Consider the following 56,958-nt stretch of genomic DNA (forward strand, 5'->3'; position numbering starts at 1 on the left):
AGGGATTCTGACGTCGGCGCCCTCCCTCAGGGCCGAAGCGGAGCGGTTTCGCCGGGCCGTACCGTGGAAGGCTCACCGGGGTGGATGACGTGTGGGATCTGGTGATCGTCGGTGGCGGCCCCGCGGGCTCGGCGGCGGCCCTCCGCGCCAAGCAGCTCCGGCCGGCCGCGCGGGTGCTCCTGCTCGACAGGGCCGACTTCCCCCGTGACAAGGCCTGTGGCGACGGCGTCGCAGCCCACGGCCGCGACGAGCTCGCCCTGCTCGGCGTCCCCGACCTCATCGCCGACTACCGGCCGACGCGGCGCCTGGAGGTGGTCTCCCCGGGCGGCGCGCGCGTCCGCGCCACCGTCGCCCGGCCCAACCATGTCGTCCCCCGCACGGTCTTCGACGCCCGCCTCGTCGACGCCGCCCGGGCGCGCGGCGTCGAGGTCCGCCGCCATCGCGTCCGCGCCCTCACCGCCCACGGCGGTCACGTCGTCGTCGTCGACGGCGACGTCGCCGCCCGCGCGGTCGTCGCCGCCGACGGGGCCAACTCGACCGTGCGGCGCCTCATCGGCATCCCGGCCTCTCCGGCCGGGCACACCGCGATCGCCGTCCGCGGCTACGCCGACGTGCCCGCCGACGACGACGTCCAGTTCATCGCCATGCAGAAGGACGGCTGGCCCGCGTACGCGTGGTCGTTCCCGATCGGTGACGGCACCGCCAACGTCGGCTTCGGGATGCTCCTGCCCCGGCTGCACGCCACCGGCCTGCCCGGCCGCGAGGTGCTCCACGGACGGCTCGCCGAACTGCTTCCGCACCTCCCGGCCCGCGACCTGCGCGCCCACCACCTGCCCCTGTCACCCGGACGGCCGAGGCCCGGCGCCGGGCGGGTGATGCTCGCCGGTGACGCCGCCGGTCTGGTCAACCCGCTCACGGGCGAGGGCATCTACTACGCGCTGGTCTCCGGCAGGCTCGCCGGCGAGGCCGCCGTCCAGGCGGCCGGAGACCCGCTGCCCGCCTACCGGCACGCCCTGCGGAAAGCCCTCGGACGCCACCTGCGCACCACTGACGTGCTCGCCCGCGCCGCCCAGTCGCCCGGTTTCATCGACGCCGCGATCGGCACCGCGGGCCGGCGTCAGGAGGTGTTCGACCTGCTGGTCGACGTGGGTCTCGGCGCGGGCACCGTACCCCTGAGGCTCGGATGGGCCGTGCTGGGCCGCTGGATCCTGAACGGTGTCCGGCGGGGATGAGAAGGATCTTCTCCTTCGGTTGAGCCGCCGGGCCGAGCCGGTCGCGACCGGATCCGGCATGCGGCAGAGTGGTCGCATGATACGTCGCGCTCTCCCGATACTCCTCGGTCTGGCCGTCCTGTCCGGCTGTGGGACGGAGGGCACGCTCAGCCAGGCGGCGCTGGATCAGGCGCGTGCCCAGGGCGTGGCTCCGGATCTGATCTACGTGGTCGACCTGCCGGGCTACGAGCTGGCCGAGCAGTCGATCGGCGGGGTCGGAGACGAGGGCTTCGGAGCCTTCTACGTCTCGCCGGAGGGCGGGCAGGTGGAGCTCCGGATCGACCGCGGCACGTTCAGCGACGCCCTGTGCGCCGACACGCCCGTCAAGGACGCCGAGCCGACGGCGGCGGTGCGGTGCGAGCGTGACGAGGTCGGCTGGTACCGCGTGGCGGGAGGCCGCCACGAGTACACGGCGGTCAGCGGCGACCACTACATCCGGCTGAACGGCCGCGTCGGAGGGGCGGACCGGGCCGCGTTGAAGGCGGCCGTGGCCGGAGCGCGGCCCGTGACCGGGGAAGGCTCCGGGACACCCATGCCGCCGCGCACCCCGGTGCAGCGCGGCGACCTGCCCACCAACGGCGACGGCGCGCCGAACAACGACGTGGGCGCCGGTGGCTGAGCCGGGCCCGGCGGCCGGGCTGCGGAGGACGGGGCCGGAAACCGGCTCCGAGGGATCACGCTCATCGCCGTGGCGTGCACCGGGAAGCGCCGGAGTGGACCGGTGGTCCGGCGGGCGCCGGAACCGAGCTCCCGGTTCCACGGTCAACGGTCGTGAAAACAGGAAATCCCAGGCCGACGGCCTGGGATTTCGCTGGTGGACGATACAGGGATTGAACCTGTGACCTCTTCCGTGTCAGGGAAGCGCTCTCCCGCTGAGCTAATCGTCCTCGTCGAAGCCAGAGGTGGAGACGGGATTTGAACCCGTGTACACGGCTTTGCAGGCCGTTGCCTCGCCTCTCGGCCACTCCACCGGAGTGAGGGTCCGAAGACCCTTCGAGCGGAAGACGGGATTCGAACCCGCGACCCTCACCTTGGCAAGGTGATGCTCTACCACTGAGCCACTTCCGCATGTTTCCGCCGGGTTTTTCTCCCTGCGGCGACGAGAGAACTCTAGCGGGTTTTCCGGGTGGTTGCGTAACCGCGCGTCAACCGGGCGGCAATCTCGGAGGGCGCGGGCACAACCGCCGCCTCGCGGGTCACCTCCACCACTCCAGGGACGCCCGTGCGGGAATGATTCGTCCCACCGGGCCCGGTGCGGTAGAAACAACCGGGTGGAGTCGTTGAAACTCGGATCGCTTGAGGTCTGGCCGCCCATCGTCCTCGCGCCCATGGCCGGGATCACCAACGCGCCCTTCCGGACCCTCTGCCGCGAGCAGGGCGGCGGGCTGTTCGTCTGCGAGATGATCACGACCCGGGCGCTGGTGGAGCGCAACGCCAAGACGTTCAAGATGATCCGGTTCGACCCGGCGGAGCAGCCCCGCAGCATCCAGCTCTACGGGGTCGACCCGGTGACCGTCGGCAAGGCCGTCCGGATGATCGCCGACGAGGATCTGGCCGACCACGTCGACCTCAACTTCGGCTGCCCGGTGCCCAAGGTGACCCGGCGCGGCGGCGGCTCCGCCCTGCCGTACAAGCGGAACCTGCTGCGGGCCATCCTCCGTGAGGCCGTGCGCAACGCCGGGGCGCTGCCGGTGACCATGAAGATGCGCAAGGGCATCGACGACGACCACCTGACCTACCTGGACGCGGGACGGATCGCGGTGGAGGAGGGCGTCTCCGCGATCGCCCTGCACGGCCGTACCGCCGTCCAGCACTACGGCGGGAGCGCCGACTGGGAGGCCGTCGCGCGGCTGAAGGAGGCGGTGACGGAGATCCCGGTGCTCGGCAACGGCGACGTCTGGAGCGCCGCCGACGCGATGCGGATGATGGACGAGACCGGATGCGACGGCGTCGTCGTGGGCCGGGGCTGCCTCGGCCGCCCGTGGCTGTTCAGGGACCTGGCGGCCGCGTGCGAGGGCGGCCGGGAGCGCGTCCGGCCGGCGCTGGGGGAGGTCGCCGCGACCATGGACCGGCACGCCACGCTGCTGGCCGAGTGCTTCGGCAGCGAGCCGCACGCCGTGGCCGACTTCCGCAAGCACGTCGGCTGGTATCTCAAGGGCTTCACCGTCGGATCCGACCTCCGCCGCCGCCTGGCCACCTCCGTCACCCTCGCCGACCTGAGGCAGGGCCTGGCCGAGCTCGATCCGGCCCAGCCCTGGCCCGAGGGCGCCGACGGGCCGCGCGGCAAGAGCAACCCGCGTGACCGGGTCCACCTGCCCGCCGGCTGGCTGGACGACCCCTACGACCTGGCCGTCCCCGGCGCGGACGCCGAGCTCGACACCTCGGGCGGCTGAGGCGCCGCGACCGTGAGGACGACCGGCCCGCCTCTCTCGGCGACCGGCCCCACCCTTCTCCGGGACCGTGAGAACGACTCCCCGGGACCATGAGAACGATCGGCCTCGCCCCTCTCCGCGACCGTGACCGGCCCCTCTTCCGGACAGGACGGACCGGGGAGCGTCACGGCCGGCCCAGGTCGCGGCGGAGATACTCGGCGGTGAAGGAGCCGGTCACGTCGAGGAGCTGCCGGGGCGTGCCCTCGAACACGACCGTGCCGCCCCGGTCCCCGCCGTCGGGTCCGAGGTCGATGATCCAGTCGGCGTTCTTGACGACGTCGAGGTTGTGCTCGATGACGATGACGGAGTTGCCGGCGTCCACCAGGCTGTCCATGATGGCGAGCAGGTGCTTGACGTCGGACATGTGCAGTCCCGTGGTCGGCTCGTCCATCACGTAGACGCTGCCGGTCTTGTGGAGCTCGCCGGCGAGCTTGATCCGCTGGCACTCGCCGCCGGACAGGCTGTTGAGCGGCTGGCCGAGCTTGAGGTAGCCCAGCCCCACCTCGTTGACCGCGCGCAGGACGCGCAGCGGCTTCGGCTCGGTGAAGAACTCCGCCGCCTCGCCCGCCGTCATCTCCAGCACGTCGAGGATGGACCTGCCGCGCAGGGTGTGCCGGAGCACCTCCTCCCGGAACCGCCGCCCCTGGCAGACCTCGCACGTCGACGTGATGCCGTCCATGAACGCCAGGTCGGTGTAGATGATCCCCAGCCCCTGGCACTGCGGGCAGGCTCCCTTGGAGTTGAAGCTGAACAGGGCCGGGCTGACGCCTCCCGCTCTGGCGAACAGCTTGCGGACCTCGTCCATCAGCCCGGTGTAGGTGGCCGGGTTCGACCGGATCGACCGGCTGACCGCCGACTGGTCGATGACCACCGCGTCGGGGTGCCGCGCCAGGAACACCTTGTTGACGAGCGTGCTCTTGCCCGACCCGGCCACCCCCGTGACCACGGTGAGCACGCCGGTGGGGAAGGCGACCGTGACGTCCTTCAGGTTGTGCGCGGTGGCGCCGGCGACGGTCAGCGCACCGGTCGGCTCGCGGAACTCCGCCTTGAGCGGCTGGTTGTGGCGCATGTGCCGGCCGGTGAGGGTGGCCGCCTGGTGCAGGCCGGCGACGCCGCCCTCGTAGACGATCTCACCGCCGTGCGCGCCCGCGTGCGGCCCGACGTCCACCACGTGGTCGGCGATCTCGATGACGTCGCGGTCGTGCTCGACCACGAGCACGGTGTTGCCCTTGTCGCGCAGCTCGCGCAGCAGGTCGTTCATCCGGGTCACGTCGCGCGGGTGCAGGCCGACGGTGGGCTCGTCGAAGATGTAGGTCATGTCGGTGAGGCTGCTGCCCAGGTGCCGGACCATCTTGATCCGCTGCGACTCCCCGCCGGAGAGCGTGCTCGTCGCCCGGTCCAGGCTGAGGTAGCCGAGGCCGATGGAGACCAGGTGCCGCAGCCGCTCCAGGATCGCCGCGACCATCGTCGCCGCGACCGGGACGGTGATCCCGGCGACCACGTCCACCAGATGGCGGGCCTCCATCGAGGCCAGCTCGGCGATGTTGCGTCCGTTGACGCGGCAGGCCAGCGCCGCCTGGTTGAGCCTGGCGCCCCCGCACAGCGGGCAGCGGCGCGCGGAGACGAACTCCATCGCCGAGTCGCGGCCGGGCTTGCCCTCGGTGTCCCGGTTGATCTGGAGCCGGTAGAACTTGTCGACCACCCCTTCGTACTTCTGCGGGACCGTCCCGCCCTGCGTCTCGAACATGACATCCGGCCCGGATCCGCCCAGCAGCGTCTGCCACTCGGCCTCGGTGTAGTCCTCCAGCGGCTTGTCGTTGTCGAACAGCCCGGAGTGGGTGTAGGTCTTCCAGTACCACGTGCCGACCCGGAAGCCGGGCAGCAGGATCGCGCCCCCGTTCAGCGACTTCGACCGGTCGAAGGCCAGGTCGACGTCCAGGAGCACCTTCCGGCCCACGCCCTGGCACTCCGGGCACATCCCGGCGGGGTCGTTGAAGGAGAACGCGTTGGAGTAGCCCGCGGGCGGCGTGCCGATCCGGGAGTAGAGCAGCCGCATCAGGGAGAGGATGTCGGTGATCGTGCCGACGGTGGAGCGGGAGTTGCCGCCGATGCGCTGCTGGCCGATGACGACCGCGGTGGAGAGGTTCTCGATGCCGTCGGCGTCCGGCTGGCCGTACTTGGGCAGGCGGTTGCGGATGAACGTGCTGAAGGTCTCGTTGAGCTGCCGCTGCGACTCCGCGGCGATCGTGTCGAAGACGATGGACGACTTGCCGGACCCCGAGACGCCGGTGAACACCGTGATCTGCTTCTTCGGGATCTTCAGTGAGATGTTCTTGAGGTTGTTCTCACGGGCGCCCGTTATCTCGATATGGCTCATGAGGCCGACGCTAGCCACGGTTTAGGCCAGTTCCCGGCCGCAATCGGTGGCATCGTGGCACCCATGGCAGATACCACCGCACGGGTGCTCCGGCTGCTGTCGCTGCTCCAGGCACACCGCGAGTGGCCGGGGCCCGAGCTGGCCGAGCGGCTGGAGGTCAGCCCGCGCACGCTGCGCCGCGACATCGACCGGCTGCGCGAGCTGGGCTACCCGGTCCACGCGACGACCGGCCCGGCCGGGGGCTACCGGCTGGAGGCGGGGACCGCGATGCCGCCGCTGCTGCTCGACGACGAGGAGGCCGTGGCCATCGCGGTGGGCCTGCGCACGGCGGCGAGCGGCGGGGTGACCGGGATCGAGGAGACCTCCCTGCGGGCTCTGGCCAAGCTGGAGCAGGTTCTGCCCTCCCGGCTGCGCCGCAGGGTCAACACCCTGCAGACCCAGACCGTGGCGGTGCGCGGCTGGTGGCCGACCGTGGACCCCGACACCCTGGCGCTCCTGGCCCAGGCGAGCCGGGACCACGAGCGGCTGCGCTTCGGCTACCGCCGGCGCGACGGCACGGAGAGCGCCCGCCTGGTCGAGCCCTACCGGCTGGCCTCCACCGGGCGACGCTGGTATCTCGTCGGCTGGGACACCGACCGGCGGGACTGGCGGACCTTCCGGGTGGACCGGCTCACCTCGCCGCTGGCCACCGGTGCCCGATTCAGCCCGCGCCAGCCGCCGCCCGGCTACGTGGAGGAGTCGGTGGTCGCCCCCATCAGCCGCTATCGGGCCGTGGTGACCCTGCACGCGCCCCTGGAGGTGGTGGCCGACCGTTTCCCCGGTCCGGGGGCGACGATCGAGGCTCTGGACGAGCGCAGTTGCCTGCTGCGCACCGGCGGGGACTCGCTGGAGTGGCTCGCGCTCACCATCGGCATGCTGGGCCTGGACTTCACCGTCCACGACCCGCCCGAGCTGGCCGGCTACCTCGGGCTGCTCGCCGCCCGGCTTCAGGCGTCGACCGCGCCTCCGCTGCGCCAGTAGACGTTGTCCTCCCGGCTCAGCAGCCCGTCCTCGACCAGGTAGCGGCGTAGCGCCGCGTAGTCGTCGTGGAAGGCGCGCAGCGCGGTGTTGACCTCCTTCTCCGGGTAGCGGACCCCTGGCTCGAAGACCTGGGCGATGTAGTTCAGCACGATGAGCTGCTTGTCGCGTTTGGTGGGGATCGCCCGGAGCCGTCCCTCGACCAGGAAGGACTGCAGCACCTTCTCCTCGGGGGAGAGTTGGACGGCGGGCTTGGCCGTGGCGTGCAGCAGCTCGCGGAACCGCTCCCGGCGCGCCTGCCAGCGGCCGTCGCCGTCCCGTACGGCCAGCCCGCCGCGTTCCAGCCGGTCCAGCGCCTGCCGTGTCGGATCCCTGTCCAGCCCGGCCTCCTCGGGCGTGCCGTCCAGCGCCAGCGCCGCCAGCACCCGCAACGTGTCGTTCTGATAGAGCAGGCCCAGTACCTGCCTGATCGCGTCGTCAGTCATGCCCCCCATTCTGTCGGCCCCGTCAGCCACCTCCGCGCCATGGACGGCGGACCCGACTCTCCTGGCGTCATGTAGCGCATATTGCGAAAGATCATTTTCACCGCGGCCCTCCTCCGGGCCGGTCCCGCGGGGTCAGAGGCGGTTCAGGCCGATGACGTGGACCACGGCGCGGCCCTCCTCGTCGGAGGCGCCCAGGTCCACCTGGGCGTCGATGCCCCAGTCGCCGTCGCCCGCCGGGTCGGCGATGACCTGGCGGACCCGCCAGAACTCCTTCTCCTCCTGGATGCGGAGCAGGCCCGGCCCGCGGGCGTCCGGGCCGGTGCCGATCTCCTCGTGGTCGTCGTAGTAGGCGTCGAGGGCGGCGCCCCAGTCCACGTCCGGCGCCAGCTCGGCCAGCTCCTGCTCCCTCTCCAGGGAGGCCAGCTCGACCAGGCGGAACATCGCGTTGCGGACCAGCACGCGGAACGCGCGGGTGTTGGCGGTGACCGGCCGGGTCTTCTCCTCCAGGGAGGGCGCCTCCAGCTCGCCGGTCGGGTTCTGCAACTGCTCCCACTCGTCCAGGAGGCTGGAGTCGACCTGGCGGACCAGCTCGCCGAGCCACTCGATGAGGTCGATGAGGTCCTCGGTCTTGAGGTGCTCGGGGATGGTCCGCGACAGGGTGCGGTAGGCGTCGGCGAGGTAGCGCAGGACGGTGCCCTCGGACCGGGCCAGCTCGTAGAACTGGATGTAGTCGGCGAAGGTCATCGCCCGTTCGTACATGTCCCGCACGACGGTCTTGGGGCTGACGGTGTAGTCGCCGACCCAGGGGTGGCCCCGCCGGTAGGTCTCGTAGGCGCCCAGCAGCAGGTCGGCCAGCGGCATCGGGTAGGTGACGTCGTTGAGGAGCTCCATCCGCTCCTCGTATTCGATGCCGTCGGCCTTCATCTGCGCCACGGCCTCGCCCCGGGCCTTGTTGAGCTGCGCGGACAGGATCTGGCGGGGGTCGTCGAGGATGGACTCGATGATGGAGACCATGTCCAGGGCGTAGTTGGGCGACTCCATGTCCAGCAGTTCGAGGGTGGCCAGCGCGAAGGTGGACAGCGCCTGGTTGAGCGCGAAGTCCTCCTGGAGGTCGACGGTCAGGCGGGCCATCCGGCCCTGGTCGTCGGGCTCGGCGAGCTTCTCCACCACGCCGCCGGCCAGCAGCGAACGGTAGATCGCGATGGCCTGGCTGATGTGCCGCCGCTGCCACTTGCGGTCCTCGTGGTTGTCGGTGAGCAGGTGCTTCATCGCGGAGTAGCAGTCGCCGGGACGGTTGATCACCGCGAGCAGCATCGCGTTGCTGACCTTGAACCGGGAGTTGAGCGGCTCGGGTTCGGCGCTCTGCAGCTTCTCGAAGGTCTCCTCGCTCCAGCCGACGAAGCCCTCCGGGGGCTTCTTGCGGGCGTAGCCGCGCCGTCGCTTGGGGTCGTCGCCGATCTTGGCCAGCGCCTTCTCGTTCTCGACGACGTGGTCGGGGGCCTGGCAGACGACGTAGCCGATGGTGTCGAAGCCCGCCCGCCCGGCCCGGCCGGCGATCTGGTGGAACTCGCGGGCGCGCAGCCGCCGCACCTTGGTGCCGTCGTACTTCGACAGCGCGGTGAACAGCACGGTCCTGATCGGCACGTTGACGCCGACGCCGAGGGTGTCGGTGCCGCAGATGACCTTCAGCAGGCCGGCCTGGGCGAGCCGCTCCACCAGGCGGCGGTATTTGGGGAGCATCCCCGCGTGGTGCACGCCGATGCCGTGCCGTACGAGACGCGACAGCGCCCGGCCGAACCTGGTGGTGAACCGGAAGTTGCCGATGAGGGCGGCGATGGCCTCCTTCTCGGTCTTGGTGGACATGTTGATGCTCATCAGCGCCTGCGCCCGCTCCATGGCCGCGGCCTGGGTGAAGTGGACGACGTAGACGGGCGCCTGGTTGGTGGTGAGCATCTCCTCCAGGGTCTCGTGGAGGGGGGTCATCCGGTAGGAGTAGACCAGCGGGACCGGGCGCTCGGCGTTCTTGACCACGGCGGTGGGCCTGCCGGTGCGCCGGGTCAGATCCTCCTCGAACCGGCTCACGTCGCCGAGCGTGGCCGACATCAGGATGAACTGCACATCCGGCAGCTCCAGCAGCGGCACCTGCCAGGCCCATCCCCGGTCGGGCTCGGCGTAGAAGTGGAACTCGTCCATCACGACCTGGCCGATGTCGGCCTTGGCGCCGTCGCGCAGCGCGACGTTGGCGAGGATCTCGGCCGTGCAGCAGATGATCGGCGCGCCGGGGTTCACGCTCGCGTCGCCGGTCATCATGCCGACGTTCTCGGTGCCGAACAGCGCGCACAGGTCGAAGAACTTCTCCGACACCAGCGCCTTGATCGGCGCGGTGTAGAAGGTGCGCACGTCCCGGGTCAGCGCGGTGAAGTGCGCTCCGGCCGCGACCAGGCTCTTGCCCGACCCGGTCGGGGTGGCCAGGATCAGGTTGTTGCCGGAGACGACCTCGATCAGCGCCTCCTCCTGGGCGGGATAGAGGGTGAGCCCGCGCTCGGAATTCCATTCGACGAACGCGTCGAAGATGGCATCGGGGTCGGCGTCGATCTCTTCTGGCAGGCGATCTACAAGGCTCACAGTTCAATACTGCCGAAGAACTGACGGTGGTCGGACCGGCTCGGGCAATAGAAGTGATCATATCTTGCGCAGGATGGATGACACCGGGCGGCTATACCCGCCCAAATCTCATCAAATTATGATTAAGGGGACTCGGTGGACGGTCAGGCCGCCGGCTGGAGCCGGGGAGCCGACCAGGTGAGCGCCAGGCCCGCCACGAGCATCCCCGCGCCGAGCACCGGAGCCGTCCCCGGGACGAAACCGATCGCGGTGAGAACGAGCAGGCCCGCCCCGGCCAGCGCCAGAGCCACCACGATCCGGGCCGTGCCCCCGGCGTACGGCGACGCCTGCGGCGGCGTCTCGAACCGGGCGAAGCAGCGCAGCAGCGGGGACATGGCCAGGGCGAGCATGAGCAGCCAGTGCGGCCAGCCCGACAGCCAGGCCGAGGTCCCCGGCTCCGGGGTGGAGACGCCCAGGCCCACCACGACCACCCCGGTGACGACCGCCAGCGCGCTCATGTGCCACAGGTAGACGGTCATCATCCGGGGCGCCGCCCAGGCGATCACCCGCGCCACCCCCGGCCACGCCGCGAGCGCGACGATCCACCGGCGCAGCGCCAGCGCCAGCCCGATCTGGCCGAACGCCACCGCGAGCAGCGCGATCGTGGGCGGCGCCATGTTGGAGACGGCCGCGCCCGGCATCCCGATCATGCTGCCCGGGTAGGGGCCGAACGCCACCAGCGCCGCGGCCAGGCCGTACCCGGTGAGGGCCATGACCCAGGGGCGGCCCAGGCGGCCGTCGGCGTAGAGGAAGCCGAGCTGGTGCACCGCCAGCCAGACCAGGGCGATGTTGAGGAAGCCGACGACCTCGAGGCCGGTGGTGAAACGGGCCACGTCCACCGCGACGGCCCCCGCCGTCAGCGCCACGGGCACCCGCCAGCCGTACACCATGTTGAGCCGGAGCATCGACGGGGTCACCGCCACCGCGACCAGGTAGACGGCCAGGAACCACAGGAGCTGCCCGGCCAGGCGCGAGGCCGTGACCACCGGCTGCTCCGGTACGCCGAGGGCCTGCAGCAGGTGGGGCAGGGGCAGCCACACCGCCGCCAGCGGCAGCACCGGCCAGACCAGGCGGCGCAGCCGCACCGCCAGCCAGGCGGGGACCGTGCCGCCACGCCGTACCGAGCCCCGCCAGCTGATCGCGTTGGCGGCGCCCCCCGCGAAGAAGACCAGCGGCATCACCTGGCTGATCCAGGTCACCACCCACGCGCCGCCCGCCGACAGCGCGTTGCCGGTGGAGATCCGCCCATCGGCGAAGGACAGCACCGGCATGCTCCAGTGCTGCAGCACCACCAGGGCCATGCCGAACAGGCGCAGCACGTCGATGAACACGTCACGACCCGGCGGCGCGGGCGCCGCGCGGACTGCTGAACGGGAGATGACGGCGGTCATGGGGGTCTCGATTCATCGGGGAGCGGTGGTCCAACCCTCCCGTGCGGCCCCCGGCCCGCGCAGTCACGCCCGCAGGAGTTTCCGCCTCAAGGCCGCACCCATGACGGGGGTAGGGCTGGCCCTACCCCCGGACGGCGGTGCGCAGGGTCGAAGCCTCACTCCCGGACTCGTAGCGTTGACGCCATGAGAACCCTCCTGCGCCGTATCGGCACGGACAGCCGGTATCTGATCGCCGGCTTCCCCCTCTCCATCGTCTTCTTCGTCCTGATGGTGGCGGGCTTCGCCGCCGGGATCGGCACAGTGGTCGTGTGGGTGGGGCTGCCGGTCCTGGCGACGACGCTGCTGGTGGCACGGGGCATGGCCGATGTGGAACGGCGGATGCTGCCCGAGGTGCTCGGCCGCGCGGTGCCCCGGCCCCGCTACCGGCCGGCGCCGGAGACGGCCGGATGGTTCCGCCGCATGGTGAACCCCCTGACCAGCGGCCAGTCGTGGCTCGACCTGCTCTACGGGATCGTGGCCTTCCCGATCTCCATCGTGACGTTCGTCTTCACGGTGACCTGGTGGGCCGGGACGATCCTGGGCCTGGCCACCCCCCTCTACGGATGGATCACCGCCGCCATCCCGGGCAACGAGGGGCTGGCCTACCTGCTCGGGTTCGGGGACAGCGTCTGGATCGACGTGGCTATCAACACCTCCATCGGCGTGCTGTTCGCGCTCACCCTGCCGCTGGTCGTGCGCGGCGCCGCGCTCATCCGGGCCGGGCTCGGCCGCGCCCTGCTGACCGGCGTCGCCGAGCTGCACGAGCGCATCGACGACCTCGCCGAGGGCCGGGCCGCGGCGGTGTCGGCCGAGGCCAACGCGCTGCGGCGGCTGGAGCGCGACATCCACGACGGGCCGCAGCAGCGCCTGGTCTCCCTGGCCATGGACCTGTCCCGGGCCCAGCGCCAGCTCAAGCGCGACCCGCAGGCGGTCGAGGAGATGCTCAGCCAGGCCATCACCTCCACCCGGGACACCCTGGACGAGCTGCGCGCGCTCTCCCGCGGCATCGCGCCGCCGATCCTGACCGACCGCGGCCTGGCCCCGGCGCTCGCGGCGCTGGCCAGCCGCTGCACCATCCCCGTCGAGCTGGACGTGCAGGTCACCGGCCGCTTCGCGGCGGCGGTGGAGAACACCGTCTACTTCGTGGTCGCCGAGAGCCTGACCAACGTCGCCAAGCACAGCCACGCCACCGTCTGCACGGTGTCGCTGACCAAGACCGGGGGCGTCCTGATGCTGACGATCGGGGATGATGGGGTCGGCGGCGCACACGTCGCCAAGGGACACGGCCTGTCCGGGCTCGGCGACCGCCTCAAGGCGGTCGACGGGGAGCTCGCGGTGGACTCACCGGTGGGCGGGCCGACAGTGATCGTGGCGGAGGTGCCGTGCGGGTAGTCGTGGCCGACGACGCAGTGCTGATCAGAGAGGGCCTGATCAGGCTGCTCGAGGAGTTCGGCTGCGAGGTGGTCGCGGCGGTGGGGGACGGCGACGGCCTGGTGGAGGCCGTCGCCGCGCACCGGCCGGACGTCTCGGTGGTCGACGTCAGAATGCCGCCCGGCTTCACCGACGAGGGGCTGCGGGCGGCGGTCGAGGCGCGCCGGCGGGTGCCGGGCGCGCCGATGCTGATCCTGTCCCAGTACGTGGAGGTGTCCTATGCCGACGACCTGCTGGCCGACGCCAGGGGCGCGGTGGGATACCTGCTCAAGGACCGGGTCGTGGACGTGGACGACTTCATGGGAGGCCTGCGCACCGTCGCGGCCGGCGGGACGATCTTCGACCCGCAGGTGGTGGCCCAGCTGATGGTACGGCGACGCCGCGACGACCCGCTCGCGCTGCTCACCCCGCGGGAGCGGGAGGTGCTCGGCCTGATGGCGGAGGGCAGGTCCAACCCCGCCATCGGCCGCCAGCTCGTGATCAGCGACGGCGCGGTGGAGAAGCACATCCGGAGCATCTTCGCCAAGCTCGGCCTGTACGCCGAGGACGGCGACCAGCACCGCCGCGTCCTGGCCGTCCTCGCCTACCTGCGCTCCTGAGAAGGATGCGTTCAGCCGCGGATGGGGAAGTTGGCGCGGAAGGTGATGCGCGGGTTGTGGCGGCGTTCGAGGTCGCGGAGGCGATGGAGCGCGGCGGGAGGGAAGGCGTCGGCGGGTGTCTCGCCGGGGCTGAGAAAGGTGAAGGGTTTGCGTCCGCTCACCGGGAGAGCGTCGGCGAGCGCGCGTTGTCTGGCGATGACGGCCTCGGCCGTCGCCGGGTCGGCCGGCACGCCGAACAGGTAGAGCGCGTAGGGCTCGGTCAGTGGGCCGTGGGGGCTGTCGGACGGGCGGGTGAACGCGCCGCCCAGGTGGCGTACCTGCACACTCATCAGCGGGGCGATCGGGTCGGCCAGCAGGGTCTTGGCCGCTGTGTCGTCCAGTTCGGTGAGCAGTTCGGCGCGTGAGGAGCCCGCGCCGGGGTCGGTGGGTTCGGCGGTGATGGTGCCGAGCTCGGCGACCGTCATGGTCCGCCTGCTGTCGGCGAGGGGATGGGGCAGGCGGTCCAGGGGGCTGAGCAGGCCGCGGGCCGTAGCGGCCTGACCGAGGTAGGCGGCATCAACGGCGATCATGGGGTCGGAGCCGGGGAAGTGCAGCAGGTCCAGCCAGAGGGTCAGGTCGTCGGGGGCGGTGGCGGTGATCTGGCGGTAGGCGTCCATCACGTCCGGGGCGTGCTTGGCGGGCCACAGTATCCGGCCGCCGTACAGGTGCGGCGCGCGGTGGAGGGAGAGTTCCAGGGCGGTGACGATCGCGAAGGAGCCGCCGCCACCGCGCATGGCCCAGAAAAGGTCGGGGTCGGTGTCGGCGGTGAGGCGCCGCTGCCGCCCTTCGGCGTCCACGATGTCGAAGGCGGTGACGCTGTCGGCGACCCAGCCGTACTTGCGGCCGAACCAGCTGAGCCCGCCGCCGAGGGCGACACCGGTGACGCTGACGACCGGGGAGCTGCCGGGCAGGCCGGTCAGGCCGTGCGGTGCTGCGGCGGCCTGGAGGCTGCCCGAGGACACGCCCGCGCCGACACTGGCGCGCCGGGCGGCCGGATCGATCCGGAGGGAATCCAGACGGCGGGTCCGCAGCAGAATGGCGCCGTCCAGGTCCGTGGTGGCGCCATGGCCGTTGGGCTGGGCCGAGACGGCCATTTCGCGGACGCGGGCGAAGCGGACCACGGCCGCGACGTCGGCGGCGTCGGCCGCTTCGACCACGGCGGGAACAGTCTGTTCGACGGCGAGGTTCCAGGGGCGCCGGGCCTGGTCGAAACCGTCGTCTCCGGGGAGCAGGACCCGTCCGCGGACGAAGGTGCGCAGGTCCTTGACCTTGTTGATCATCTTTCTTCCAATCTTGAGTGGCGGGAGGAGGATCGTCGGCTGCCGAAGATCGTGGTGGGGTCCCGTAGGTCCCGGACGACCGCGTCCGCGTCGGTGGCCGGAGCGGACAGGGCGTGCTCCGCGGTGACGTGCATTGCTTGCTCCCGCGCAGGTCGCAGTGATGATCGGTGAGTACCACCTTCGTCTGGGACGAAGAGCCGATCAATGCGGCCCTGTGTAAGAATCGTGAAGCTGGAGTTAACGATCTGGGGGTTTCATGCTGGAACGCCATGAGCTGGAGGCGTTCCTGGCCCTGGCTGAGGAGTTGCATTTCGGCCGCACCGCCGAGCGCCTGCGCGTGTCCACCGCCCGGATCAGCCAAACGATCGCCAAGCTGGAGCGCCGGACCGGCGTGCCGTTGTTCACCCGTACCAGCCGCCGGGTGGAGTTGACCGCAGCGGGCCGGCAGCTGTACGAGGAGGTACGACCCGCCTGGGACCAGATCGCCGCGGCGTTCGCGCGGGCTGTCGACACCGGCCGCGGCCTGACCGGCACCCTGCGGGTGGCCTTCGTCGGCGCTGCGGGCGGGCAACTGCTCGCCGGGGCCGCCGAGGTGTTCCGCCGGCGCCTGCCGGACTGCGATGTCCGGCTCCGCGAAGCGCAGATGGTCGATCTGATGCCCTGGCTGCGCGACGGCCAGGTCGATCTCGCGCTGGGCACGTTCCCCATCGACGAGCCGGATATCGCCACCGGTCCGGTGCTGGTGTCCGAAACGCGCATGCTCGCGGTGCCGTCCCAGCATCCGTTCGCCCGCCGTACGTCGGTCTCGCTCGACGATCTGGCCGGGGTGAGGCTCCTCCAGCTACCCGACACCCTGCCCGTCTCGCTGCGCGAGGACCGCACTCCGCGCGCCACTCCTGCGGGCCGGCCGATCGAGCCCGGCCCCTCCGCCTCGACGTTCAACGAGATGCTCACACTCATCGGCGCCGGCCACGGAGCCTTTCCCGTCGGCGCCCAGGCCAGGCGCTACTACGCGCGCCCCGACGTCGCCTACATCCCCATCGGCGACGCCCCACCACTGCGATGGGGCCTGCTGTGGCGGACCGACGGCGCCACCGCTCGGGTCCGCGCCTTCGCCCAGGCCGCTCACGACCTGGTCGGCTCCTCCTGAACAGTGGTACCCGCCGTTCGGTGAATTTTCGGCCCAGCACCATTCGACCAGGTCCACAACGTGATCGGCCGGCCATGAGCGCGGCGTGACCCCGGCGGGAACAGCGGGCCGCGAGCCCGGCCGACCCGCGCACGACGGCCGGGAGGGCTGGAGAGCCCCGGTGAAGGTGAAGGGGACCGCGGGATCCGGCGGCCCCCTTTCCGGCGGAGACGCTCAGTTCGACGATTTCAGATATCCGTTGTCGAGCAGCCAGGCCACGGACACCTCCCCGGTCGCCTGGGGCGCTTCGGGAATGTATTTGCTCACCAAGTGGTACTGCCGCCCGGCGCCTTCCTGCTGGAATGCCGGGGCGGCCGGACCGCCATCCACTTTGAATTCCTTTGTCACTTTGTAAGTGTGATAGTTGCAGAGGTATTTCGGGGCCGCCTGAAAGGTGTTGAGATTGTTCGGCGGCAGCGCGCGCCCGGCGTAGGACGCGCCGAGCGGAGAGACGAAGGAGCCCTGCTCGCCGCCGAAACGGTCGAGGTCCGTGCCGACCGGCAGCGTCACCGTCCGCACCAGCAGCTTGCCGTTGGCGTAGCCGCCGGAGTGGGCGAAGCCGTAGTCCTGCGGGTAGCGCCACCAGTTGGCGCCCTGGTCCCAGTAGCGGTCGATGAACTCCTGCGGGGAGACCCCGTTCAGCGGCTTGTAGTCACGCAGGATCTTGCCGAGCGGCCCGTCCTCCGGAAGGTACTTCGGCCCGAGGATCGGGTCGTCGTCCAGGTACGGCGGCCCGCAGACCTGCTTGGCGGGTTTGCCGTCCGCCGTGGGGGCCGTCTGGCCGGAGGTCTCCGGATGGGCGGCGGGCACGGCGTCCGCGGCCGGCGTGGGGCGTGGCCGCGCGATCGGGGCCGCACACGGGAGGCCCGCCGCGACCGGCACCCCGGCGGCCGAGGCGGACGGGCAGTAGGCGCCGGGCGGACCGGAGGTCGGATAGGTGCCGGTGGCGGCCTGGGCCGCGACACCGGTGAAAGCAGCGGTGACGAGGCCGATGGCGGCGGCCAGCGGTGCGCGTCGTCGAAAATGCCGCACGGATCCCCCTGATGAACTTCACGCGGAGCTGAATCGGACATATGGCTTTAATCTGCAAATCAGCGGAGAAGGTGCCGGGGGCGGGTGTATCCTCCGCCGTTCATGGCATTTCTCCCCGAGCCGTTCCGTCAGGGGCCGGAGTGATTGAGCTGCGTCTCCGCCCGTTCTGAATGAAACGGCCGATCCGTGCCTACCCTGCCGTTCATCTGCGGCACCGCGGACAGGTTAATCGAATGACAAAAGCGAAGAGACAAAAGGTGTGGCAGCGTCTGTTGTCGATTACATGGATAAATCGGATTGACTACTCTTCATTGCGCGTATTCGTCATTTATCCGGCGGGTGCGGGGCGGTCCGGCGGACGCGGCGGCCGGCGGCCGAGGAGGGGGCCGGCGGGCGGGGGTTGATCTCGCTGTGGGTGCGGAGTGCCGGTCCGCCTCCGGGGGCGCTCAAGACGTGGTTCGATCGGAGGTCCCTGAGCGGTGAGGCCCCCCTGACGTGCTGTTATTTGATCGTGACTTGACGTCGTCCGTTACGGGCGAGTTACATGTTCCTAACCCCGTAAACGTTTTCAGCCCATCATCAGAGATCGCAGTAAACGTTTACAGAAAGGTGTGGTCTCTGTGAGCGACGGGCCGACGATCACCACGATCGCGGAGCGGGCGGGCGTCTCGATCGCCTCTGTCTCCCGCGTGCTCAACGGGCTGCCGACCCGGGAGGACACCGTGCGCCGGGTGCTCAGCGCGGCCGACGAGCTGGGATACGTCCCCAACTCGGTGGCCCGGTCGCTGAAGTCGCGCCGGACCAACCAGGTGGCCTTCGCCATGGCCGACATCGGCAACCCGGTCTACCTGACGATGGTCCGCGAGATCCAGCCGGTGCTGAAGGCGGCGGGATACCGCCTCGTGCTGCACTCCACGGACGCGGACGTGGCCGAGGAGATCGACGTTCTCCGCAGCCTCGGAGAGCGCTACGTGGACGGCCTCATCATGATCCCGCTGCGGATCGGCGAGGCCCACCTGAAGGCCGTCGAGGCGGCCCGCGCCCCCGTCGTCATCATCGGCTCGGTGCCGGACGGCACGCGGGTGGACAACGTCCGCACCGACTCGCGCACCGGCGTACGGCTGGCGCTGGAGCACCTCCGCTCCCTGGGGCGCCGCCGTATCGGATTCGTCAACGGCCCGCTGGACACGGTCCCCGGCTCGGCCCGGTCCACGGCCTACGCCGAGGGGATCAGGGAGCTCGGCCTGCCGTACGACGAGAACCTGGTGGAGATCGGCGACTTCTACCGCGCCGAGGGGGCGCAGGCGGTGAGCCGGCTGCTGGCCAGGGCGCCCGACCTGGACGCCGTCCTGTGCGCCAACGACCTGATCGCGCTCGGCGCGCTGGACGTCCTGCGCCGGGCGGGCCGCCGGGTGCCGGAGGACGTGGCGGTGGCCGGCATGGACGACATCGACCTGGCCGCCGTCGCCTGGCCCTCACTGACCAGCATCTCCCTCGGCTCGGCCGAGCGTGGCCGGCTGGCGGCCGAACTGCTCCTGGACCGGCTGGGCAACGGCGACCGCGACCCCAAGGTGGTCACGGTGCCGCCCCGCCTCATGGTCCGGGCCTCGACTGTGGGAGAGGAGACCACGTGACCCTCACCGCCGACCGGCCGGTCAGGACGGCGCCCCCGAAGAAGCCCCGCAAGGGCGGCCGGCAGGGGCGCGAGGCGCTGCTGCTGATGCTGCCCGCCCTGGTGCCCGTGCTGGTGTTCAGCGTGGGGCCGCTGCTCTACGGAATCTTCCTGGCCTTCACCGACGCGCGCTCCGGGCGCAACGCGGTCACCTCCTTCGTCGGCCTGTCGAACTTCGGGGACCTGCTGAGCGACGGTGACTTCTGGGCGTCGTTCCGGATCGGGATGATCTGGGCGGTCTCGGTGACCGTGCTGCAGTTCCTGGCGTCGCTGGGGCTGGCGCTGCTGCTCAACCAGGAGATGCGGTTCCGGGGGTTCGCCCGGGTGCTGGCCATGGTGCCGTGGGCGATGCCGCCGGTGGTCATCGGGCTGATGTGGCGGCTGGTCTACCATCCGGACGCCGGAATCCTCAACAGCATGCTGGGCACCGAGATCGACTGGCTCAACGACTTCTCCATCGCGCTGCCCGCGGTGATCGTCGTCGGGATCTGGACCGGCATGCCGCAGACCACGGTGGTGCTGCTGGCCGGGCTGCAGGGCGTCCCCAAGGAGCTGTACGAGGCGGTCGAGGTGGACGGCGCGGGCGTCTGGCGCAGGTTCTGGAACATCACGCTGCCCCAGCTCCGCCCGGTCATCGTGGCCATCACCTCCCTGGACTTCGTCTGGAACATCAACCAGTTCGGGCTGGTCTACGTTCTCACGCAGGGCGGCCCGGGAGGCCAGACCCGCCTGCCGATGCTGTTCGCCTACGAGGAGGCCTTCCGCTACGGCTTCTTCGGCTACGCGGCCACTCTGGGCGTGGCGATCGTGATCGTCGTGCTGGCCGTGCTGGGCGTCTACCTCTGGCGGCAGATGCGGGAGGCGAGCTGACATGGGCAAGGCATTGCGCTATCTGGCCCTGGCCGGCTACATCGTCTTCCTGGCGTTCCCGCTGGTCTGGCTGCTGTCCACGGCGCTGAAGACGCCGCAGGAGATGGCGAGCCTGGACCCGACATGGATCCCGCGCTCACCGACGCTGACCAACTTCACCGACGCCTTCGCGGAGCAGGACCTGGTCGGCAGCGGGGTGCGCAGTCTCGTCGTCGCGGTGGTCAGCGCGGTGCTCACCGTGATCCTGGCGCTGCCCGCCGCCTACGCGCTGGCCCGGCACCGGTCGATGGTCAACCGGATCGCGATCGGGTGGGTGCTGGTCAGCCAGGTCTTCCCGTTCATCCTGATCATCATCCCGCTGTTCATGGTGCTGCGCAGGCTGGACCTGGTGAACACGCTGGCCGGCCTGACCGTCGTGCACATCACCTTCACGCTGCCGTTCGCGCTGTGGATGCTCCAGGGATACGTGCGCGCCGTACCGCGTGAGCTGGAGGAGGCCGCCGCGGTGGACGGGGCCGGGCGGGTGCGGTCGCTGCTGAGCGTCGTGGCCCCGCTGCTGGCGCCCGGCGTGGTCGCGACCCTGCTGTTCTCGTTCATCTCCTCCTGGAACGAGTTCCTGTTCGCCTTGATCGTCCTCAAGGACCCGGATGTGGCGACCCTGCCGCTGACGCTGGTGAAGTTCACCGGCGCGGAAGGGGTCGTGCGCCTCGGGCCGCTCGCCGCAGCCTCGCTTCTGGCGACGATCCCGAGCCTGGTGTTCTTCGCGTTCATCCAGCGACGGCTGAGGTCCGGCCTGATGGCCGGGGCCGTCAAGGGATAGACAGCCCACCCCCCGATAGGAGAAGTCATATGCGCAAGAGGGTCGTGCTGGCCGCAGGCCTCCTCGTTCTGGCCGCCGGATGCGGTTCGGAATCGCCCGCGGCCGCCCCCGACGAGCCGGTGAAGATCAAATTCCAGAGCCTCGCCTGGCAGAAGGAGTCGATCGCCGCCAACAAGCAGCTCGTCGAGGAGTGGAACAAGGCCAACCCCAAGATCCAGGTCGAGTACATCCAGGGGAGCTGGGACAACGTCAACGACCAGCTCGTCACCTCCTTCGAGGCGGGCGACCCCCCGGACGTCATCCACGACGACTCCCCGGCGCTGTCCGGCTTCGCCAACCGCGGCTACCTGCTGGACCTCACGGACAAGGTTCCGGCCGAGCTGAAGAGCGACATCCCGCAGGCCGCCTGGGACACCGTCACCTTCGGCGACGGCAAGGGCGGGCAGGGCGTGTACGGCGTGCCGTTCCTGCAGGAGTCGCAGGTCATCATCGGCAACAAGAAGCTGCTCGACAAGGCGGGCGTGCGCGTCCCGACCCCGGACAGCCCGTGGACGTGGGACGAGTTCGCCGAGATCTCCAAGAAGCTCACCAAGGGTGACTCCTACGGCGTCGCCTGGCCGATGAAGTCGCCGGTCAACAAGGTGCTCAACCTGGGCCTGAACTTCGGTGGCACGTTCTTCCAGACCGACGCCGCCGGCAAGACGACGGTCAAGGTGGGCGCCGAGGAGCGCGAGGTGCTCCAGCGCATCCACGACCAGCTCCACAAGGACAAGTCCGCCGACCCGTCCGCGCTCGGCATGGGCTCCGCCGACCCGCTGCCCGGCTTCTACGCCGGCAAGTACGCGATGCTGCCCGTCGGCGTCTACCTGCGCCAGCAGGTCGTGGAGCAGGCGCCGGACGGCTTCGAGTGGATCACCCTCCCGCCGCTGAAGGGCGCCACCGCCGAGCAGGGCGCCGTCTCGCAGACGCTGTCGGTCGCCACCGACAGCAAGTATCCCGAGCAGTCGCTGAAGTTCATCTCCTTCTTCCTGAACGGCCCGAACCAGGTCAAGCTCGCCAAGGGCGACTGGCTGCTGCCGACCTCGGTCAAGGCCGCGGGCGACCCGGCCATGACGACCGAGGAGAACGGCTGGAACGTGGCGACCGCATCGGTCAAGAACCTCGTGGTCGCGCCGTTCCTGAAGGTCAACGGCTTCGACGAGTGGAAGAGCAAGGTGGCCACGCCGGCGCTGCAGCAGTACTTCGCCAACAAGATCACCCTTGACGAGACGGCGAAGAAGCTGGTCGACGAGGGCAACAAGGTGCTGGAGCGGTACAACAAGTGACCTTGACACATCGGGGGCGCGCCCGGGGGTGTCTGCTCGGCCTCGCGGCCGGCGACGCCCTCGGGCGCCCGGCGGAGAACCTCTCTCCTGAGCAGATCGCCGCCCGCTGGGGCAGGCTGACCGAGATCGACGGCGGGGGCACCGACGACACCGAATACACCATCTTCGCGGCCTCCCTGCTCGCGCGGCACGGGCACGCGCTGACCCCGCAGGACGTCGCGCTGGCCTACCGCCAGGAGATCATCCCGCTGATCGACGGCCCCATGAAGGGGGCGGGCTTCTCCGAGCTCGGCGCCGTCCAGGCGCTCCGCCGGGGCCTCGAACCGCCGCTGACCGGCCAGTGGCACCGGCACGGCTGGTCGGACGGCCTGGCCATGCGCGCGGCGCCGTACGGGATCTTCGCCGCCGGAGACCCCGGCGAGGCCGCCCGCCTGGTGGAGATCGACGGCAGCGTGAGCAACGCGGGCGAGGGCATTCTCGGCGGCCGCGCGGTCGCCGGGGCGGTGGCCGCCGCGATGACGGGCGCCTCCCCGCAGGAGGTGGTCGCGGCCGGACTCGCCGTGATCCCCGAGGACTCGTGGACCGCCCGCAACGTCAACCGGGCCCGGGAGATCGTCCTGGACCCCGCCGGATCCGGCGGGGTCGCCGCGCGGCTGCACGAGGCGGTCGTGGTCCGGCACTACCCGTGGACGGACCTGGCCCCCGAAGCCGTCGCCCTGGCCTTCGCCGCCTACCTGCTGGGCGGGGGAGAGGTGGAGGAGTCCGTGGTGGTCGCGGCGAACCTGGGACGGGACGCCGACACCACCGCCGCCATCGCGGGCGCCCTGGCCGGCGCGGGACGCGGTGAGGCGGCGGTGCCGGAACGGTGGGCACGGCAGATCGGCCCGGTCGAGGGACGATGCCTGCCGGTGACCGCAGGACGGCACGTGCTCGACGTGGCCGATCAGCTCGTGGAAGGGACGTAGGGCGATGATGCCGGGGGACAGGATCCTGGGGGCGTTCGCCGGGGTGGCGATCGGCGACGCGGCGGGGTGGCCGTCGTCGCGGCACCGGGCCGGGGTGCACGCGCCGTGGAGCAGGCGGCTCCACCGCGAGCTCGACGCCTTCGCCGAGGAGCACCGGGTGACCGCGCTGCCGGTGCCGTTCGCACTCAACCAGCCGGTCGCGCCGCTGGTGATCGGGCCGTCCGACGACGCCGAGTGGCTCGCCTGGACCGCGCTCACCATCGACCAGGACCGGGCGGAGGCGTTCACCGGCCTCGCCGGCCGGGACGACCTCAGGGCGCGGATCTCGGTGCGGACCGCGCTGGACAACCTCGCGCGCGGCCTCGGCCCTCCCGCCAGCGGCCACGACAACCCGCACTTCTTCGACGACGCCGCGGTCGTGCGGGCGGTCGCCTTCGGGGCCAGAGGGCTGGACCCGACGGCCGACGCCCAGGTCACCAACGCCGGCGACGGCGTACTCGGCGCCGTCGCGATGGCCCGCGCGATCGGCGTCCTGGTCGACGGCGGGCAGATGGGCGACGCCGTGGAGGCCGCGCTGGACGCGCTCCCCGACGACACCGTCATCGGCCGCGCGACCCGCACCGCGCTCGCGGTCGCGCGCCGCGCGGGCGACCCGTTCGGGGCGGTGCCCGCCCTGGACGCGGCGCTGTTCGACCACGTCTACAGCTACGGGGTCGCCGCCGCCGAGACGTTCCCGGTGGCTCTCGCGCTGGCGGAGGTCTCCGGCGGCTCGCCGGGCACCGCCGTGCCGGCCGCCGCCTGCCTGGCCGCCGCGGCGGACTCCGCGCCCGCGCTGACCGGCGCGCTGACCGGCGCGTTCACCGGCCACGGCGCGCTGCCGCCAGGGTGGAGCACCACCCTGACCGGCTGCTGCCTGCCCGAGCTGGCGGGCGTCGATCTACTGGACATCGCGAGGGGATGGATCGCTTGACATCCTCCCCACGGCTGAGCCGGGGGATTGCGGCCTTCACCCGCCGGGTCTCCTGACCGAACCACGTGGCACCGCGCCGCGTTTCCGCCCCAGAGCTGAAGCCTGGGGTCTCCACGCTGGAAGGATGTAGATGAGTGCTGCAGGTGAGGAGGGTACGCCGGTGAGTGTGACCGCGGGCGGGCTTGAGGACAGGGCCGTCGGATGCGTGGCGGGCGCCGCGGTGGGCGACGCGCTCGGCGGCGCCACCGAGGGGTGGACGCCCGAGCAGATCAGCGAGCGCTACGGCGGGCACGTCGAGGGCCTGGTCCCGCCGTTCTTCGAGGACTGGCGGAACGCCCGGCCCATCGCGCCCTACCACAAGGGCGACGGCCACATCACCGACGACACCTTGATGACGCACGCGCTGATCCGGGTCTACGAGCGGGTCGGCGGCCACCTGGACGCCTACGCGGCGGCCGATCACCTGGTGCCGGAGATGATGGGCGAGAAGCGCTGGATCCCCGAGCTGGAGACCGAGGCGCTCCCACTGCACCGGGTCTTCCTGGCGGAGAAGTGGCTGGTGCTGCGGCTGCACTACGGCCACGTGGACCCGCGTGAGGCCGGGGTCGGCAACATCGTGAACTGCGGCGCGGCGATGTACATGGCGCCGGTCGGCGTGGTGAACGCCGCCGACCCCGACGCCGCCTACGCCGAGGCGATCGAGCTGGCCGGCGCCCACCAGTCCAGTTACGGCCGGGAGGCGGCCGGGGTGCTCGCCGCCGCGGTGGCCGAGGCCATGCGGCCGGGCGCGACGGCCGACTCGGTGGTCGCCACCTGCCTGCGGCTCGCCCGGGACGGCACGGCGGCGGCCATCGACGCGGTCTGCTCGGCGGCCCGCGGCCTCGGACACTGGGACGGCTCCTTCGAGACGCTGCGCGCGGCCATGAAGCCCTACGACACCGTCGCCGACACCTACCGCGACCAGGGGCTCGGAGCTCGTCGCCCGAGCCGCCAGCACAGCATCGAGGAGCTCCCGCTCGCCCTGGCGTTCCTGCTGATCGCCAAGGGCGGCTACCGCGACACCGTCCTCGGCGGCGTCAACTACGGCCGCGACGCCGACTCCATCGCCTCCATGGGCGGCGCCATCGCCGGCGCCCTCGGCGGGCGCGAGGCGGTCCCCGCCGACTGGCTCGACCAGATCGCCACCGCCAGCCGCACCGACCTGGTCACCCCCGGCCTGGCCCTGGCCCGGGTCGCCCGCCGCATCCACACCGCCGACCTGGAGCGCCGCCGCGCCCACGAGTCCGCCTTCGCCGCCCTCCTCGGAGACGCCGGATGATCAGGCTGACCTGGGTGCAGCCGGAGGACCTGGTCGGGCACGAGCTGCGGCAGGCCGCCGAGGACGGCCGCGAGGTGACGGAGATCGCCGCGCGCTGGCACGCCGCGGGCGGGCACGACGCACCGCCCCGGGCGGGGGCCTCGCCCGAGGTCCCCCCGGTACGGCTGCGCCGCCTGGCCGAGGACCTGCTCGACGAGCTGGCCGCGCTCCCCTCCCCGCTCCCCGAGCCCTCGACCCTGGCCGGGATCGTCGCGGCCTGCCCGGCCTGGCCGTCCGGTCCGCGGCGCTCACCGGGGGCGGCCGGCGCCGTGCTCGGCGGCGGGCCGGCGGCCGGCTCCCCGGACCCGCGGGTCCTGGACCGGATGCTGGGGGCGTGGCTCGGCCGGGCGGCGGGATGCGTGCTGGGCAAGCCGGTGGAGAAGATCCCCCGGGAGGGGATCAGGGCGATCGCCGAGGCGACGGGGAACTGGCCCATCCGCGGCTGGTTCACCGCCGAGGGCCTGCCCGCCGAGATCGGCGCCCGGTGGCCGTGGAACCGGCGCAGCGCGGTCAACAGCCTCGCCGAGAACATCGACGGCGTCCCCGAGGACGACGACCTCAACTTCGCACTGCTCGCGCTGGCCCTGCTGGAACGGCACGGCCGCGCCTTCACCACCGAGAACGTCGCCCAGCTCTGGCTGGACGAGCTGCCCGGCGGGCGGGTGTTCACCGCCGAGCGCGCCGCCTACCGCAACCTGCTGACGGGCCTGGAACCGCCCGCCGCGGAGGGCGGGCATCCCGCCTTCCGCGATCCGCCGGCCGGCGGGGACGCCGGGGATCGGCGGGGCGGAGCCGTCCCCGCCTCCACGGCGACCTTCCGCAACCCGTTCAGGGAGTGGATCGGCGCGCTGATCAGAGCCGACGTCTACGGCTGGGTCAACCCGGGCGATCCGGCGACGGCCGCGGAGTTCGCCTGGCGCGACGCCCGGCTCAGCCACACCGCCAACGGGATCTACGGCTCCATGTTCGTGGCCGCGATGTGCGCCGCGGCGCTGGTGGCCTCCTCCGTCGAGGAGGTGGTCGCCGCCGGTCTCGCCGTGATCCCGCCGGAGTCCCGGCTGGCCGTCGCCGTACGGCAGGCCGCCGAGGACGCGCGCGGGGAAGCGGACTTCGAGCGGGTCGTCGACCGGCTCCACGAGCGTCACGGAGCCCTGCACTGGGTTCACACGATCAACAACGCCGCGCTGATCACGGCCGCGCTGGTGCACGGCCGGGGCGACTTCACCGCCTCGATCGCCGGGGCGGTGGCGGGTGGCTGGGACACCGACTCGGCCGGGGCGACCGTGGGCTCGATCGCCGGCGCGCTGCGCGGCGCGTCCGCGATCCCGCCGGAGTGGTCGTTGAAGAACCGGCTGTCCAGCAGCGTCACCGGGTTCGACGGCATCGGCCTGGACGAGCTGGCGGGCCGTACGCTGGCTCTGGCGACGGAGGAATCATGATCTCGGTATTCGGCAGTGCCAACATGGACCTGGTGGCCTACGTCGAGGCCGCTCCCGGGCTCGGCGAGACCGTGACCGGCCGGGAGTTCCGCACGGTCCCCGGCGGCAAGGGCGCCAACCAGGCCATCGCCGCCGCGCGCGCCGGAGCCGAGGTCGTCTTCCTCGGCGCCGTGGGCGACGACGCCTTCGGGCCCGAGCTGCGCCGGACGCTGGCCGGGGCCGGGGTCGACGTCAGCGGTCTGCGCACCGTCCCGGGCCCCTCGGGCATCGCCCAGATCGTGGTCGACGGCCAGGGGGGCAACTCCATCATCGTGGTCCCCGGCGCCAACGGCGCGGTGACCGCGCCCTCCGAGGCGGAGCTGGAGGTCATCGCCCGCTCCGACGTCCTCCTGCTGCAGCTCGAACTCCCCATCGAGGCGGTCACCGCCGCCGCCCGCGCCGCCCGCGCGGCGGGGACCACGGTGATCCTCACCCCCGCCCCGGTCCAGCCGCTCCCCGACGAGCTGCTGGACGCCGTGGACATCCTCGTCGCCAACGAGCACGAGGCCGCGGCGATCACCGGGCTGGCCGACCACGAGGAGGCGGTGCGGGAGCTGAGGACCCGGGTCGGCTGGGTCATCATCACCCTGGGGTCACGCGGCGCGCTGACCGCCGCGCCCGGCGCCGGCCCGGCCGTGCACGTCCGGGCGCCCGAGGTGCGGGCGGTGGACACCACCGCGGCGGGCGACACGTTCGTGGGGGCGCTCGCCGCCGCCCACGTCGAGCGGCAGTCCCCCGACCGGGCCGTCCGGTTCGCCGGCGCGGCCGCGGCCCTGTCCGTCCAGCGGGAGGGGGCCAGCACCTCGATGCCGGACCGCGCCGAGATCGACCAGAGCCTCGCCCGTTCCGATGGCTGACGGCCGGCTCACGGCCCGCCGTACCGGCGTCGCGGGGGAGAGCCGGGTCCGTGCCCCCCGCGTCGCCCCCACCCCCGTCCCGGATCATCGCCGATGATCGGCTTGCGCTGCCTGGAGGACATGTGAAGGCCCTGGAAGGTGTCCGCGTGCTGGACCTGGCGACCCTGTTCGCCGGACCGATGGCGGCGATGCTGCTCGGCGACTACGGAGCCGAGGTGATCAAGGTCGAGCACCCGGCCAAGCCCGACCCCTCGCGCGGCCACGGCCCGGAGGGGCTGTGGTGGAAGATGCTCGGCCGCAACAAGCGCGCGATCACGCTCAACCTCTCCACCGTCGAGGGCCAGGACCTGCTGGTGGAGCTGGTGCGCGAGGCCGACGTGGTGATCGAGAACTTCCGGCCGGGGACGCTGGAGCGCTGGAACCTCTCCTACGAGCGCCTCAGCGAGGCCAACCCCGACCTGGTGCTGGCCAGGGTGACCGGGTTCGGGCAGTTCGGCCCCTACGCGAAGCGGCCCGGCTTCGGCACGCTCGCCGAGGCGATGAGCGGGTTCGCGGCGATGACCGGGGAGCCGGACGGCCCGCCGACGCTGCCGCCGTTCGGCCTGGCCGACGGAATCTGCGCCCTCGCCACGGCCTTCGCGGTGATGACCGCGCTGCGCTCGGGCAGGGGGCAGGTGGTCGACCTGTCGATCATCGAGCCGATCCTGACCGTGCTCGGCGCCCAGCCCACCATCTACGACCAGCTCGGCGTCGTCCCGCCGCGCACCGGCAACCGCTCGGTCAACAACGCCCCCCGCAACACCTACCGCTGCAAGGACGGCTCCTGGGTCGCGGTCTCCACCTCGGCGCAGAGCATCGCCGAGCGGGTGATGATCCTGGTCGGCCGCCCCGAGGTGATCGGCGAGCCGTGGTTCGCCAGCGGGTCGGGCCGGGTCGCGCACGCCGACGAGCTGGACGGCGCCGTCGCGGCCTGGGTGGCCGAGCACACCCGCGAGGAGGTCATGGCCGCCTTCGAGGGGGCCCAGGCGGCGGTCGCCCCCGTCTACGACGTGCGCGACATCATGGCCGACCCGCAGCTGGCGGCCCTGGACGCGATCACCACCGTCGAGGACCCCGAGCTCGGTCCGCTACGGATGCAGAACGTCATGTTCCGCCTCACCGGCACCCCCGGCGAGATCCGCTGGACCGGCCGCCCGCACGGCGCCGACACCGGCGAGGTCCTCGGCGCACTCGGTCTGACCTCCGAGGACCTCGCCGCCCTGCGGGACAAGGGAGTCGTCTAACCGTCGATCAGCGACGTGCCGGACAGCGTGATCAGGAACGCGCCGGCCGAGAGCAGCGCCACCGGCCAGGACCGGCCGATGGCGGCCCAGATCGTGGCGGCCAGGAAGCAGACCAGGGCGAGCAGCACGAGAACGTTCACGAGATCCTCCACGGAGTGAGACCGGTCAGGCGATCACCGCCTGGGGCAAGGCCGCCTCTGCCCCAGCGGTACCGGGAGTAACACGCCACCCGGTGGTGGATCCGTCCCGGGCGCCGGGTCTTCCGGCTCCGTCCGGGCCGCCCGCGTCCTTCTGGCACTCCGTTCGCCCACCCTCCGTCCCAGAGCCTCGCAGCACGTCCGCCTACTCCCCGTCCCGCAGAGCCTCGCCCCCGGTTCGCCTACCCTCCGTCCCAGAGCGCGGCGGCGGCCTCGGCGCAGGCCACGTCCTGGGCGACGGTGCCGCCGCTGACGCCGACCGCGCCCACCACCCGCCGGCCCTCGCCGGAGTCCCGGAGCGGGATGCCTCCGCCGAAGCACACGTACCGGTCTCCGGCGAGGCCGTACAGCTCTCCGCCCGGCACGACCAGCGGCGCGAGGTCGGCGGTGGACATCCGGTGGGCCACCGCGGTGTAGGCCTTGCCGGAGGCCAGGGCCGGGCCGGCGATCTCCGAGCCGTCCATCCGCTGGAAGGCGACCAGATGGCCGCCCGCGTCGACCACCGCCACCGAGACGAGGGCCCCTTCCCGCCAGGCCTGTTTCACCGAGGCCTCACACATGCGCAGCGCGAGTTCGAGGTTCAATAGGCTCCTTAACCCGCCAAGGGTTAGCAGTGGACAATTCGGTTTGTATCCGTCGCCGCCGGGCGGTGCAAGATCTCATACGGGATCCGAAGATCTGCGTACGTGAAGGGAGAATCCGTGCAGGCCCACGACCTGTCCGCCGGAGGCGGCGTGCTGGCCCGCGTGCACGACGCCGCCCGCGAGGCGGTGCGGATCCACGGCCTGCCGGACGCCGAGGTCACGCTGGTCAACGTGTCGGAGAACGCCACCTACCGGGTGGACGACCCGGCCACCGGGGCGCGGTCCATCCTGCGGGTGCACCGCCTCGGCTACCACGCCACCCCGGCGATCCTGTCCGAGCTCGCCTGGCTGGAGGCGCTCCGGGAGGAGGCCGGGGTCAGGACGCCGCGCGTGCTCCCGGCGCCGGACGGCTCCCGGGTGGTGACCGTCCCCGGCGCGCAGCCCCGTGACTGCGTGATGTTCGAGTTCCTGCCCGGGGCCGAGCCGCCGCGGGAGCGGCTGGTGCCCGACTTCGAACGGCTCGGCGCGATCACCGCGCGGATGCACCGGCACGCGCGGAGCTGGCCGCGTCCGGCGGGGTTCACCCGATTCCACTGGGACTACGACGCCGCCCTCGGCGCCGAGTCGCGGTGGGGCCGCTGGCAGGACGGTGCGGGGATGGGCCCGGAGGCGCGGGCCGTGCTGGACCGGCTCGACGGGGAGCTGCGCGAGCGGCTGGACCGGTTCGGCCGGGACGCCGGCCGCTACGGCCTGATCCACGCCGACCTGCGCCTGGCCAACCTGCTGGTGGTGGGCGACGGGACGCCCAGCGTCATCGACTTCGACGACTGCGGCTTCGGCTGGTACCTCTACGACCTGGCCGCCGCGCTCAGCTTCATCGAGCACCATCCGCGGGTCCCCGAGATGGTCGACGCCTGGGTGCGCGGCTACCGGACCGTCCTCGACCTGCCGGTCGGGGACGAGGCCGAGATCTGGACCTTCATCATGTTCCGCCGCCTGCTGCTGGTCGCCTGGATCGGCACGCACACCGGCGTGGACATCGCCGCCGAGCTCGGCGCCGGCTACACCGAGGGCACCTGTGAGCTGGCCGAGCGGTTCCTGTCGGGTGCGAGGGGACGGCGGGGGACGCCACTCCCGAAATGATCACGATGAGTGCCGGTTCGATCACTCTCGGATATCATCTCATCTCCGGAGGGACCGCCGGGAACAGCGCTCTGACCTCGGGAGAGGCATGCACGACAACAACCGCGCCAGCATCGTCCACCAGCTCGGATACGCCATCCGCCATCCCGGCCGGATCTCGCCCCATCTGCGGAGGCTGACCAGGAACGCCTGGCTGCGCCTGCGCACCCGCGACCACGTCGACTACTACCGGGCCGTCATGAGGTCCGACGTCGCCCGCGGTTCGGAGGCGGCCGTGGGCAGCAGGTCGCACGCACGCTGGCTCGCCATGGGCCGCCTGCAGTTCGACTACCTGGTACGGCACGGCCTGAAGCCGGACCACCGCCTGCTGGAGATCGGCTGCGGCAACCTGCGGGCCGGACGCCTGTTCATCGACTACCTGGACACGGGCAACTACTACGGCGTCGACATCTCGCCCGACATCCTGATCGCCGCCCAGGGCACCGTCTCCGATCACGACCTGCGCGACAAGCTCCCCCACCTCATGCCGGTCGGGGACCTGCGTTTCGCCGCCCTGCCCGACGAGACGTTCGACGTGGTCCACGCCCACAGCGTCTTCTCCCACTCCCCGCTGCACGTGATCGAGGAGTGCTTCCGGCACGTCGGCCGGATCATGAAACCGGACGGCTGGTTCGACTTCACCTTCGACCGCACCGAGGGCCAGGAGCACCAGGTGCTGCGCGAGGACTTCTACTACCGCACGGCGACCCTGACCGCCCTGGCCGGGAAGCACGGCCTGCGCGCGACCTTCATGGACGACTGGGAGCGGCTGCCCTCCAAGCAGTCCAAGATCCGCATCACGCTCCCCGGCCCCGGATGGTCCGCCTCGCGTGCCGCACCCGGCGCGGCACGCCAGGACGCCCTCTAACCCGCCAGCTCCCGCTTGATGTCGTCGTCGTCCGGCGCCAGCTCCAGCGCGCGGGTGAGATCGGCCACCGCCTCCTCCTCCCGTCCGGCGGCGCGCAGCGCCACCGCCCGGTTGAACAGCAGCGCGGGGTCCGCGCCGGGTTCCAGGGCGCGGGTGAAGTCGGCGACCGCGCCCTCCGGGTCGCCGGTCTCGAACGCCAGCATCCCCCGGCTGGCCCAGGCCGCGGCGAGTGAGGGGGAACGCTCCAGCGCCTGGTCGAACGCGGCCCGCGCCTCCTTGTGGCGGCCCTCGGCCATCTCGACCTGGCCCAGCGCGCACAGCAGATACGGGTTGACCGGATCCAGCGCGAGCCCGCTCTCCGCGTCGGCCCGGGCCCTGCCGTACTCGCCGAGCGCGGCCAGCAGCCCGGCCCGGTTGGCGAGCCCGTCCACGAACTCCGGGTCCAGGTCCAGGGCGTGGTCCAGGTCGGCGAGCGCGCCCCGGTGGTCGCCGGTGGAGAAGCGGATCTCGGCCCGGTTGTAGTACGGCTCGGGGAAGGGCGGGCCGACCCGCATCGCCGTCTCGTAGTCGGCGATCGCCGCGTCCCGCCTGCCCAGCCGGTGCAGCAGGTTGCCCCGGTCGATGTAGTAGTCGGGGTAGCCGGGGTCGGCCGCGATCACCGCGTCCAGATCCTCCAGCGCGTCCTCGGGACGGCCAAGCATGACGGCGAGCTGCGCCCGGTTGGCCAGCAGCACCAGCCGGTGGATCGGGTGCTCGCCCGGTCCCAGGCCGTGCTCGGCCAGCTCCACCGCCTCCTGGACCAGCTCCAGGGCCTTGGCGGGGTTGCCGAGCCGCACCTCCACCAGGGCCCGGCCGTTGAGGTCGAATCCCAGCTTGAAGGCGCGCTCGCGCGGGTCGGGCAGCAGTGTGGAGATGGCGATCGCCTGGTTCACCCAGGCCAGCGCGGCGTCCAGGTCGCGCCGGGCCGGGTCGTGGTGGCGGACCTTGAGCATCCCGGTGGAGTAGGCGGCCGCCGCATGCGTGACGGGGGAGACGCTTGTCCTTCTGGCCAGGTCGAACAGTGCCTCGGCCTCGTCCTCGCGGTTCAGCGAGCCCAGCGCGGTGGCGGTGCTGTGCAGGAGCCGCCACCAGGTCTCCGGCTCGGTGGCCGGGTCGGTCAGCGGCAGCGCGCGCAGCCCCAGCTCCGCCACCGCGTCGTGACAGCCCGCGTCCAGGCACCGTTCGACCGCGACCCGGAAGGCCTCCACCGCGCGGCGCGGATCGGTGCCGTGCTCGCGGTGGTAGGGGATCGCGCCGAGCCGTGCGCCGACCGTCCCCTCCCGTTCCAGCTCGTCGGCCCGGACGTCATGCTCCTCCGGACTGAGGGGCTCCTCCGGTACGGCCTGCTCGCCGATCACGACGGTCAGCAGGTCGGGGGAGATCCGCCGCCGCAGCACCGCCAGCAGCTCGTGGTCGGTGGGGTCGGCCTGGTGGACGTTCTCCACGACGAGTGTCCGCGGCCCGGTCTCGGCCAGGTGCTCGCGGACGAACTCGGCGAGCCCGTTGGACAGGCGGAGCGTGCGGCGGGGCGCGTGGACCAGGATCCGTTCCGCCCGGGGCAGGTGATCGGCCATCGACCGCCGTCTGGCGGGGACCAGCCCGTCCAGGTCGGGCGACATGGCCCGCAGCTCTATGTCATAGCGGGCGACCAGCTCCGGCCGGGCGACGGACGCCAGAGCCGAGGCGATCGCGCCGCCGGCGGTGTACGGCCCCCGCAGGCGCCGGTCCGCGTCGACCGGGGGCAGGAGCAGAGGGGGGAGGGGCGGGTTTTCTGGTGGGAGCGGTCCCCGACTCACCAGTCTCCTTTATATGGCTCTGAGGTCTATGTGATTCTGGGGGGCCGGCGCCCATCGCTGGGCGCCGGTTCCGTGATTTCGGTGTCAGCCGACGTGCTTGGGGCTGGCGGTCCCGCGGAGCGTGACGGTGCCAGGCTTGTGAACGATAACGCGCTTCATTGCGATGCCTCTCTTGGTAATAAGAACAAATCGCAAGTATTCGCATTAATCACCCTTATTGACAAGATCTATTTCTCATGGTGGCCGAATCCGGACAAGTCACTAGACAAAACGTCACAATCCATACCAGTTTCCGGGCCAGTCAGGGGCGCGGTTGCTGCTGGGTGATGCAGTGGATCCCCCCGCCGAGGGCGAATACGGCGCGGGCGTCCACCAGCTCGACGGCCCGCTCCGGGAAGAGCTTGACGAAGATGTCGGCCGCCGCGGCGTCGCGCGGATCGTCGAAGGAGCAGAGCAGGGCCAGGCCGTTGGCCAGGTAGTGGTTGACGTAGGAGTAGTCGACCAGCTCCCCGTCCGCTTCGCGGGTCTCCGGGGCGACCAGCTCGACGACCTCCAGCCGGCGGCCCCTGGCGTCGGTCGAGGAGCGCAGGATCGCCAGGTTCTCCCGGGTGACCTCGTGGTCGGGATGGTCCGGGTCGGGCTGGACGTGGCAGAGCACCAGCCCGGGACGGGCGAAGGAGGCGAGCAGGTCCACATGGCCGCTGGTGCCGTACCTGCCGTAGTCGGCGGTGAGACCGCGCGGCAGCCAGATCACCTTATCCACGCCGATCCGGGCGCCGAGCTCGGCCTCCACCCGTTCTTTGGTCCAGCCGGGGTTGCGCCTGTCACCGAGCTGGACGGTCTCGGTGACGATGACCGTCCCCTCGCCGTCCACATGGATGCCGCCGCCCTCGTTGACCATCTCCGAACGGAACCTGACGGCCCCCGCCCGCTCCAGGACGGCCCCGGCGACCAGGTCGTCCTTGGCGTGGGCATGCCAGCCCCACCCGTTGAAGGTCCAGTCCACCCCCGCCAGGCCGCCCCGGCCGTCCAGCAGGAAGGTCGGGCCGTTGTCGCGCATCCAGCAGTCGTCCAGCGGCTGCTCCATCACCTCGACCTCGGGGGCGAGCCACCGGGCGGCCGACTCGCGCTCGCTCGGGTCGACCACCATGGTGACCGGCTCGTAGCGGACGATGGCGTTGGCCACGCTCGACCAGGCGCGGTAGGAGGCCTCGGGGTCGCTCAGCGCGTACCCGGCGACCGGCCAGGACATCCAGGTGCGGGTGTGCGGATGCCACTCCGGCGGCATGCGGAACACGGTGGGACTCCTTGTCGGAGAGGGCGGAGAGGGCGGAGAGGGCGGAGAGGGCGGAGAGGACGGGGAAGGCGCGGGGGGCGGGAGCGCCCGCGCGGGGCGGGACGTCACAGGAAGTACAGCCGGCTGAGCGAGACCGAGTCGGCCGGGACCGACCGGATCGGGTCGCCGTCGAGGGTGACCTGACCGAGGGCGTCGACCTGGACGGACCCGAGCCGGGAGTTGAGGACCAGGTCGCCGGGGCCGATGCCGCGGGTGCCGCGCACTCCGACCCGGCGGCGGCGGGTCGTCATGTGGTCGTCGGCCGCGTCCGCGGCCGCCCCGCTGACGAAGGCCACCGACAGGTCCGCGGCGGTCGCGCCGTACGCGCCGAACTGCGGGCCCAGCACCAGCGGCTCGCAGGTGTCGGTGGAGGCGTTCGGGTCTCCGGTCACGCCGTAGGCGGGGAAGCCCGCCTTCAGCACGAGCTGCGGCTTGGCGCCGAAGTGGTCGGGCCGCCACAGCACGATGTCGGCCAGCTTGCCCGGCTCCAGCGAGCCGACCTCGTGGGCCAGGCCGTGCGCGATGGCCGGATTGATCGTCAGTTTGGCCAGGTAGCGCAGCACCCGTTCGTTGTCGTTGCGCGCCGGCGCGCCCAGTTCCCCCTTCATCTTCCCGGCCATGGCGAACGTCCGGCGGACCGTCTCGCCCGCCCGGCCCATGCCCTGCGCGTCGGAGGAGGTGATGCCGATGACCCCGAGGTCGTGCAGCACGTCCTCGGCGCCCATGGTGCCGGCCCGGATCCGGTCCCTGGCCAGCGCGGCGTCCCCCGGCAGCTCGGGCCGGAGCCCGTGCACCGAGACGATCATCGCGTGGTGCTCGGCGACGGCGTCCCGGCCGAAGGGCAGCGTCGGATTGGTGGAGGAGCCGATGACGTTGGCCACCCCGGCCAGCTTGAGCACGTTCGGCACGTGACCGCCGCCGCAGCCCTCGATGTGGAAGGCGTGGATCGTCCGGCCGCCGAGCACGGCGAGGGTGTCCTCCACCGACAGGCACTCGTTGAGGCCGTCGGTGTGCAGGGCCACCTGCACGTCGTGCTCCTCGGCGACCCGCAGCGCGGTGTCCAGCGCGCGGGTGTGGGCCCCCATGTCCTCGTGCACCTTGAAGCCGCTCGCACCGCCCTCGACCAGCGCCTCGACCAGCGGAGCCTCGTGCGAGGACGAGCCGCGCGCCAGGAAGCCGATGTTCACCGGCCAGGCGTCGAAGGCGTTGAACGCGTGCCGCAGCGCCCACGGCGAGTTCACCCCCACGCCCCAGACCGGCCCGAACTCCTGGCCGATGATCGTGGTGACGCCGGAGGCCAGGGAGGCCTCCATGATGCGCGGGCTGAGCAGGTGGACGTGGGTGTCGATCGCCCCCGCCGTCGCGATGAGCCCCTCGCCGGACACGATCGTGGTCCCGGTGCCGACCACCACGTCCACCCCGTCCAGGGTGTCGGGGTTGCCGGCCCGGCCGACGGCGTGGACGCGTCCCTCGCGGACGCCGATCGACGCGGTCCGCACGCCCAGGACCGGGTCGAGGATCAGCACGTTGCTGATCACCAGGTCGCAGGTGTCCCGGATCGAGGCGGCCTTCAGGTGCAGGCCGTCCCGGGCGGTCTTGCCGAACCCGGCCAGGAACTCCTCCCCGGCCTTCTGCGAGTCGTGCTCGACCTCGACCACCAGGCCGGAGTCGCCGAGCCTGACCCGATCTCCCTTGCGCGGGCCGTACACGCTCATCGCTCACCCGCCCCCGCCGGCTCGCTGCCCAGATATCCGCAGGCCCGCGCCTTCTCCATGGCCCGCTCGAACGCGCCCGGCGCGTCCAGCGGCCCGTCCACCAGCCCGGCGAACCCGATCGCCACCCGCGCACCGCCGATCGGGACCAGCCTGGCGGTACGGCGCTCGCCCGGATCGAAGCGGACGGTGGAGCCCGCGGGAACGGCCAGCCGGCGCCCGTAGCCGGCGGCCCGGTCGAACCGGAGCCGGGGGTTGGCCTCGAAGAAGTGGAAGTGCGAGGTGACGCTGATCGGGACGGTCGCCGTGTTGAGCACCTCGACCTCCACGGCGTCCTCCTCGGCGGCGTCCCTCTCCCCGGAGGGCGGGGACGCGGCGGTCACCGCGCCGGGGGCCTCGGCGCCGAGCGAGCCGCCGCCGAACGGGTCGGTCACCACGGCCAGCCGGGTGCCGTCGTCGAAGACCGCCTCGACCATGACCTCGGTGACGACGTCGGCCACGCCGGGCAGCACGTCGTCCGGGCCGAGCACCCCGCGGCCGGCCTCGACCGCCTCGGCCAGCCGCGCCCCGTCGCGCGCGGCCTCGCAGACCGTGTCCGCGATCAGCGCGGTGGCCTCCGGCACGTTCAGCCGCAGACCTCTCGCCTTCCTGGCACGCGCCAGTCCGGCCGCGGTGAACAGCAGCAGCCGGTCGCGTTCCGCAGGTGTCAGCCGCACAGCCCTCTCCCTTTTAGAACTGCCTTCAAACTTAGAGCAGCATTCTAAACCTGTACGGTAGATCCCATGACTGCGAAGCTGGAGCGCCCCGACGTGCGGGCGCACGTGCTGCGTGCGGCGCTGCTGGCGATCGACGAGGTGGGGCCCGAGCGGCTGCGGGTGCGCGACATCGCCGAACGGGCGGGCATGAGCAGCGGTCACGTCATGTACTACTTCGGCAAGCGGGACCGGATCCTCGTCTCGACGCTGCTGCTCAGCGAGGACGAGCTGGCCGAGCGCCGGACGGCCGAGCTCGCGGCCGTCGCCGACCCGCGCGAGGCGGTCGGCCGCCTGGTGGAGCTCTATCTGCCCGGCGGTCCGAGGGACGTCCGCTGGCGGTTGTGGGCCCAGGTCATCGCCCGCCCGCCGCAGGACGAGGAGACGCTCCTCAGGATCGCCGGATTCACCGGCACCTGGGTGGGGGAGCTGGCCGCCATCGTCGTCCGGGGCGTGGGGGAGGGGCTGTTCCGGCCGGTGGACGACGCGGAAGAGTACGCCACGCGGATGTGCCGGATCATGGACAGCCTCGCGAGCGACGTGCTACTCGGGCTGCCCGGCCGGGGCCCCGGATGGGCCCACGCGCAGGCCATGCGGGCGATCTGGCGGGAGATCCTGCCCTGACCGCCGGCCGCCGGTCAGCAGGTAGGCGAGGGCGGCCAGGAGCTGGAGCCCGGCCGCCGCGGACAGCGCGCCGGTCAGCGACCGGGCGGCCAGTGGCCCGGCGATCGCGGAGCCGACCGCGAAAGAGGTGATCTTCAGGCTCGCCGCGGTGGTGAAGATCTGGCCGCGGAGCCGTTCGGGCGCGTCGCGGTGCCGTACCGCCAGCACCGCGGTGAGCTGGGGGCCCTCTCCGGCGCCGGCGACGACCACCGCCGCCACGGCCACCGCGGGGGAGCCCGCCACCGCGGCGAGCGCGGAGCCCGCGGCGAGCAGCAGCGTGCTGATCAGGATGATCCTGTCGGGTGTGGCGGGCGGCCGTCTGGCCAGGAGCGCGTTCGCGGCCAGCGCGCTCGCGGCCAGCGCGGACAGCAGCACGGCGCCGTGCCCCGCCTCCCCGGTCAGCTCGGCGCCCAGCAGGGGTGAGCAGACGACCAGCATGCCCACCCCGGCGAAGGACACCATCGTGGTGACCGTGGCCCGGCGCAGGCCGGCGACCCGCGCGATCGAGGAGAACCCGGCGGCCACCTCCCGCCACAGGGACCCGCCGCCGTCTCCGGTGGGCCGTGCGGGCCGTGCGGGCCTGGCGGGGAGCGACCAGGCAGCCGGGAACGCGAGCAGCACCAGCGCGATCGAGACGGCGACCGGGACCGGGGCCCCGGCCGCCGCGGCCAGCACCCCGGTCAGGGCGGGCCCGGTCAGGCTCGCCAGGTTGTACGTCAGCCCGTCCAGCATGCTGCCCCGCTCTATGCCCGCCTCCCCGACGACCAGCGGCAGCTGCGCCGTCCAGCCGCCCGCCAGCGCCGGGCCCAGCAGGCCGGCGAGCACGGCCACGCCGACGAGCGGCGCGACGGGCACGTGCCCCAGGGTGAGCAGGATCAGCAGGAGCCCGCAGGCGTACGCGGCCAGCGCGGCCGCCAGCAGGCGTCCCGGCCGGGAGCTGCGGTCCAGCAGTACGCCGAAGATCGGACCCCCCAGGGCCGAGGAGACCGTCAACCCCGCGAGCAGCGACGCTCCGGTGGCCGGCGACCCGGTGAGGGAGAGCCCGAGCAGCAGCAGCGCCGGGCCGGACATCTCGTCGCCGGTGCGGGCCGCGACGGCACCCGCCAGATAACCGCCGAATCTGTAACGCCTCTTCATCGAGGAGACGTTACAGTATGCGTGTGCAGCACTCCACGAGAGCCATGGCCGACCGCGCGGCCGACCTGACCGCCGTCCTGCTGGCCGATCCGGCCGTCGAGAGCGTGAGCGAGGTGCTCCACGCGTACGGCGAGCGGGGACCGGGCCCGTCCGGCGATCTCGGACTCACCCCGGATGACGTCGCGGCCATGCGGGTCGCGGCGGGCCGGCTGCACGAGGTGTTCGCGGCGGCGGACGTCGGCGAGGCGGCCACGCTGCTCAACCGGCTGCTCGCGGAGGTGGCCCGGCCGCCCCGGCTGACCACCCACGACGGCCGGAGCACCTGGCACCTGCACGTGGACGGCCATGACGACGCGCCCTGGGCGGAGTGGTTCCTGGCCTCCTCGGCCATGGCGCTGGCCGTGCTGCTCGCCGATCACCAGCGGGTCCCCGGGGGCATCTGCGCCGCCGCCGGCTGCGCCCACCCGTTCGTCGACTCCTCCGGCGGCAGCCCGCAGCGTTTCTGCTCCCCCCGGTGCGCGACCCGGGCACGCGTGGCCGGGCACCGGGCGCGGCGCACAGGCGCCGCACCCGGTCCCCGGCCCGCCGGAGATCAGCCGGCGTGAGCCGGCTCCCGCTCGGGAAGCGGGGCGGGAGCCGGGCGTCGGGAGCCCCGGAACCGGTCCTTGACGTCCTCGACGATCGTGTAGAGGGTCGGCAGCAGGATCAGGGTCAGCAGCGTGGAGCTGGTCAGGCCCCCGATGACGACCACGGCCAGGGGCTTGGACAGGAAACCGCCCTCCCCGGTCAGGCCGGTGGCCATCGGCGTCAGTGCGCAGATGGTCGCCAGGGCGGTCATGACGACCGGGCGGACCCGGTGCCTGCCGCCCTCGATGACCGCCTCACGGGCGCTCATGCCGCCGTCGCGATACTGGCGGACCAGGTCGAGCAGCACGATCGCGTTGGTGACCACGATGCCGACCAGCATCAGCATGCCGATCAGGCTGGGCAGGCCGAGCGGGGTGCCGGTGACCACCAGCAGGCCGAGGGCGCCGGTCGCCGCGAACGGGATCGAGACCAGCAGCATGAGCGGGTGCGCCAGGCTCCGGAACGTGGCCACCATGATCAGGTAGACGATCAGGATCGCCGCGGCGAGGGCCACGAACAGGCTGTTGAACGAGCTGGCCTGCTGCTCGCTGACCCCGCCGATCTCGGCGGAGGCGCCGGCGGGCAGCTTCAGCTCTCCCAGCCGCCTGGTGAGCGCGGAACTCGCCGCGCCGAGGTCCTTGCCGGAGAACTTCGCGCTCACCGTGGTCGCGCGCTCCCCGTCGATCCGTGTCAGCCGGGTGGGCGCCGTCACGGTCTCGACCGTGGCCACGTCGTCGAGCCTGACGGTACGGCCGAGCGGTGTGGGGATCCTCAGGTTCCGCAGCGCGGTCAGGTCGTCCGCCGGGACGCCGACCCGGAGGGACATCTCACGCTCGGCGCCGTCCAGGGTGACCCTGGAGACCCGCTGTCCCTGGGTCACCCGGGCCACCGCCTGCGTGATCTGGCCCTCGGTGAGCCCGCGTGCGACGGCCGCCTCGCCGTCGACCCGCACCGCGATCTGCCGGGCCGTGCCCGCCAGGCCTGACCTGACCTCCGAGGTGCCGGGCGTCTGCCGCATGGCCCCGCCGACCAGCTCCGCCGCGCGTGCCAGCGAGGCGTCGTCGCCCGCCGACACGGTGACCGCGAGGTCGTTGGAGGTCAGGCCGCCCTGGTCGCCCTGGACGGTCACCTTGCCGACCTTCGAGTCGGACGCGGCCAGCTCGGTGACCCGGGTCCGGACGGCCTCCCGGAGGGCCGCCACGTCCGCGTCCTTCTCGGCGGTGACGGAGAACGTCGCCACGTTGCGCGCCCCGCCCTCCTCGCTGTTGTCCGGCCCGATGGTGACTTGGTAGGACTTCAGGCCCGGAACGTCCTTGATCGTCCTCTCCACCGAGCGGGCCGCCTGGTCCGCCGCCGCCAGGCTTGTGCCGGCGGCCGGCTCCTGCCGCACCTGGAAGGTGTCCTGCCCGGAGCTGCCCAGGAAGTCGGTCGTGAGCCGGCCCGCCATGCCCCCGGTGGCCACGAGGATCCCGAGGGCGGCCAGGAGCGTCACCCCGCGCCGCCGCACCGCGAACCCGATGACCGGGACGTAGACGCGCTGGAGCACGCCGCTGTGCTCCCTGGCCTCCACGACCTCGCGGGCCACCCCGGCCTTGGGCGTCTTGAGGAACCAGTAGGCGAGCACGGGGATGACCGTCAGCGACACCAGCAGCGAGGCCAGCAGGGCGATGGTGACGGTCAGCGCGAACGCCGAGAACAGGCTTCCGGTGATCCCGCCCGTGAACGCGATGGGCAGGAAGACGGCGACCGTGGTCAGCGTGGAGGCGGTGACCGCCCCGGCGACCTCGCGGGTGCCCGCCCGGACCGCGTGGAGCTTGGCCTCGCCGTGGTCCAGATGACGTTTGATGTTCTCGATGACCACGATGGAGTCGTCCACGACCCGGCCGATGGCGATGGTCAGCGCGCCGAGCGTCAGCATGTTGAGCGTGAAGCCGTTGACCCACAGGCCGATGAGCGCGACCACCAGCGAGAGAGGGATCGAGATCACCGTCACGACGGTGGATCGGAAGGAGAAGAGGAAGACCAGGATGATCAGGGCGGCGAAGCCCAGTCCCAGCAGGCCCTCGGTGGTCAGGTCGCCGATGGACTTCTCGATGAACTCCGACTGGTCGAACGCGACGGTCAGGGTGGCCGCGCCGCCCAGGGACCGGGTGAGCTCCGGCAGCCTCCGCTTCACCTCCTGGGCGATCGCCACCGTGTTGCCCGTCGGCTTGGCCATGACCGAGACGCTCAGGCTGGGCCTGCCGTCGGTGCGGGTCAGCGTCTCCGGACGCTCCTCGACGAGGCGCACGTCGGCGACGTCTTCCAGCGTGACCTTCGGCGCCAGGTGGATGCCGCGCACGTCCGCGAGGGAGTCGAAGCTCTCGCCGACCTGCAGGGCGAGCGACTCGCCGCCGGCGGTGATGCTGCCGGCGGGCACGACCGACCCGCTGGAGCCCAGCGTGGCGGCGACCGCGTCGGCGGTGAGGCCCCGCTTGCGGAGCCTGTCCTGGTCGAGGCGGATCTCCACGGTCTCGGCCCGCTCGCCGCTGACCAGCACCCGGCTCACGCCGTCGATGCCGCCCAGCTCGCCGGGGACGCGTTCCTTCAGCAGCCGGGCCAGCCGGCGCTCGTCGTCGCCGGTGGCCGCCAGGTTCAGGACCGGGAACTCGGTCGACATCCCCGCTGCGACCCGCGGGGTCACCTGGGACGGGAGCTCCGGCTGGATCCGGCCGATCCGCTGCTGCAGATCCTGGATCGCCCCGTCGAGATCGGTGCCGTGGGCGTATTCGACGGAGACTCCCGCCAGGCCGTCGCGGGAGAACGAGGTGATCCTCTGCTGGCCGACGCCTCCCTCGACGGCCTCCTCGATCTTCTCGGTGACGTTGCGCTCGACGATCTGCGGCGCGGCCCCGGGATAGATCGCGGTCACGCTCACCGTGGGCACGGAGAACGACGGGAGCAGCTCCTGTTTCAGCGACATGGCGGCGATCGCTCCGAATATCAGCACCGCGATCGCCAGGAGTGCCACCAGAGCCCTGTTGGCGAGGCTTATCCGGGTAAGAGCGTTCAACAGGGGTCCCCCTTGGAAATGGTCGTCCCATCCAGAGTTCTGGTTTCGGGACGGCCCGCGGTAGCGGCCAAGGTTGCGAGCCGAATCAACGAAAGTTGCACGGCCGTACTCTTTGGTTGTCTGTGCCCGCCGTGCGGTGGCACAGGCACAGGCCACTGGATAGCGTGACCGGGTGAGTTGGAAGCCATCCCGTGTGGTCGTGGGCGATGTGACCCTGGCGATCGCCGTCGGCGCGCTGGGCGCGTCGTTGACGGTCACCAACGCGGTCACCCAGCAGTCGCCGCTGTCGTGGAGCGTGTGGGCCGCGGCCGGGGCGCACCTCATCGGCGGGCTGGCCCTGATCGCCAGGAGGCGGGCGCCGCTCGCCGTGGTGATGCTGTGCGCAGTGCTGTGCGCCTTCGCCGCTCCACTGGCGGGGCCGTTCGCCACCTATGCGATCGCGGTCCACGGCAGGGGCCGTCCCCGTGACTGGAGCGCCGTCATCGTTCTGTCGATGACGCTGGGCCGGCCCTGGAGCGACTCCGGGCCGGTGCTCGAGATCCTGTTGAACACCGCGACCAACTCCCTCCTGGGGATCGCCCCCGCGCTGCTCGGCATGTGGCGGGCCTCCCGGCGGCGGCTGTTCCAGGCGCTGGCCGACCGGGCCGACCGGGCCGAGCGCGAGCAGGAGCTGATGGCCGAGAAGGCCAGGTCGGAGGAGCGGGCCCGGCTCGCCGGTGAGATGCACGACGTCGTCACCCACCGGGTCAGCCTCATGGTCCTGCGCGCCGGCGCGCTGCGGACCATCGCCCGCGACGAGGTGGTCCGCGAGGCGGCCGAGGAGTTGCGCCAGGTCGGCTGCCAGGCCCTGGAGGAGCTGCGCGACCTGGTCGGCGTGCTCCGTTCGGAGGAGACCTTCGGCTCCGCGCGTACCGCCGAGCCCGTCATGCTCGACCTGACGGGCCTGGTCGCGGAGTCCAGGGCGGCGGGCATCGAGGTCGGCCTCGTCACCGAGGGCGAGCCGCTCCCCACGCCGCCCGTCGTGGACCGCACCGCCTACCGGGTCGTCCAGGAGGCGCTGACCAACGTGCACAAGCACGCGCCCGGGGCGCGGGTGACCGTCCGGGTCGGCTACGCGGGCGATCTGCTCCGCGTCTCGGTGTGCAACACCGAGGCGGAGGGGGGCACCACGGTCATGCTCGGGGAGGGCGGCACCGGCCTGAGCGGCCTGCGCCAGCGCGTCGAGCTCGTCCACGGTTCGCTGTGGGCGGGGCCGTCCGAGGAGGGGGGCTTCGAGGTGCGGGCCGCGCTGCCGGTCGCCCCAGGCGCGGGCTCGGCGGGCCGTACGGCCGGCCACGGGCCCGAGGGGGAATGGGCGGGCCGTACGGCCGGGCACGGTGCCGAGGGCGGATCGACGCCGAGGACGGCCGGGCACGGGCCCGGCGCCGCCGTGCCGTACCCCGCGGCGGAGTCCGCCGGCGTGATCCGGGTGTCCCCGTGATCCGGGTGCTGATCGTCGACGACGAGCGCATGGTCTGCGCCCAGCTACGGACCATCCTGTCGGTGGCCGAGGACCTGGTGGTGGTCGCCGAGGCCTACGACGGGGCCGAGGCCGTGGAGGCCGTCGTGCGGCACCGGCCGCACGTGGTCCTGATGGACCTGCACATGCCCGGGGTCGACGGACTGGCCGCGATCGAGCACATCGCCCGTTTCCCCGCGCCGCCGAAGGTGGTGGTGCTGACCACCTTCGACCGTGACGGCTACGTGTTGCGGGCCATGAGCCTGGGTGCCGCCGGGTTCCTGCTCAAGGACACCCCGCCGGAGGACCTGATCGGGCTGGTGCGGGTGGCCGCCGACGGGCACACCGTGCTGTCCCCGGCGGCCACCCGGCGGCTGCTCACCGCCTCCGCCGGGCACGGCGCGGCCAGGGAACGGGCCCTGGCCCGGATCGCGGATCTCACCGACCGGGAGGTGGAGGTGCTCACCTGCCTCGGCGAGGGCCTGTCCAACGCCAAGATCGCCCGCAGGCTCTACCTGTCCGAGGCCACGATCAAGAGTTACGTCTCGCGCATGCTGGTCAAGCTGGGCCTGTCCAACCGCACCCAGGCGGGGCTCCTCGCCTCCGAGGCCGGGCTCACCGGGGTGGCGAGACGGCCGGGGTAGGGCGGCGGGGGTGAGGTGGTCAGGGCATCCCCGGTTTCGCGGCCGGCACGGGCGGCGTCCCGCGCCTGTCGCCGCCGCGCTCACCGAACCTCACCGTGGAGCACGCCGTGTTGTGAAGCGCCCCGGGCTGTGAACTACCCCGGGCTGTGGAGCGCGCTGGGCTGTGGACTACCCAGGGCTTGGACTACCCCGGGCTGTGGACTACGCCGGGTCGTGCCGGATACGGCGGCCGGTGATCTCGACGGGGGTGATGCGGATGTAGAGCCTGCGCTCGCCGCCCGCCCACGGTTCGACGTCCACGCCCGTCACGGCCGCCCGCTCCTCCTCGGAGGAGACGTGATGGGCGGGGCCCCGGACGAGCACGCTCCAGCCCTGCCTGTTGGGGTCGTCGATGCGGTCGATCTCGAAGGCGACCTTGAACTCGACCCCCTCGACGCCGGTGCGCAGATCCTCGTCCAGCGGGCCTCCGAACGCGGTGCGCAGCAGCAGGGCCCCGTCGTGGACCACGTAGTTGACCGGCAGGATCATTGGCCCGCTGGAGGCGTCGAAGGCCACCCGCCCCACGCCGCCCGGGGAGATCAACCGCATGCACTCGTCGGGGTCCAGCTTCTCCAAGTGGGGCCGCGCGCCCGCGGGGCCGCGCCCCGGCGGCAGGTCCACGCCGCCGCCGAGCAGCTCGTCGCTGCTGGTGCCCAGGGCCGCGGCGAGCTGGTTGACGGTGCTCGTGCCGGGGGAGGCGGCGTTCTCCTCCAGGTAGCCGAGATAGCCGGGATCGATCCTGGCCCGCTCGGCCAGCTGCTCACGGGTCATACCGAGGGACTTGCGGCGGTGCGCGATCCGGCGGCCCAGATCCCCCGGGGCCGAGATGTGTTCGGTCATGGAATTCCCTTGCTCGCGGACCCGGGGTGGCGGCCGCGCGGGAGACCCGGCGCGACGCCCGCGGCACCCGGTGGAGTCCTCGGCGGTGGCGCCCTCCCGGACGCCCTGTGACGGCTGGAACTGCGGCCCTCGTTTCCGGGGCACGGCCAGGCAGGCGCACGCACGACGGCGAGTCCGGTCAGGCTCCTGCAGACCTCCGTACCCTGCGGACCGGGTGATCACTCCGTGCCCGGCCGCGAAGGCTCAGCCGCCGATGCCGACGCCGTCGAACCCGCCGGGAAAGCCGGAAGGCCGCCGACGCCCCGAGCCGGGGTTTCGGCGGCCTTCCTGAGCCCATGGACGCCATAGGCGGTGGTGGACGATACAGGGATTGAACCTGTGACCTCTTCCGTGTCAGGGAAGCGCTCTCCCGCTGAGCTAATCGTCCTCGTCGAAGCCAGAGGTGGAGACGGGATTTGAACCCGTGTACACGGCTTTGCAGGCCGTTGCCTCGCCTCTCGGCCACTCCACCGGAGTGAGAGCCCTAAAGCCCTTCGAGCGGAAGACGGGATTCGAACCCGCGACCCTCACCTTGGCAAGGTGATGCTCTACCACTGAGCCACTTCCGCGCGTGTTTCCGGGCTCGGCCCGGCCTCACGCATAGAACTCTAGCGAATACTCGCCGACTCCCCAAACCGGAGCACGCCGACCTGCTCGGCGTACCAGGTGATCCCGGCCACGTGCTCGGCGATCAGCCGCAGGGTCCAGTTGGGGTCGCGGGGGAGATCCCATGCCTCGGGGCCGGCCGCCGAGTAACGGTGCACATAGGACGCGCCGAGGCGGGTCCAGCGGGATCGGGCCTCGGAGAGGTCGAGTTCCGCGAAGCGGGACCAGTCGGAGTCGAGGGTCACCGTCCGGCCGTGCCAGGCGTCGGGCAGGGGGGCGGCCCCGGCCAGCAGCGCCTCCACCTCGGCGAGGTGGTCGACCAGATGGTCCTGGATCCGGCGTGCGGCCTTCGCCGGCGTCCAGAGGTTGGCTCCGTCCGTCACGATCGGCCGGCCGTCCCAGGCGAGCCACGTCTCGGCGAGGGTGAGGCAGCGGTCGACGGCGTCGGCGACGAGCTGTGCGGGATTGTTCGGCATGCTCCGATCGTGACCGGAGCACGCTTCGGCCGGCGTCGAAGCGTGGCCGAGGTACACGTCGAGGCCGGACCGGTGTCACCCCTGTGCGAGCCGGATCGGGAGTGGCTCCGGGGCCGGGCGCCGACCAGCGCTTTTCCCGGCCCGCGCGGGTGTCGCCGCAACGCGGCGCGGCGGATGATGGAGGTCACGGAATCCGGCAGGGAGGGCATAGCGGTGATCCCCACCTGTAAGGGGCTAACATCGCATACGCCAGTTACCTAGTGCGAGAGAGTGACACCATGCGCGACAACGAGGTCGTGAACATCGGTCCGGAGCCGCTGAGCTTCGACGAGGTCGTCAGGGTGGCCCGGCACGGCGCCGCGGTACGTCTCAGCGACGACGCCGTGGCGGCGATGGCCGCGGCCCGCACCCGCGTGGACGAGCTCGCCGAGAGCCCCACCCCCGCCTACGGGGTGTCGACCGGGTTCGGGGCCCTGGCCACCCGGCACATCGACCCCTCGCTCCGTGCCCAGCTGCAGCGCTCCCTGGTCCGATCGCACGCGGCGGGCTCCGGCCCCGAGGTGGAGACCGAGGTCACCCGGGCGCTGATGCTGCTGCGCCTGCACACCCTGGCCACCGGCCACACCGGAGTGCGCCCGAAGACCGCCAAGGTGCTCCAGGACCTGCTCAACGCCCGGATCACCCCCGTGGTGCACGAATACGGCAGCCTCGGCTGCTCCGGCGACCTCGCGCCGCTCTCCCACGTCGCACTCACGATCATGGGCGAGGGCGTCGTCCGCGACGCGTCCGGAGAGCGCGTGGACGCCGCCGAGGCGCTGAAGCAGGCGGGCGTCGAGCCCGTCGAGCTCGCCGCCAAGGAGGGCCTCGCGCTCATCAACGGCACCGACGGCATGCTCGGCATGCTGATCCTGGCCATGGACGACCTCGGCCGCCTGTTCAAGACCGCCGACATCAGCGCGGCCATGAGTGTGGAGGCGCTGCTCGGCACCGACCGCGTCTTCGCCGCCGACCTGCAGGCCCTGCGCCCGCATCCGGGACAGGCGGCCAGCGCCGCCAACCTCCGGGCTCTGCTGGCCGACTCCGGGATCATGGACTCGCACCGGGACGGCACCTGCACCCGCGTCCAGGACGCCTATTCGCTTCGCTGCGCCCCGCAGGTGGCCGGAGCCGCCCGCGACACCCTCGCGCACGCCACCGCGGTCGCCGCGCGGGAGCTCGCCTCCGCGATCGACAACCCGGTGGTCCTCGCCGACGGCCGGGTGGAGTCCAACGGCAACTTCCACGGAGCCCCCGTGGGCTACGTGCTCGACTTCCTCGCCATCGCGGTCGCCGACATGGCGAGCATCTCCGAGCGCCGTACCGACCGCATGCTCGACGTGGCCCGCAACCACGGCCTGCCCGCCTTCCTCGCCGACGACCCCGGCGTGGACTCCGGGCACATGATCGCCCAGTACACCCAGGCCGCGATCGTCTCCGAGCTCAAGCGCCTGGCCGTGCCCGCCAGCGTGGACTCCATCCCGAGCTCCGCCATGCAGGAGGACCACGTCTCCATGGGCTGGTCGGCGGCCCGCAAGCTGCGCCGCTCGGTGGACGGCCTGACCCGGGTGCTCGCGGTGGAGATCCTCACCGCGGCCCGGGCACTCGACCTGCGGGCGCCGCACCGGCCCGCCCCCGCGACCGGCGCCGTGGTCGCCTCCCTGCGCCAGTCGGTCCCCGGCCCCGGCCCGGACCGCTTCCTCGCCCCGGAGATCGAGACGGTGGTCCGGCTCGTCGCCGACAACACCGTCGTCGCCGCGGCGGAGTCGGTCACCGGCCCGCTGGGATAGCGGCGATCACCTCCACCTCGATCAGCAGCCCCGGCCGGAACAGCCGTGACACCTCCACGGTCGTGCTGGCCGGGGGCTCGCCGGTGATGTGACGGCGCCGGACGGCCGCGTACTCCGGCAGCAGCGACATGTCGGTGAGGTGCGTCCGGATGTGGGTCACGTCGTCGAACGTGCACCCCTGGTCGGCGAGGATGAGCGCCAGCGCCTCCATCACGTGCTCCGACTGGCGCGTCATGTCGCCCTCGCCGACGACCTGGCCGGCCTCGTCCAGTGCCACCTGACCGGAGACGAACAGCAGGTCTCCGGTCCTGGTGGCGTGGGAGTAGAGGCCGTTGGTCGCCGGGACCGACGCCGGGTTCAGCTTCTCCACGCCCGTACGGCGGGCCGTGCCGACGTGCCCGAAGACGGCCGTCAGGTCCCTGTCGCCCAGCCCGGCGGCCGCCGCGCCCAGCAGCCTGTCCCTGGCCGCCGCCGCGAGCGTCTGCGTCGCGTGCGAGGCCAGCACCAGGTCCTTGGCCGCCAGTCCGAGGGCGTAGCGCGTCTCGGGCGGGCCGTTCTCGACGGCCGGCCGGATCCGCTCGACGAGCGTTCCCAGCGGGGTCTCACCGAGCACGTCCAGCAGCGCCGCCGTGTCCACGCCGGTCGCCTCGCCGTAGGCGAGGGTCTCGGCGAGCAGCACCTGGGCGGGCACCAGCGCGCTCATCACCGCCAGCTTCATCGCGGCGCCCGCGCCGGGCCCTCCGGCCTCCCGGACGTGGCCGAACACCCCGAGCACCTCCCGGCAGCGCGCCAGGTCCTCCGGCAGCCCGCCGGCCAGCACGGTCAGCGTGCCGTCCCGCGCGGGCTGCACGCTGCCCAGCACCGGCGCGTCGACCAGTCCCACCTGCGAGGGGAGCCTGTCGCGGAGCTCGGCCACCGCCTCGGGCCCGATCGTCGACATCTCCACCACCAGCGTCCCCGGACGCAGGCCGGGGGCCGCGTCGGCGAGCACCCGCCTGACCGCGGCGGGGTCGCTGAGCATGGTGACGACCAGCTCCGCCTCCGCCACGGCCTCGGCGGGCGACGCCGCGCCGAAAGCCCCCTCGACCGTGCGCGGGGTGCGGTTCCACACCGTCACCTTGTGCCCGGCCGCCACGAGCCGCCGTGCCATGGGGGCACCCATATGTCCCAGACCAAGAAAAGAAATCATGGATCCACGGTAGGGACGGCCAAGGTATTCCACCAGCGACTAGATTACATGTGAGCCATGCGAAGGAGGAATGTGTTCGACACCGACGCGCTGCGCCTGCTGGACGCGGTGGCCCGCACCGGGTCCTTCACCGGGGCGGCGGCCAAGCTCAACTACACCCAGTCCGCGGTCTCCCGGCGCATCGCCTCCCTCGAACAGCAGGCGGGCGGCCCGCTGTTCGACCGGCTCGCACGCGGGGTACGGCTGACGCCCGCCGGTGAGACGCTCCACCAGCACGCGCGGGCGGTGCTGAACCGGCTGGCCCGAGCCGCCGACGAGCTGGCGGGCATCCACGGCGGCTACAGCGGGCGGCTGCGCGTCGGGGCGTTCGCCACCGCCAACGTCGCGCTGGTCCCAGGCGCCCTGCGGGACTTCCGGCGGCGGTTCCCCGAGGTCGGCCTCGCCCCGGTCGAGGGGCCCAGCGGCGGCCTGCTGCGCCGGATGCGCGAGGGCGAGCTGGACGTCGCCGTGGTCAGCGACTATCCGTCCGGCCTGCCGTACGACGACGAGGTGGAGATCATCCCGCTGGTGGAGGACGAGCTGATGGTCGCGCTGCCCGGCGACCATCGGCTGGCGGGGCGGGAGCGCGTCGACCTGCGCGAGCTGCGGGAGGAGACCTGGATCGAGGCGCCCCCGCCCGGCCGGACGACCATGCTCGAGGAGGCGTGCGCCCGCGCCGGGTTCACGCCCCGCGCCACGGTCAGGATCGCCGAGTGGACCGGCAAGTTCGGGTTCGTCGCGGCCGGGCTCGGGATCACGCTGGTGCCCGCCATCGCCGCGCCGGCCGTGCCGCCCGAGCTCGTGCTCCGCTCCCTGGGCGACCTCGCCCCGCACCGGACCGTCTACGCCGCCCTGCCGGGCGCGCCGCTGCCCGCGGCCCGCACGCTGGTACGCCTGCTGTCCGAGGCGGCGGGACAATAGCGGAGTGCATGACTCATTTGCGCATGTAGGGGGCCGTTTGGCCACCCGGCTCCGCGACGTCACCACCGACCTGGCCGCACTCGACGGCGAGGGCTGGTGGGCCGTCGTGGTCGACTACGAGGGCAAGGTCACGTGCGCCAGGTTCGACGACGTCCGGCCCGCCCCGCTGCCCGTGCCCCGGAGCCCCTGGCGCGGGCCGCACCCGTCGTCGTGGCGGAGCTCGCTGGACCGGGCCGCCTACGAGGACGGCGTGCGCCGCATCCGCGCCTACATCGAGCGGGGCGAGGTCTACCAGGCCAACCTGTGCCGGGTGCTGACCGCGCCGCTGCCCGGGGACCCGGACCTGCCCGCGCTGGCCGTACGGCTGGCCGAGGGCAACCCCGCCCCCCACGCCGCCACGGTGAGCCTGCCCGGCCTGGGCGTGGTGTCGGCCTCACCCGAGCTCTACCTGGCCAGGGACGGTGACGCGATCGAGTCCAGGCCGATCAAGGGGACCGGGGTCACCGCCGAGGACCTGCTGGAGAAGGACTACGCGGAGAACGTGATGATCGTCGACCTGGTCCGCAACGACCTGGGCCGGGTCGCCACGGTCGGCTCGGTGAGCGTGCCGGCGCTGTGCGAGATCGAGGAGCATCCCGGCCTGGTGCACCTGGTCTCGACCGTCCGGGCCCGGCTCGCGCCGGAATTCGGCTGGCCGGAGCTGTTCTCCGCGACCTTTCCTCCCGGCTCGGTGACCGGTGCCCCGAAATCTTCTGCCCTGAGCATCATCAATGAACTCGAACCCGGGCCACGCGGGCCGTACTGTGGGACTGTGGGCTGGGTCGACGCGGACCGGCGCCGAGCGTCGCTGGCCGTGGGCATCCGCACCTTCTGGCTCTCGTCCGGCGAGATCCACTTCGGCACGGGCGCGGGCATAACCTGGGGCAGTGATCCCGAGCGCGAGTGGCGCGAGACCGAGTTGAAGGCCTCCCGGCTCATCGCGCTCGCTTCCACGTCAGGTTCAGCAGGTTCAGGAGGAGTCGTATGAACGTGCCCGTATGGGTCAACGGGGAACTTATCGATCCGGAGCAGGCCACCGTCTCGGTGTTCGACCACGGCCTGATGGTCGGGGACGGCGTCTTCGAGACCATCAAATGCGTCAACGGCGCCTCCTTCGCCCTCACCCGTCACCTTGACCGGCTCCGGCTCTCCGCCCAGCGGATGGACCTGCCCGAGCCCGACGCCGACGCGATCGCCGAGGGCATCCGCGCCTGCCTGGCCGAGGCGCCCCCGTGGCAGCTCGGCCGGATCCGGGTCACCTACACCAGCGGCCCCGGCCCGCTCGGGTCCGACCGCGGGGACAAGGGCTGCACCACGGTGGTGATCGTCGACGAGCAGAAGCCGTTCCCGGCCACCGCCGACGTCACCGTCGTGCCCTGGCCGCGCAACGAGCGCGGCGCGCTCGCCGGGGTGAAGAGCACCTCCTACGGGGACAACGCCAAGGCCCTGTTCCACGCCAAGGCCAGGGGCGGCGGCGAGGCGATCTTCGAGAATCTGGCGGGCGACCTCTGCGAGGGCACCGGCAGCAACATCTTCATCGTGCGCGACGGCCGCCTGCTCACCCCCACGCTGTCCTCCGGCTGCCTGGCCGGGGTCACCCGGGCGCTCACGCTGGAGTGGTGCGGCGGCTCCGAGGAGGACGTCCCGCTGTCGGCCCTCTACGAGGCCGAGGAGGCGTTCCTGACCTCCACCACCCGCGACATCCAGCCGATCCGCGCGGTCGACCAGACCGTGCTGCCGGCCGCGCCCGGCCCGATCACCGCCAAGGCGATGCGGGTCTTCGCCGAGCGCGGCGCCGCCGACCTCGACCCGTGACGGGTCACTGCGGGTAGGACACCTGGGTCTGGGCGTTCAGCTCCTTGATCGTGACCTTCTTGGCCGGATCGGTCAGCGGGTCGTCGATCCGGAGCACGTCCAGGCCCTTGGTGATGTCGCTGGAGTAGATGTGGCCGTTGTAGTAGTAGGCCGACCACGAGCCGCCGACCCCGTCGACGGGGCCGCGCTCGAAGAAGCCGATCTCCCGGAGGTTGTCCGCGTCGGTGAAGTCCAGGATGGACACCCCGCCCTGGTACCACGACTGGACCATGATGTCCTTGCCGGGAACCGGCAGCAGTGATCCGTTGTGCGCGACGCAGTTCTCGTCGGGCTGCTGCTCCCTGGGGATCTTGAAGTAGCCGCGGAGCCGGAGGGCGCGGCCCTCGCTGAGGTCGTACACGGCGTCCGCCCCGTGGTTCTTCGGCGTGCCGGAGTCACAGGTGGCGCTGACGCCGCCGCCAAGCTCGTCGCCGAAGACCACCTTGGTGGCGTCGTTGTTGAACGTGGCCGAATGCCAGATCGAGAAGTTCTCCTCGTCGCGCACGTGCTGGAGCACCTTGGGGTGCACCCTGTCGGAGATGTCCATCAGGATCCCGTCACCGAAGCACGCGGCGGCGGCCAGGTCCTTCTCCGGGTAGGCCGTGATGTCGTGGCAGCCGCCCAGGCCGTCCTCGCCGCCGCCTTCGGAGAGCACCGGCTCCGAGACCACCTTGGCCCCGGCCGGATCGGCGGTCGGCACCTCGACGATGGAGATCTTGTTGTGCGGGGCCGGGCAGGTCGTCGACTCGGGCTCCGGGCCGGGGGAGGAGACGTAGAGGTAGACCTTCTTGTCGTCCTTGCCCGGGACGAGGGTGTGGGTGTGGGAGCCGCAGTCGGTGCGGACCGCCGACACGAACCGGGGATGGGCCTTGTCGGCGACGTCGAAGATCCGGATGCCCTCCCAGCCGCCCCTGCCGCCGTTGCTGCCCGATTCGGCCGCGCAGTCGGGGCCGCTGCGCGGCGAGTCGACCGACAGGAACAGCAGGTTCCCGCTCACCGAGATGTCGTTCTGCTCGCCGGGGCAGAGCACCCGGCTGACCGCGGTGGGCTTGGCGGGGTCGGACACGTCGAACACGCTGAAGCCGTCGTAGTTGCCGACGAACGCGTGGTCGCCCTGGAAGGCCAGGTCGGTGCCCCATGCCTGGGGGCCATCGAGCGGCGCCTGTGGCGGCACGTTGGCCACGTGCGTGACGTTGGCGCTGTGTGTGACGTCTCCGGAGGCCGTCGCGCCCGCCGAGGCGGTGGCTGACCCGGTGGCCGTGGTGGAGGCCGCCCGGGGGGCGGCGGGCTCGGCGTCCACGCCGCATCCGGTCACAACAAGCAACGCCGCCAACCCGAATGCCACGCTTGATCGCATAGTGCCCCCATTGCGCCGATTACCTTGCCCCATTATTGAAGGTATGCGGGGAATGCGTTGGTCGTATGGGGTTATCGTGGCGATCTCGGTGACATCGGTCCTTGCCGGCTGCGCGGCGGGCGGGAACGGCGAACGGGCCCCGCTGGTGGCGGGCACCGGAGCTCCGGTGATCATCCCGGGAGGGCCGGGCGACGCGGGCCGTACGGCGGAGCCGGGCGAGCGGCTCGGGGTGTCGGAGGCCCGCGTGTCAGTGGCCGACGTGCGGTTCGCCGAGGGCATGATCCCGCACCACCGGCAGGCGCTGGAGATGGCGGCGCTGGCCGCGCCCCGGTCGGCGTCGGCGGCCCTGCGGACACTCGCCGGCAGGATCACCGCCGCGCAGCGGCCCGAGATCGCGGCCATGTCCGCATGGCTGAGGGCTGTCGGCAGGCCCCCGGAGGGGCACGCCGGCCACACGGTCACCCTGGAGCAGATGAACCGGCTCAGGGCGGCCAGGGGCGCGGCCTTCGACGAGCTCTTCCTGACCCTGATGATCGCCCACCACGAGGAGGCGATGACCATGGCCAGGCGGCAGCTCCAGGACGGCACGGACCGGGCCATGCTGTCCACGGCCAAGGACGTCCTGTCCGGGCAGGGGGTCGAGATCGCCCGGATGAGGAGGCTGCTCCGGGGCTAGGTCCCGGAGTCGGAGGGGACGGGCGCCGGGGCGCCGGCGCGGGCCGGCCGCCCTGCGGGCCGCGTGCGTGGGGTCAGGAGCTCCAGAGCATGTTGCTGAGCTCGGCGTCGAGGTCCATGAAGTCGGTCTCGCGACCGGCGGGGACCAGCTCGTAAGTGCGGTGCAGGAACTCCGTGAGCGGAGCCAGAGGCACCTCGAACAGGGCCTGTCCGAACGGTGACGTGAGACTGATGTGCAGGGTGCGTTCGCCGTCGGCGCGCGCGGGCCACACCTGGACGTCTCCGTCGCCGACCCGTCGCACGATGCCGACGGTCAGCAGTTCGCGGGCAAAGATCCACTCGACCGGTTCGTCGTTCCCCACATGGAAGGCCATTCTGATCGCGTAAGGATCATCGGCCGTGTAGCTGAGTCCGGCGAGCAGGGGGACGGTGGTACGGTCGGGGACCACAAGCCGAAGGCCAAGCTCGGCAGAGACGGTGGCGCTGTTCATCGTCAGCCAAACCTTTTTCGTCGTCGGTCCCCTCTTCGGGGCTTTCACTGCTCTGACGGACTATGTCCCGAGCTATGACGCGGAACAAAGAAACCTGTAGGAAAGATTCCGCCTCCAGGCCCTTCTGTAACACACATCACAGCGCGACATTTGGGCATCTACCTGGCTAAACATCGCCAACAGGGCCTTATTTGCAAGGGTTTTGCGTATCGTTTTGGTCACCGTCGACTCCCCTGTAGGGGCGTCTCGGGCGATAGAGGTCCAGCTCGGGTCGTTCGGTGCTTCTGCGGATCAGGACGATGCTATGACACCGTAGCCCCCCGCCGGACGCATCCCCAGACCTTTGGTTCATGGCCGTGTCGCCCCTCAAGATCATCTCTGGTCCCGGTGTCGCTTCGCCAGCGGTCCCGGATTGCGGTATGGTTTTCCACGTCGGCACCGCGAGGAGCCAGACGGGGCGGGCGATTAGCTCAGCGGGAGAGCGCTTCGTTCACACCGAAGAGGTCACTGGTTCGATCCCAGTATCGCCCACACGTAGTAGACGCAGGTAGAGGCCCGGAGGTTGCCAACAATCTCCGGGCTTTTTGCTTTCCGGGACCGATCGATGCCCGATTTTGAGGGCGCCGTGAGGGTAGATCTCGAAAACCCGCCCTCAGTGGTACGGCTCGTCTCGTCTCGGTCATGCCCGTGCTTCCGCCGCAAGCGAACTCCGGTCGTCCGGCGCGCCGCAGGAGATTGTCCGGTCGGCGGATCCGCGGCGCCCGGCCGCCCGGGGAGGTGGACTCCGTCCGCCGGACGCCGTCGGCTTGCATGCTTTTGCGTTAGCGTGTCCTCCTTCAGCTGGGGGACTCACGGGGAGAAGACGACCGTTGGCTGGCAGAGGAAACGATCCCGTCGTAGTGATCGGGCTCGGCAGGTTCGGCAGCTCGCTCGCCGTGGAGCTCGCCCGCAGGGGCACCGAGGTGCTGGCCATCGACAGCCGCCCCAAGGTGGTGCAGAGCCTGGCGGGCAAGCTCACCCATGTCGTCGCCGCCGACTCCACCGACCTGGAGGCCCTGCGCCAGCTCGGCGTGCCCGACTACTACCGGGCGGTGGTCGCCATCGGCACCGACATCGAGTCCAGCATTCTCACCACGTCCCTGCTGGTCGAGCTGGAGATCGAGGACGTCTGGGCCAAGGCGGTCAGCCGTGATCACGGACGCATCCTGGAGCGCGTCGGCGCCCACCATGTGATCCTTCCCGAGCACGACATGGGGGAACGCCTGGCCCGTCTGCTGAACGGGCGGATGCTCGACTACATGGGGGTGGACGGCAACTACGCGCTGGTCAAGACCAGGCCTCCCCGGGAGTTCGTCGGCGTCCCCCTCGCCCGGTCCGGCCTGCGCCGCAAGTACGGAGTGACCGTGGTCTGCGTCAAGGGCCAGCACGACGAGTTCACCTACGCCGCGGCGGACACCGTGCTGAGCTACGGGGACGTGATCATCATCGCGGGCACGGTCGAGCAGGTGGAGCGGTTCACCGAGCTGCCGTGAGCGGACGCCTCCGGCCGCGGCGGGCAGGGCGACTCTGTCTCCATGTCACATCGCACTCTCCCCGTTTTTGGCGGGAAGGCATAGAACGGGGCCGGTGAACGCGAT

General features: G+C 71.9%; 49 protein-coding genes and 7 tRNA genes (1 of these 56 only partly in view). 31 read left to right on the plus strand and 25 right to left on the minus strand.

Annotated elements, in window-relative coordinates:
* The 3 genes from araA to BM085_RS10105 form a co-directional block, all read left to right on the plus strand.
* Positions 1-11: the 3' end of an L-arabinose isomerase gene (gene araA, locus BM085_RS10095; protein ID WP_093886738.1), read on the plus strand. The gene continues 1,471 nt to the left of window position 1, outside the view; the window shows 11 of its 1,482 coding nt (coding positions 1,472-1,482); its start codon lies beyond the left edge, outside the window; its stop codon occupies positions 9-11.
* 69 nt (positions 12-80) lie between these two features.
* Positions 81-1,232: an NAD(P)/FAD-dependent oxidoreductase gene (locus tag BM085_RS10100; RefSeq protein WP_245789231.1), complete on the plus strand. Its 1,152-nt coding sequence runs from the start codon at positions 81-83 to the stop codon at positions 1,230-1,232.
* A 76-nt stretch (positions 1,233-1,308) separates the two neighbouring features.
* Positions 1,309-1,890: a hypothetical protein gene (locus tag BM085_RS10105; protein WP_143120873.1), complete on the plus strand. Its 582-nt coding sequence runs from the start codon at positions 1,309-1,311 to the stop codon at positions 1,888-1,890.
* A 193-nt stretch (positions 1,891-2,083) separates the two neighbouring features.
* On the opposite strand, the gene BM085_RS10110 is transcribed toward BM085_RS10105, so the two are convergent.
* The 3 genes from BM085_RS10110 to BM085_RS10120 form a co-directional block, all read right to left on the minus strand.
* Positions 2,084-2,158, minus strand: a tRNA-Val gene (locus tag BM085_RS10110).
* A 13-nt stretch (positions 2,159-2,171) separates the two neighbouring features.
* Positions 2,172-2,242, minus strand: a tRNA-Cys gene (locus BM085_RS10115).
* 25 nt (positions 2,243-2,267) lie between these two features.
* Positions 2,268-2,339, minus strand: a tRNA-Gly gene (locus BM085_RS10120).
* A 203-nt stretch (positions 2,340-2,542) separates the two neighbouring features.
* On the opposite strand from BM085_RS10120, the gene dusB reads away from it, so the two are divergent.
* Positions 2,543-3,664 carry a tRNA dihydrouridine synthase DusB gene (dusB, locus tag BM085_RS10125; protein WP_093886740.1) on the plus strand — a complete coding sequence of 374 codons (1,122 nt, stop codon included), beginning with the start codon at positions 2,543-2,545 and terminating at the stop codon, positions 3,662-3,664.
* 163 nt (positions 3,665-3,827) lie between these two features.
* On the opposite strand, the gene BM085_RS10130 is transcribed toward dusB, so the two are convergent.
* Positions 3,828-6,080, minus strand: a complete 2,253-nt coding sequence (locus BM085_RS10130; RefSeq protein ID WP_093886741.1) for an ATP-binding cassette domain-containing protein — start codon at positions 6,078-6,080, stop codon at positions 3,828-3,830.
* A 63-nt stretch (positions 6,081-6,143) separates the two neighbouring features.
* Here BM085_RS10130 and BM085_RS10135 point away from each other — a divergent pair, with 63 nt between their 5' ends.
* Positions 6,144-7,100 carry a helix-turn-helix transcriptional regulator gene (locus BM085_RS10135; protein WP_177245033.1) on the plus strand — a complete coding sequence of 319 codons (957 nt, stop codon included), beginning with the start codon at positions 6,144-6,146 and terminating at the stop codon, positions 7,098-7,100.
* On the opposite strand, the gene BM085_RS46770 is transcribed toward BM085_RS10135, so the two are convergent.
* From BM085_RS46770 to BM085_RS10155, 3 genes are all read right to left on the minus strand, one after another.
* Positions 7,067-7,582 carry a DUF2087 domain-containing protein gene (locus tag BM085_RS46770; protein WP_177245034.1) on the minus strand — a complete coding sequence of 172 codons (516 nt, stop codon included), beginning with the start codon at positions 7,580-7,582 and terminating at the stop codon, positions 7,067-7,069. The two genes, BM085_RS10135 and BM085_RS46770, sit on opposite strands and share 34 nt — an antisense overlap.
* A 132-nt stretch (positions 7,583-7,714) precedes the next feature.
* Entirely contained in the window at positions 7,715-10,207 is a 2,493-nt protein-coding gene (locus tag BM085_RS10150; RefSeq protein ID WP_093886744.1) for a DEAD/DEAH box helicase, read from the minus strand.
* Positions 10,208-10,350: 143 nt separating this feature from the next.
* Positions 10,351-11,637 carry an acyltransferase family protein gene (locus tag BM085_RS10155; RefSeq protein WP_093886745.1) on the minus strand — a complete coding sequence of 429 codons (1,287 nt, stop codon included), beginning with the start codon at positions 11,635-11,637 and terminating at the stop codon, positions 10,351-10,353.
* Between the two features lie 183 nt (positions 11,638-11,820).
* Between BM085_RS10155 and BM085_RS10160 the strand changes: the two genes are divergently transcribed.
* The gene (locus tag BM085_RS10160) at positions 11,821-13,068 is read left to right on the plus strand and encodes a sensor histidine kinase (RefSeq protein ID WP_093886746.1); all 1,248 of its coding nucleotides are present in this window, start codon (positions 11,821-11,823) and stop codon (positions 13,066-13,068) included.
* Complete coding sequence (locus tag BM085_RS10165) at positions 13,059-13,706, plus strand: response regulator (protein WP_093886747.1); 648 nt, start codon at positions 13,059-13,061, stop codon at positions 13,704-13,706. The genes BM085_RS10160 and BM085_RS10165 overlap by 10 nt, the downstream gene beginning before the upstream one ends.
* Positions 13,707-13,717: 11 nt before the next feature.
* Here the strand turns inward: BM085_RS10165 and BM085_RS10170 are convergent, their stop codons facing one another.
* The gene (locus BM085_RS10170; protein WP_093886748.1) at positions 13,718-15,025 is read right to left on the minus strand and encodes an FAD-binding protein; all 1,308 of its coding nucleotides are present in this window, start codon (positions 15,023-15,025) and stop codon (positions 13,718-13,720) included.
* A 256-nt stretch (positions 15,026-15,281) separates the two neighbouring features.
* Here BM085_RS10170 and BM085_RS10175 point away from each other — a divergent pair, with 256 nt between their 5' ends.
* Positions 15,282-16,175, plus strand: a complete 894-nt coding sequence (locus BM085_RS10175) for a LysR family transcriptional regulator (protein ID WP_093886749.1) — start codon at positions 15,282-15,284, stop codon at positions 16,173-16,175.
* 213 nt (positions 16,176-16,388) lie between these two features.
* On the opposite strand, the gene BM085_RS10180 is transcribed toward BM085_RS10175, so the two are convergent.
* Positions 16,389-17,246, minus strand: coding sequence for a TNT domain-containing protein (locus BM085_RS10180; RefSeq protein WP_093886750.1), 858 nt, complete (start codon positions 17,244-17,246; stop codon positions 16,389-16,391).
* Positions 17,247-17,866: 620 nt separating this feature from the next.
* Between BM085_RS10180 and BM085_RS10185 the strand changes: the two genes are divergently transcribed.
* From BM085_RS10185 to BM085_RS10230, 10 genes are all read left to right on the plus strand, one after another.
* Positions 17,867-18,880, plus strand: a complete 1,014-nt coding sequence (locus tag BM085_RS10185; RefSeq protein WP_093886751.1) for a LacI family DNA-binding transcriptional regulator — start codon at positions 17,867-17,869, stop codon at positions 18,878-18,880.
* Entirely contained in the window at positions 18,877-19,788 is a 912-nt protein-coding gene (locus BM085_RS10190) for a carbohydrate ABC transporter permease (RefSeq protein WP_093886752.1), read from the plus strand. The genes BM085_RS10185 and BM085_RS10190 overlap by 4 nt, the downstream gene beginning before the upstream one ends.
* A gap of 1 nt (position 19,789) precedes the next feature.
* Positions 19,790-20,608 (plus strand): carbohydrate ABC transporter permease, encoded by an 819-nt coding sequence (locus BM085_RS10195; protein WP_093886753.1) that lies wholly within the window; start codon positions 19,790-19,792, stop codon positions 20,606-20,608.
* Positions 20,609-20,637: 29 nt separating this feature from the next.
* Entirely contained in the window at positions 20,638-21,933 is a 1,296-nt protein-coding gene (locus BM085_RS10200; protein ID WP_093886754.1) for an ABC transporter substrate-binding protein, read from the plus strand.
* Positions 21,930-22,898: an ADP-ribosylglycohydrolase family protein gene (locus BM085_RS10205; RefSeq protein ID WP_093886755.1), complete on the plus strand. Its 969-nt coding sequence runs from the start codon at positions 21,930-21,932 to the stop codon at positions 22,896-22,898. The genes BM085_RS10200 and BM085_RS10205 overlap by 4 nt, the downstream gene beginning before the upstream one ends.
* Before the next feature lie 4 nt (positions 22,899-22,902).
* On the plus strand, positions 22,903-23,868 hold the full coding sequence (locus tag BM085_RS10210; protein ID WP_093886756.1) for an ADP-ribosylglycohydrolase family protein: 966 nt from the start codon (positions 22,903-22,905) through the stop codon (positions 23,866-23,868).
* 160 nt (positions 23,869-24,028) lie between these two features.
* Positions 24,029-25,186: an ADP-ribosylglycohydrolase family protein gene (locus tag BM085_RS10215; protein WP_218158668.1), complete on the plus strand. Its 1,158-nt coding sequence runs from the start codon at positions 24,029-24,031 to the stop codon at positions 25,184-25,186.
* Positions 25,183-26,664, plus strand: a complete 1,482-nt coding sequence (locus BM085_RS10220; protein WP_093886758.1) for an ADP-ribosylglycohydrolase family protein — start codon at positions 25,183-25,185, stop codon at positions 26,662-26,664. Before BM085_RS10215 ends, BM085_RS10220 begins: the two co-directional genes overlap by 4 nt.
* Positions 26,661-27,560: a ribokinase gene (gene rbsK / locus BM085_RS10225; protein WP_093886759.1), complete on the plus strand. Its 900-nt coding sequence runs from the start codon at positions 26,661-26,663 to the stop codon at positions 27,558-27,560. Before BM085_RS10220 ends, rbsK begins: the two co-directional genes overlap by 4 nt.
* A 122-nt stretch (positions 27,561-27,682) precedes the next feature.
* Positions 27,683-28,843 carry a CaiB/BaiF CoA transferase family protein gene (locus BM085_RS10230; RefSeq protein WP_093886760.1) on the plus strand — a complete coding sequence of 387 codons (1,161 nt, stop codon included), beginning with the start codon at positions 27,683-27,685 and terminating at the stop codon, positions 28,841-28,843.
* On the opposite strand, the gene BM085_RS44300 is transcribed toward BM085_RS10230, so the two are convergent.
* Together BM085_RS44300 and BM085_RS10235 are read right to left on the minus strand one after the other, a co-directional pair.
* Entirely contained in the window at positions 28,840-28,983 is a 144-nt protein-coding gene (locus BM085_RS44300; RefSeq protein ID WP_165781490.1) for a hypothetical protein, read from the minus strand. The genes BM085_RS10230 and BM085_RS44300 overlap by 4 nt on opposite strands.
* Positions 28,984-29,222: 239 nt before the next feature.
* The gene (locus BM085_RS10235; protein WP_031165582.1) at positions 29,223-29,624 is read right to left on the minus strand and encodes a GlcG/HbpS family heme-binding protein; all 402 of its coding nucleotides are present in this window, start codon (positions 29,622-29,624) and stop codon (positions 29,223-29,225) included.
* Between the two features lie 117 nt (positions 29,625-29,741).
* Between BM085_RS10235 and BM085_RS10240 the strand changes: the two genes are divergently transcribed.
* Both BM085_RS10240 and BM085_RS10245 read left to right on the plus strand, forming a co-directional pair.
* Complete coding sequence (locus tag BM085_RS10240; protein ID WP_218158669.1) at positions 29,742-30,767, plus strand: phosphotransferase enzyme family protein; 1,026 nt, start codon at positions 29,742-29,744, stop codon at positions 30,765-30,767.
* 88 nt (positions 30,768-30,855) lie between these two features.
* Entirely contained in the window at positions 30,856-31,674 is an 819-nt protein-coding gene (locus BM085_RS10245; RefSeq protein ID WP_093886761.1) for a class I SAM-dependent DNA methyltransferase, read from the plus strand.
* Here the strand turns inward: BM085_RS10245 and BM085_RS10250 are convergent.
* The 4 genes from BM085_RS10250 to ureA form a co-directional block, all read right to left on the minus strand.
* Positions 31,671-33,509, minus strand: coding sequence for a tetratricopeptide repeat protein (locus BM085_RS10250; protein WP_093886762.1), 1,839 nt, complete (start codon positions 33,507-33,509; stop codon positions 31,671-31,673). The two genes, BM085_RS10245 and BM085_RS10250, sit on opposite strands and share 4 nt — an antisense overlap.
* 301 nt (positions 33,510-33,810) lie before the next feature.
* On the minus strand, positions 33,811-34,797 hold the full coding sequence (locus BM085_RS10255) for an agmatine deiminase family protein (RefSeq protein WP_093886864.1): 987 nt from the start codon (positions 34,795-34,797) through the stop codon (positions 33,811-33,813).
* Positions 34,798-34,910: 113 nt separating this feature from the next.
* Positions 34,911-36,560, minus strand: coding sequence for an urease subunit alpha (locus BM085_RS10260; RefSeq protein ID WP_093886763.1), 1,650 nt, complete (start codon positions 36,558-36,560; stop codon positions 34,911-34,913).
* On the minus strand, positions 36,557-37,273 hold the full coding sequence (gene ureA / locus BM085_RS10265; protein ID WP_093886764.1) for an urease subunit gamma: 717 nt from the start codon (positions 37,271-37,273) through the stop codon (positions 36,557-36,559). Before ureA ends, BM085_RS10260 begins: the two co-directional genes overlap by 4 nt.
* A gap of 66 nt (positions 37,274-37,339) precedes the next feature.
* Here ureA and BM085_RS10270 point away from each other — a divergent pair, with 66 nt between their 5' ends.
* The gene (locus BM085_RS10270; protein ID WP_093886765.1) at positions 37,340-37,933 is read left to right on the plus strand and encodes a TetR/AcrR family transcriptional regulator; all 594 of its coding nucleotides are present in this window, start codon (positions 37,340-37,342) and stop codon (positions 37,931-37,933) included.
* Here BM085_RS10270 and BM085_RS10275 read toward each other — a convergent pair.
* Positions 37,853-39,109 carry an MFS transporter gene (locus tag BM085_RS10275; protein ID WP_093886766.1) on the minus strand — a complete coding sequence of 419 codons (1,257 nt, stop codon included), beginning with the start codon at positions 39,107-39,109 and terminating at the stop codon, positions 37,853-37,855. The genes BM085_RS10270 and BM085_RS10275 overlap by 81 nt on opposite strands.
* Before the next feature lie 17 nt (positions 39,110-39,126).
* Between BM085_RS10275 and BM085_RS10280 the strand changes: the two genes are divergently transcribed.
* Positions 39,127-39,714, plus strand: coding sequence for a CGNR zinc finger domain-containing protein (locus tag BM085_RS10280; protein ID WP_093886767.1), 588 nt, complete (start codon positions 39,127-39,129; stop codon positions 39,712-39,714).
* On the opposite strand, the gene BM085_RS10285 is transcribed toward BM085_RS10280, so the two are convergent.
* Positions 39,702-42,788: an efflux RND transporter permease subunit gene (locus tag BM085_RS10285; RefSeq protein WP_093886768.1), complete on the minus strand. Its 3,087-nt coding sequence runs from the start codon at positions 42,786-42,788 to the stop codon at positions 39,702-39,704. The two genes, BM085_RS10280 and BM085_RS10285, sit on opposite strands and share 13 nt — an antisense overlap.
* 172 nt (positions 42,789-42,960) lie before the next feature.
* Here BM085_RS10285 and BM085_RS10290 point away from each other — a divergent pair, with 172 nt between their 5' ends.
* Both BM085_RS10290 and BM085_RS10295 read left to right on the plus strand, forming a co-directional pair.
* On the plus strand, positions 42,961-44,268 hold the full coding sequence (locus BM085_RS10290) for a sensor histidine kinase (protein ID WP_218158671.1): 1,308 nt from the start codon (positions 42,961-42,963) through the stop codon (positions 44,266-44,268).
* Positions 44,265-44,930 (plus strand): response regulator, encoded by a 666-nt coding sequence (locus tag BM085_RS10295; RefSeq protein WP_093886769.1) that lies wholly within the window; start codon positions 44,265-44,267, stop codon positions 44,928-44,930. Before BM085_RS10290 ends, BM085_RS10295 begins: the two co-directional genes overlap by 4 nt.
* Before the next feature lie 201 nt (positions 44,931-45,131).
* Here the strand turns inward: BM085_RS10295 and BM085_RS10300 are convergent, their stop codons facing one another.
* From BM085_RS10300 to BM085_RS10320, 5 genes are all read right to left on the minus strand, one after another.
* The gene (locus BM085_RS10300) at positions 45,132-45,809 is read right to left on the minus strand and encodes a pyridoxamine 5'-phosphate oxidase family protein (protein ID WP_093886770.1); all 678 of its coding nucleotides are present in this window, start codon (positions 45,807-45,809) and stop codon (positions 45,132-45,134) included.
* Between the two features lie 352 nt (positions 45,810-46,161).
* Positions 46,162-46,236: transfer RNA gene (locus BM085_RS10305), tRNA-Val, on the minus strand.
* A gap of 13 nt (positions 46,237-46,249) precedes the next feature.
* Positions 46,250-46,320 (minus strand) — tRNA-Cys (locus BM085_RS10310).
* Positions 46,321-46,345: 25 nt separating this feature from the next.
* A tRNA-Gly gene (locus BM085_RS10315) sits at positions 46,346-46,417 on the minus strand.
* Positions 46,418-46,456: 39 nt separating this feature from the next.
* Positions 46,457-46,930, minus strand: coding sequence for a hypothetical protein (locus BM085_RS10320; protein ID WP_093886771.1), 474 nt, complete (start codon positions 46,928-46,930; stop codon positions 46,457-46,459).
* A 278-nt stretch (positions 46,931-47,208) separates the two neighbouring features.
* Between BM085_RS10320 and hutH the strand changes: the two genes are divergently transcribed.
* Positions 47,209-48,756 carry a histidine ammonia-lyase gene (gene hutH / locus BM085_RS10325; RefSeq protein WP_093886772.1) on the plus strand — a complete coding sequence of 516 codons (1,548 nt, stop codon included), beginning with the start codon at positions 47,209-47,211 and terminating at the stop codon, positions 48,754-48,756.
* Here hutH and BM085_RS10330 read toward each other — a convergent pair.
* Positions 48,737-49,945, minus strand: a complete 1,209-nt coding sequence (locus BM085_RS10330; RefSeq protein ID WP_093886773.1) for an NAD(P)-binding domain-containing protein — start codon at positions 49,943-49,945, stop codon at positions 48,737-48,739. The genes hutH and BM085_RS10330 overlap by 20 nt on opposite strands.
* Before the next feature lie 57 nt (positions 49,946-50,002).
* On the opposite strand from BM085_RS10330, the gene BM085_RS10335 reads away from it, so the two are divergent.
* The 3 genes from BM085_RS10335 to BM085_RS10345 are packed head-to-tail and all read left to right on the plus strand — an operon-like array spanning position 50,003 to position 52,759.
* Entirely contained in the window at positions 50,003-50,905 is a 903-nt protein-coding gene (locus tag BM085_RS10335) for a LysR family transcriptional regulator (RefSeq protein WP_245789233.1), read from the plus strand.
* Positions 50,906-50,909: 4 nt separating this feature from the next.
* Complete coding sequence (locus tag BM085_RS10340; protein WP_093886775.1) at positions 50,910-51,932, plus strand: chorismate-binding protein; 1,023 nt, start codon at positions 50,910-50,912, stop codon at positions 51,930-51,932.
* Positions 51,929-52,759, plus strand: a complete 831-nt coding sequence (locus BM085_RS10345; RefSeq protein ID WP_177245035.1) for an aminotransferase class IV — start codon at positions 51,929-51,931, stop codon at positions 52,757-52,759. The genes BM085_RS10340 and BM085_RS10345 overlap by 4 nt, the downstream gene beginning before the upstream one ends.
* A gap of 4 nt (positions 52,760-52,763) precedes the next feature.
* On the opposite strand, the gene BM085_RS10350 is transcribed toward BM085_RS10345, so the two are convergent.
* Entirely contained in the window at positions 52,764-54,155 is a 1,392-nt protein-coding gene (locus tag BM085_RS10350) for an LVIVD repeat-containing protein (RefSeq protein ID WP_093886776.1), read from the minus strand.
* Positions 54,156-54,243: 88 nt separating this feature from the next.
* On the opposite strand from BM085_RS10350, the gene BM085_RS10355 reads away from it, so the two are divergent.
* Positions 54,244-54,831 (plus strand): DUF305 domain-containing protein, encoded by a 588-nt coding sequence (locus tag BM085_RS10355; protein ID WP_245789234.1) that lies wholly within the window; start codon positions 54,244-54,246, stop codon positions 54,829-54,831.
* Positions 54,832-54,904: 73 nt separating this feature from the next.
* Here BM085_RS10355 and BM085_RS10360 read toward each other — a convergent pair whose 3' ends face one another.
* On the minus strand, positions 54,905-55,321 hold the full coding sequence (locus BM085_RS10360; RefSeq protein ID WP_012892610.1) for an SsgA family sporulation/cell division regulator: 417 nt from the start codon (positions 55,319-55,321) through the stop codon (positions 54,905-54,907).
* A 459-nt stretch (positions 55,322-55,780) separates the two neighbouring features.
* Here BM085_RS10360 and BM085_RS10365 point away from each other — a divergent pair.
* Positions 55,781-55,852, plus strand: a tRNA-Val gene (locus tag BM085_RS10365).
* A 338-nt stretch (positions 55,853-56,190) separates the two neighbouring features.
* Complete coding sequence (locus BM085_RS10370; protein WP_093886778.1) at positions 56,191-56,853, plus strand: potassium channel family protein; 663 nt, start codon at positions 56,191-56,193, stop codon at positions 56,851-56,853.
* Positions 56,854-56,958: the final 105 nt, after the last annotated feature.

Source organism: Streptosporangium canum, from assembly GCF_900113865.1.
Taxonomy (GTDB): Bacteria; Actinomycetota; Actinomycetes; order Streptosporangiales; family Streptosporangiaceae; genus Streptosporangium; species Streptosporangium canum.

Coding starts and splice junctions, on each gene's coding strand:
- BM085_RS10105 (WP_143120873.1), top strand. CDS start 1,309: ATGATACGTCGCGCTCTCCCGATACTCCTCGGTCTGGCCGTCCTGTCC.
- BM085_RS10130 (WP_093886741.1), bottom strand. CDS start 6,080: ATGAGCCATATCGAGATAACGGGCGCCCGTGAGAACAACCTCAAGAAC.
- BM085_RS10135 (WP_177245033.1), top strand. CDS start 6,144: ATGGCAGATACCACCGCACGGGTGCTCCGGCTGCTGTCGCTGCTCCAG.
- BM085_RS46770 (WP_177245034.1), bottom strand. CDS start 7,582: ATGACTGACGACGCGATCAGGCAGGTACTGGGCCTGCTCTATCAGAAC.
- BM085_RS10155 (WP_093886745.1), bottom strand. CDS start 11,637: ATGACCGCCGTCATCTCCCGTTCAGCAGTCCGCGCGGCGCCCGCGCCG.
- BM085_RS10160 (WP_093886746.1), top strand. CDS start 11,821: ATGAGAACCCTCCTGCGCCGTATCGGCACGGACAGCCGGTATCTGATC.
- BM085_RS10170 (WP_093886748.1), bottom strand. CDS start 15,025: ATGATCAACAAGGTCAAGGACCTGCGCACCTTCGTCCGCGGACGGGTC.
- BM085_RS10175 (WP_093886749.1), top strand. CDS start 15,282: ATGCTGGAACGCCATGAGCTGGAGGCGTTCCTGGCCCTGGCTGAGGAG.
- BM085_RS10195 (WP_093886753.1), top strand. CDS start 19,790: ATGGGCAAGGCATTGCGCTATCTGGCCCTGGCCGGCTACATCGTCTTC.
- BM085_RS10200 (WP_093886754.1), top strand. CDS start 20,638: ATGCGCAAGAGGGTCGTGCTGGCCGCAGGCCTCCTCGTTCTGGCCGCC.
- BM085_RS10210 (WP_093886756.1), top strand. CDS start 22,903: ATGATGCCGGGGGACAGGATCCTGGGGGCGTTCGCCGGGGTGGCGATC.
- BM085_RS10220 (WP_093886758.1), top strand. CDS start 25,183: ATGATCAGGCTGACCTGGGTGCAGCCGGAGGACCTGGTCGGGCACGAG.
- rbsK (WP_093886759.1), top strand. CDS start 26,661: ATGATCTCGGTATTCGGCAGTGCCAACATGGACCTGGTGGCCTACGTC.
- BM085_RS10245 (WP_093886761.1), top strand. CDS start 30,856: ATGCACGACAACAACCGCGCCAGCATCGTCCACCAGCTCGGATACGCC.
- BM085_RS10255 (WP_093886864.1), bottom strand. CDS start 34,797: ATGCCGCCGGAGTGGCATCCGCACACCCGCACCTGGATGTCCTGGCCG.
- BM085_RS10260 (WP_093886763.1), bottom strand. CDS start 36,560: ATGAGCGTGTACGGCCCGCGCAAGGGAGATCGGGTCAGGCTCGGCGAC.
- BM085_RS10270 (WP_093886765.1), top strand. CDS start 37,340: ATGACTGCGAAGCTGGAGCGCCCCGACGTGCGGGCGCACGTGCTGCGT.
- BM085_RS10275 (WP_093886766.1), bottom strand. CDS start 39,109: ATGAAGAGGCGTTACAGATTCGGCGGTTATCTGGCGGGTGCCGTCGCG.
- BM085_RS10280 (WP_093886767.1), top strand. CDS start 39,127: ATGCGTGTGCAGCACTCCACGAGAGCCATGGCCGACCGCGCGGCCGAC.
- BM085_RS10300 (WP_093886770.1), bottom strand. CDS start 45,809: ATGACCGAACACATCTCGGCCCCGGGGGATCTGGGCCGCCGGATCGCG.
- BM085_RS10320 (WP_093886771.1), bottom strand. CDS start 46,930: ATGCCGAACAATCCCGCACAGCTCGTCGCCGACGCCGTCGACCGCTGC.
- hutH (WP_093886772.1), top strand. CDS start 47,209: ATGCGCGACAACGAGGTCGTGAACATCGGTCCGGAGCCGCTGAGCTTC.
- BM085_RS10330 (WP_093886773.1), bottom strand. CDS start 49,945: ATGATTTCTTTTCTTGGTCTGGGACATATGGGTGCCCCCATGGCACGG.
- BM085_RS10335 (WP_245789233.1), top strand. CDS start 50,003: ATGCGAAGGAGGAATGTGTTCGACACCGACGCGCTGCGCCTGCTGGAC.
- BM085_RS10345 (WP_177245035.1), top strand. CDS start 51,929: ATGAACGTGCCCGTATGGGTCAACGGGGAACTTATCGATCCGGAGCAG.
- BM085_RS10350 (WP_093886776.1), bottom strand. CDS start 54,155: ATGCGATCAAGCGTGGCATTCGGGTTGGCGGCGTTGCTTGTTGTGACC.
- BM085_RS10360 (WP_012892610.1), bottom strand. CDS start 55,321: ATGAACAGCGCCACCGTCTCTGCCGAGCTTGGCCTTCGGCTTGTGGTC.